This window comes from Paracoccus sp. P2, assembly GCF_046335115.1.
Taxonomy (GTDB): Bacteria; Pseudomonadota; Alphaproteobacteria; order Rhodobacterales; family Rhodobacteraceae; genus Paracoccus; species Paracoccus pantotrophus.
In genome coordinates this window covers 1-48,280 of the sequence record NZ_JBGOSN010000001.1, presented here as the reverse complement: position 1 = coordinate 48,280, position 48,280 = coordinate 1, and the positions used below count along the sequence as shown (strand labels likewise).

The window sequence follows — 48,280 nt, the reverse complement described above, 5'->3', positions numbered from 1 at the left end:
CCCCCCCCCCCCCCGCGGCCCTGCACCACCACCTGCGCGGCGCGGTCGGTCTCGGGTTTCAGCAGCACCGGGTTCATGTGGACCGAGGGCGCCAGCCCCGCCGCCCGCGCCTGCAGCGCCTGCGCCCGGCCGATCTCGCCCCCGTCCGGGGTCACGGCGGCATTGTTCGACATGTTCTGCGGCTTGAAGGGCGCGACATTGATCCCGCGCCGCAGCGCCGCCCGGCACAGCCCCGCCACCAGCAGGGATTTTCCCACATTCGACCCGGTCCCCTGGATCATCAACGCGCCCATGCCCGCCCCCGCTTGCCAATCCGCGCCTTGGTGACTAGATAGGCGCGTCGCTGAATGAAAGGCCCCGTGGTGGAAAACGTCGTTCTTACCGTGCATCTGATCCTCGCCGTGCTGCTGATCGGGGTGGTGCTGTTGCAGCGGTCCGAAGGCGGCGGCCTTGGCATGGGCGGCGGCGGAGGCGGCGTCATGACCGGCCGCCAGGCGGCCAATGCGCTGTCGCGCCTGACTTGGATCTTCGCCATCGGCTTCATCATCACCTCGATGACGCTGACCCTGATCGCCGCGCAGAACGCCTCCAGCGGCTCGATCGTGGACCAGCTGAACCTGGGCGGCACCCAGCAGGCCCCGGCGACCAGCCTGCCCGGCATCGGCGACTATACCCCGCCGCCCGGCGCGGGCCAGCCCGTGGTTCCGGGCGCCGGCCAGCCGGTGGCGCCGCCGGCCCCCGCAACGGCTCCCGCGGCCGAAACCCCGGCCCAGGCGCCCGCTGCGCCCGCCGAAGACAGCAGCGCGCCCGCGACCGCGCCGGTGACGCCGCCTGCTGCCGGGGAACCCGCGCAGGAAAGCCCGGCACCGGCCAACAACTGACACCAGAACTTGGGGGCGCATCCGGCGCCCCTTACAACAACTTGCGGTCCGTTGCGGCCACGGGACAAATCGGATATGACTCGAGTCCCGTGAAACCGCCCAGATTCGGGCCGCGATCTCTTATTGGATTACTCACGGGGGCCCCTCGATGGCGCGTTACATCTTCATCACCGGCGGCGTGGTTTCTTCGCTCGGCAAGGGGCTGGCCTCGGCGGCGCTGGGGGCGCTGTTGCAGGCGCGCGGCTTCACCGTCCGGCTGCGCAAGCTCGACCCCTATCTGAACGTCGATCCGGGCACCATGAGCCCCTTCGAGCATGGCGAGGTCTTCGTGACCGACGACGGTGCCGAGACCGACCTGGACCTGGGCCATTACGAGCGTTTCACCGGCGTCTCGGCGCGCAAGACCGACTCGGTTTCGTCGGGGCGGATCTATTCCAACGTGCTGGAAAAGGAGCGCCGCGGCGCCTATCTGGGCAAGACCATCCAGGTCATTCCCCACGTCACCAACGAGATCAAGGACTTCCTGGCCGTGGGCGAGGCCGAGGTCGATTTCATGCTTTGCGAGATCGGCGGCACGGTGGGCGATATCGAGGGGCTGCCCTTCTTCGAGGCGATCCGGCAATTCGCCCAGGAACGCCCGCGCGGGCAATGCATCTTCGTGCATCTGACGCTGCTGCCCTGGTTGGCCGCAAGCGGCGAACTGAAGACCAAGCCGACCCAGCATTCGGTCAAGGAACTGCGCTCGATCGGCATCGCCCCGGACGTGCTGGTCTGCCGCAGCGAGCAGCCGATCCCGGAAAAGGAACGCGCCAAGATCGCGCTGTTCTGCAACGTCCGCCCCGATGCGGTGATCCCGGCCTATGACCTGAAGTCGATCTACGAGGCGCCCTTGGCCTATCACCGCGCCGGCCTGGACCAGGCGGTGCTGGACGCCTTCCAGATCAGCCCCGCGCCGCGTCCCGACCTGACGCGCTGGGAGGATGTCATGGACCGGCTGGAGAATGCCGAGGGCCAGGTCCGCATCGCCGTGGTCGGCAAATATACCCAGCTGGAAGACGCCTACAAATCCATCGCCGAGGCGCTGACCCATGGCGGCATGGCCAATCGCGTCCGCGTGCGTGCCGATTGGGTGGACAGCGAGAAGCTGGAGGGCGAAGGCGCGCATCTCTTGGACGGCTATAACGGCATCATCGTGCCCGGCGGCTTCGGCGAGCGCGGTACCGAGGGCATGGTGGCCGCGGCGAAATACGCGCGCGAGAAGAAGGTGCCCTATCTGGGCATCTGCCTGGGCATGCAGATGGCGGTGATCGAGGCGGCCAGGAACCTGGCCGGCATGCCCGACGCCGGCTCCGAGGAGTTCGACCACGAGGCCGGCAAGACCCGCTTCACCCCGGTCGTCTATCACCTCAAGGAATGGGTGCAGGGCAATTACACCGTGCAGCGCAAGCTGACCGACGACAAGGGCGGCACCATGCGGCTGGGCGCCTATACGGCGGTGCTGACGCCGGGCTCGAAGATCTCGGAAGTCTATGACGGCGCGCTGGAGATCGAGGACCGCCACCGCCACCGCTACGAGGTGGATGCGAAATACCGCGACCAGCTGGAGGCGGCGGGGCTGTGCTTTTCCGGCATGTCGCCGGACGGGCGGCTGCCGGAAGTGGTGGAATATCGCGACCATCCCTGGTTCATCGGCGTGCAGTCGCATCCCGAGCTGAAGTCGAAGCCGTTCCAGCCCGCGCCGCTGTTCGCCGGCTTCGTCCGCGCCGCGATGGAAAACGAGCGGCTGGTCTGAACCGCCGCGCCGCGCCATAGTGTCGGAACCAGACGAAACGGTTCCGACATGCGCCTTGCCCCGCTCGCCGCCCTGATGCTTTGCGCCCTGCCTGCGCTGGCGGATGCGCCGCTATTCCTGCTGGACCAGACGCGCCTGCCCTTCGACCTTGGGCCGGGCGCGCCGCAGAACCAGCCCTCGCGGCAGGCGAACTCGCCGCATGCCGCCGCCAATTCGGCGGCAAGCCCGGCCAACAGCGCCTCGCGCTATGCCAATTCGCCGCGCAATCCGGCCAATGAGAAGCGGGTGATCTTCACCGCGGACGGCACGGTCGTCGGCTATTACGCCCCGAACGGCTCGGGCACGCTGAACCTGTTCACCGTGACCGGCAAGCGCGTCGCCTATCGTCCCAGGGGCAGCAAGAGCCTGTTTTCCAGCGACGGGCGCTGGTGCGGCACGGTGGCGGATGCCAGCGGCGGCGGCTTCGCCTTTGGCATCATCCGCGACTGCGCGGCGCTGTTCTGAGGAGCGACACCGGATTGTCACATTGCAAGGCTAGATCGCAGGCAAGCGCAGCAGGAGATCCCCATGCAGGACCAGACGCCCAAGGACTGGCTTGAAGCCGAACTTCAGGACACGCTCGACGAGGATGTCGAGATCGAGATGGAGGATGCGGTCCTGTCCCAGGAGATCGCCCGCATCTATCGCCAGACCCATCCCGACCAGATGCCGCGCGCCGATTATTTCCGCGAGCTGCTGCGGCTTCAGGCCGAACTGATCAAGCTGCAGGACTGGGTGGCCCATCACAAGGAAAAGGTCGTGGTCATCTTCGAGGGCCGCGACAGCGCCGGCAAGGGGGGCGCGATCAAGCGCATCACCCAGCGGCTGAACCCGCGCGTCGCCCGCGTCGTGGCGCTGCCCGCGCCCTCGGACCGCGAAAAGACGCAATGGTATTTCCAGCGCTACGTGCCGCACCTGCCGGCCGGGGGCGAGATCGTGCTGTTCGACCGCAGCTGGTACAACCGTGCCGGGGTCGAGCGAGTCATGGGTTTCGCCACCGAGGACGAAGTCCGGCAATTCTTCGACGACGTGCCCGAGTTCGAGCGCATGCTGGTGCGTTCCGGCATCCGGCTGGTGAAATACTGGTTCTCGATCACCGACGAGGAACAGCAGATGCGCTTCCTGATGCGCATCCACGACCCGCTGAAACAGTGGAAGCTGTCGCCCATGGACCTGCAATCGCGCATCCGCTGGGAGGATTACACCAAAGCCAAGGAAGAGATGTTCGAGCGCACCAACATCCCCGAGGCCCCCTGGTATATCGTGCCCGGCAACGACAAGAAGCGGGCGCGGCTGAACTGCATGGCCCATCTTCTGACCATGATCCCCTATGGCCCGGTGCCGCATGACGAGATCACCCTGCCCGACCGGGTCTTCAACCCCGATTACGAGCGCGAGGTGCTGCCGCCCGAGCTTTACGTGCCGCAACGTTACTAGGGCGGGATCGGGCTTGCGGCGGCGCCCTTGCGCGGCATGATCGGCACGGAACAGCCGCAAGGAACACGCCATGCCCAAAGCCTATTGGATCGGCCATGTCACGGTCGACGACCCCGCCGCATACGAAGCCTATCGCCAGGCCAATGCCGCCGCCTTCGCCAGGTATGGCGCACGTTTCCTGGTGCGCGGCGGTGCGCTCGAGGTGGTCGAGGGCCAGATGCGCCCCCGCGCGGTGGTGATCGAGTTTCCCGATCTGGCAACCGCCCGTGCCTGTTATCACAGCCCGGAATACCAGGCGGCCCTGGCGCTGCGGCGGCCCTGCTCGATCGCCGATCTGGCCATCGTCGAGGGCTGGGAATCTGCCTGACAAATTTGGCGCGGGATATTGTTGCGCCGCGAAAATACCCTAATATCCGGCCATGTTTCGCAATCTTCTGAGCCGTCTTTTCGCCGTCCGCCCTGATTCCCCGCATCTGAGCGGCCAGGATGCCGAGGTCGCCATCGCCTCGCTGCTGGTGCGGCTGGCGCGCACCGACGACCATTACGGCACGGCTGAACGGCAGCGCATCGACCAGGTTCTGGCCCGGCGCCGGGGGCTGGACGCCGCCGAGGCGGCCGAGCGACGCGCCGCAGCCGAGATGATCGAGGCCGAGGCGCCCGACACCGTCCGCTTCACCCGCATCATCAAGGAGCGCGTGGAACTGCAGGAGCGCCAGGAGATCGTCGCCGCCCTGTGGGAGATCGCCTATGCCGACGGGGCCCGCAGCGCCGACGAGGAATCGCTGGTGCGGCTGGTGGCCGGGCTTCTGGGCGTGAACGACCGCGATTCGGCCTTGGCGCGGCAAAGGGCGCTGGACGATCTGGGGCTGTCGGGCAAGTGAACGCGCAGCCCCGCCCCGGCCCGCCTGTGCCGCCCCCCGCGCCGGCGATCCATGCCTGCGCCCTGCCTGGAAGGCCAGTGACGAAAACATTGCAATCGCGCAGCAAATATCGCCTCATATTCCCATGAGCCAGACAGAACCGACCATGGCCGCGCCCGTCACGGCCCCCGATCCTGCCGCAGATCCGACCGCAGATCCGACCCGCGTGCCGGTGATAGAAATCCGCGATCTGCACAAGGCCTATGGCCCGCTCCAGGTCATCCGGGGCGTCAGCCTGACGGCGCCGCGCGGCCATGTCATCAGCCTGATCGGCTCGTCCGGTTCGGGCAAGTCGACGCTCTTGCGCTGCTGCAACCTGCTCGAGGACAGCCAGCAGGGCGAGATTCTGTTCGAAGGCGAGGCGGTGAAATGGCGCGGCACCGGACTGGCCCGCGTGCCTGCCGACCGGGCGCAGGTGACGCGGCTGCGCACCAACCTGTCCATGGTGTTCCAGCAGTTCAACCTGTGGTCGCACATGACCATCCTGCAAAACGTCATGGAGGCGCCGGTCCATGTGCTGAAGCGCAACCCGGCCCAGGTCGAGGCGCGGGCCCGCGAATTGCTGGCCAAGGTCGGCATCGGCGACAAGGCCGATGCCTGGCCGGCGCAGCTGTCGGGCGGCCAGCAGCAGCGCGCCGCCATCGCCCGCGCGCTGTGCATGGAGCCCAGGGCGCTGCTGCTGGACGAACCGACCAGCGCGCTCGACCCCGAATTGCAGCAGGAGGTGGTGCGCGTCATCAAGGATCTGGCGGCCGAGCATCGCACCATGCTGCTGGTCACCCATGACATGCGGCTGGCGGCCGATGTCAGCGATCACGTCGTCTTCCTGCATCAGGGCCGGATCGAGGAAGAGGGACCGCCGGCGCAGCTTTTCGGCGCGCCGCGGTCCGAGCGGCTGCGCCAGTTCCTGAGCGCCACCATGGCCGAATGAAAGAACCGACAGGAGAGCAAGGACATGAAGAAACTGACGCTTGCAGCCGCAGCCTTGGCGCTGACCGCGGGCATGGGCATGGCGCAAACGGTGCGCATCGCCACCGAGGGCGCCTATCCTCCCTACAATTTCATCAACGACCAGGGCCAGGTCGCCGGCTTCGAGGTCGATCTGGGCAACGAACTGTGCCAGCGGGCCGAGTTGCAATGCACCTGGGTCAAGAACGACTGGGATTCGATCATCCCGAACCTGGTCTCGTCGAACTATGACGCGATCATGGCGGCGATGAGCATCAACGAGGAACGCAAGCAGGTCATCGCCTTCACCGAGGATTACCTGCCGCCGGCGCCGTCCTCCTATGTCGCGCTGGACGAGGGCGCGAACCTGGAGACCGGCATCGTCGCGGTCCAGACCGGCACGGTCCAGGCCTCCCATATCGCCGACACCCAGGCCACGATGCTGGAATACCCGAATATCGACCAGGTCTTCGCCGCCGTCCGCAATGGCGAGGCCGATGCGGCCTTCGGCGATCACGAAGTCATGCGCCCCTTTGTCGAGGACAGCGACGACCTGATCCTCGTCGGCGAGCAGGTCCACCTGGACGAGGGCATCGGCATCGGCGTGCGCCAGTCCGACAACGAGTTGCGCGAAAAGCTGAACGGGGCGATCGCCGCGATGAAGCAGGACGGCAGCCTGAACGCGCTGATCAAGACGCATTTCGGCGAGGACGCGCAGACCTACGAATGACCTGATGCCGCCGCGGCACCGGCCGCGGCGGCCAAACCGGCGGCATGATGTTTTCCCATTGCACCGACCCCTCTGCCCTGGACGGGCTTGCCTGGTTGTCATACTATCTGACGACCGGCAACCACATGCTGTTCTATGCCAGCTTCGGCACGGTGCTGCTGCTGCTGGCCATCACCGCGCCGGCGGCGCTGATCTTCGGCTTCGGCGGGGCCATGGCCTCGCGCTCGCGCATCGCGGGGGTGCGCTGGTTCGGCCGCATCTATACCTCGATGGTGCGCGGCGTGCCCGACATCATCTTCTTCCTGTTCGTGCCCATCGCGCTGGACCAGGGTTTCGAATGGCTGCGCTCGCGCGTCTATTGCGACCCCTCGGTGCCGGTGCGGCAGGGCAATGAGTTCATCGTCTGCGCCGCCGCCAAGCTGCCGCTTTCGACCTCGCCGGAATGGGTACACCAGGCCTATGGCATCTTCCTGGCGGTGATCGCCTTTGCCGTGGTCTTCGGCGCCTTCGCCGCCAATGTGCTGCATGGCGCGATGAACGCCGTGCCGAAGGCGCAGCTGGAAACCGCCGAGGCCTATGGCATGAGCCCGCGCCAGGTGAACCGGCGCATCCTGATCCCGCAGATGTGGACCTATGCCCTGCCCGGCCTGGCGAACCTGTGGATGATCCTCATCAAGGCCACGCCGCTGCTGTTCGTGCTGGGGGTCGAGGACATCGTCTATTGGGCGCGCGAGCTGGGCGGGGCCAAGACCCGCGCCTATGCCTATCCGCATCCCGACTGGCGGCTTTACTATTTCCTGGCCATCCTGGCCTTCTACCTGCTGATGACCTGGGGCTCGGAACGGATCTTCGACCGCATCCGGACCAGGCTGTCGCGCGGCCAGGCCACCGCCGCCGGCGAGGCGATGCGAAAGGCCGCGACATGAACCAATGCCTGCAAACCATCCAGGATTACGGCCTGCGCGCGCTCGGCCTGGGCGAAAGGCTGCTGCCGCGCAGCGGCTTTACGCTGTGCGAGCAGGTCACGCTGATCGGCTCGGGCCTGATCTGGAACATCTATTTCGCCGCGCTGGCGCTGTTCTTCGGCTTTTTCCTGGCCAATGCGCTGGCCGTGGCGAAGGCCAGCCGCAACCCCTGGGCCAGGAAGCCCGCCGAGTGGTTCATCTTCCTGTTCCGCGGCAGCCCGCTGTTCATCCAGTTCTTCCTGGCCTACGAGATGCTGGTGCAGCTGCCGCGCGCCGGCATCGACGTGCTGGGCATCACCGTGCAGACCAGCTGGATGACCCGCGCCTGGGCCGGGGCGCTGCTGGTCCTGATGCTGAACACCGCCGCCTATTCGGCCGAGATCTTCTACGGCGCGCTGCGCAACCTGCCCAAGGGCGAGCTCGAGGCCGCCGATGCCTATGGCATGGCCGGCTGGACCCGCTGGCGCCGGGTGGTCTGGCCCACCGCGATGCGGCTTGCCTGGCCCGCCTATACCAACGAGGCGATCTTCCTGTTCCACGCCACGACGCTGGTGTTCTTTTCCGGCTTCCCGGCCTTCCAGCAGCGGGGCGACGCGCTCTACTACGCCAATTATTTCGCCGACAAGACCTTCAACCCCTTCATCGCCTATCCGATCGTGGCGGGCTATTTCGTGCTGCTGACCATCGGTCTGATCGCGCTGTTCGGCATGGTGAACCGCCGGCTGAACCGCCACCTTCCCGGCGCGGCGAAGAAGATCCGTTACAGGCCCAATCTCATCAGGTGATCCATGGACTGGCTGCGCGAGCATCCCGACGTCAAGACCATCCGCATCGCGGCCGCCGACCTCAACGGCGTGGCGCGCGGCAAGCGGGTTCCGGCACGCTTTGCCGACAAGATCCTGACCGAGGGCACGAAATTCCCCTTCTCGGTCCTGAACATGGACATCTGGGGCGAGGATATCGAGGACAGCCCGCTGGTTTTCCAGGCCGGCGACCCCGACGGGCTCTTGCTGCCGACCGAACGCGGCTTCATGCCCATGCCCTGGCTGGAAGCGCCGACCGGCCTCTTGCCGATCTGGATGTTCCACCTGGACGGCCGCCCCTATGAGGGCGATCCGCGTCAGGCGCTGGCCCGCGTGGTCGAACGCTACCAGGCCGTGGGCCTGACCCCGGTGGTGGCGACCGAGCTGGAGTTCTTCCTGATCGACGATTCGGGCGGGCAGCTGCGCGTGCCGCCCAGCCCGCGTTCGGGCAAGCGCCGCACCGGGGCGGAAACCCTGTCCCTGCGCGCGCTCGACGCCTTCGACCGTTTCTTCACCGCGCTCTACGACGCCTGCGAGGCGATGGACATCCCCGCCGACACGGCGATCTCGGAAGCCGCGCCGGGCCAGTTCGAAATCAACCTGATGCACCAACCCGACCCGCTGAAGGCCGCCGACGACGCCTGGCTCTTCAAGCTGCTGGTCAAGGGGCTGGCGCGGCGCTACGGCTTTGCCGGCTCGTTCATGGCCAAGCCCTACGAGGCATGGAACGGCTCTGGCATGCACATGCATTTCTCGGTGCTGGACCGGCAGGGCCGCAACGTCTTCGACAATGGCGGCGACGAGGGTTCGGACGTGCTGCGCCATGCCGTCGCCGGCTGCCTTGCCGCCATGCCCGGCTCGACCTTGCTCTTTGCCCCGCATGAGAACAGCTACGACCGGCTGGTGCCGAACGCCCATGCCCCCACCGGCATCGGCTGGGCCTATGAAAACCGCACCTCGGCCATCCGCATTCCCTCCTCCGGGCCCAAGGCGCGGCGGATCGAGCATCGGGTGGCGGGCGGCGACGTGAACCCCTACCTGACCGTCGCCGCGGTGCTGGGCTCGGCGCTGAACGGCATCGAGGACAAGGCCGAGCCGCCGCCGCCGATTCAGGGCAATGCCTATGAGCAAGGGTTGGAGCAACTTCCCGGCAGCTGGGGCGCGGCCATCGACGCCTTCGAAACCTCGCCCGAGATCCGGCGCATCTTCCCCGCGCATCTGATCGAGAATTTCGTCATGACCAAGCGGCAGGAACTGCATTACATGGCCGAGCTTTCCGACGAGGAAACCGTCGAGCTTTACCTCGACACGGTCTGACCCGGCGCGGGCGGCTCAGGCCGCCAGCACCCCGGCCAGCGAGTTCGGCGCGCTATGGGTGATGCGCACCCGCACCAGGTCGCCGACCTTGGCCTGGGGCGCCTCGACAAAGACCGCGTGCAGATAGTCCGACTTGCCGACCATCTGGCCGGGATTGCGGCCGGGCTTTTCGAACAGCACGCCCAGCTCGCGCCCGACCATGCCCTCCTGCGCGGCCTTCTGCTGGCTGGTCAGCAACGCCTGCAATTCCTGCAGGCGCGCATCGGCCACGGCACCCTCGACCTCCGGCCGCTCATAGGCCGGGGTGCCGGGGCGCGGCGAATACTTGAAGCTGAAGGCGGTGCCGAAATTCACCGCCCGCACCAGCTCCAGCGTGTCCTGGTGGTCCCGGTCGGTCTCGCCGGGAAAGCCGACGATGAAATCGCTGGTCAGCATGATGTCGGGCCGCGCCGCGCGGATGCGCTCGATCAGCCTCAGATACTGGTCCACCGTATGCTTACGGTTCATCGCCTTCAGGATGCGGTCCGAACCCGACTGCACCGGCAGGTGCAGATAGGGCATCAGCTTCGGCTCGTCGCGATGCGCGGCGATCAGGTCGTCGGCCATGTCATTGGGATGGCTGGTGGTATAGCGGATGCGGTCCAGCCCGTCGATTTCCGCGATCGCCCGGATCAGCCGGCCGAATCCCCATTCCGCCCCGCCGGGCCCCTCGCCATGCCAGCCATTGACGTTCTGGCCCAGCAGCGTGATCTCGCGCACGCCGCGCCCGACCAGGTCGCGCGCCTCGGCCAGGATGCGCGAGACCGGGCGCGACACCTCGGCCCCGCGGGTATAGGGCACCACGCAAAAGGCGCAGAACTTGTCGCAACCCTCCTGCACGGTCAGGAAGGCGGCCGGCGCGCGCCTGGTGGCGGCGGGCTTCGGCAAATGCTCGAACTTGTCCTCGGCCGGGAACTCGGTATCGACCCCGCCGCCCGCGCGCACCATGGCCGGCAGCCGGTGATAGGCTTGCGGCCCCACCACCAGGTCGACGATGGGCATGCGACGCTGGATCTCGCCGCCCTCGGCCTGGGCGACGCAGCCGGCGACGCCGATCTTCAGGTCGGGCTTCTCCGCCTTCAAGGGCTTCAGCCGGCCGAGGTCGGAATAAAGCTTCTCGGCCGCCTTTTCCCGGATATGGCAGGTGTTCAGCAGCACCATGTCGGCGTCCGACTGGTTCTCGGTCAGGACATAGCCCTCGGCACCCATGGCCTCGGCCATGCGCTGGCTGTCATAGACGTTCATCTGGCAGCCATAGGTCTTGATGAAAAGCTTCTTCACCGCCGGGGCGGGCTTGCTGGCTGGGTCACTCATGCCGTGCTGTCCTTGGGATCGAGGCCTGATACAGGAAAACGCCCGGCTTGGAAAGGCCGGCCGCCATGACGCCCGGCGCGCGGCTTCTTCGTTCCCCAAATACCCGAATCCGGCCTCAAAGCCGGTAGATGGCCGAGAATTTCTCTTCCAGGTAGTCCAGAAGCGGCCCCTCCCCGACATCGGCCCCGGTCGCCTGCCCGATCAGTTCGCGCGGCGGGTAAAGTCCGCCATGGCGCTGGACGTTCTCGCGCAGCCATTCGACCGCCGGGTCGGCCTCGCCGCGCGCCAAAGCCTCGTCCAGGTCCGGCACCGCGGCGCGCAGCGCGGCATGCAGGCAGCCGGCATAGACGTTCCCCAGCGCATAGGTCGGGAAATAGCCGAACAGCCCCACCGCCCAATGCACGTCCTGCAAGACGCCATTGGCCGGCCGGTCCACCGCCACGCCGAAATCGCGCAGGAATCGGGTATTCCAGGCCTCGACCAGGTCTTCGACATCCAGCCGCCCGGCGATCAGGTCGCGCTCCAGGTCAAAGCGCAGCATGATGTGCAGATTGTATTGCACCTCGTCGGCCTCGGTGCGGATGAAGCCGGGCGTCACGCGGTTCACGGTGCCGTAGAAGGCATCGGCATCGGGCAGGGACAGCCCGCCGAAGGCGTCCGACATGCGCCGGTAGAGCCAGCCGGTAAAGGCGCGGCTGCGGCCCAGTTGGTTTTCATAGATGCGGCTCTGGCTTTCATGCGCGCCCATCGAGACGCCGCGGCCCAGCGGCGTGAAGGCATAATCGCTGTCGATGCCCAGCTCATAGCTGGAATGCCCGACCTCGTGGATGGTCGAGTAAAGGCAGTTGAACGGGTCGGTCTCGACCACCCGCGTGGTGATGCGGCTGTCCTGCCAGCGCCCGGAACTGAAGGGATGCACGGCGATGTCCATGCGCCCGCGCGTCCAGTCATAGCCGAAGGCGGTGGCGCAGGTCCGCGCCAGGCGCAGCTGCGTCTCTTGCGGGAAATGCCCGATCAGCGGCTCGGGCTGGAACGCGGCGCCCAGCACGTCCTCGCGCAGCGCCACCAGCCGCGGCCGCATGGCATCGAAAAGCCGCGCGATCTCGGCCTGGGTTATGCCCGGCTCGTAATCGTCCAGCAGCGCGTCGTAAAGATCGCCGCCATCGGCCAGGGCCGAGGCCTCCTCGCGCTTCAGCATCAGGATGTCGTTCAGCGCCGGCAGGAAATCCTCGGGCGCGTCCTTGGCACGGGCATCGGCCCAGATGCCCTGCGCCAGCGAGGTCTGCCGCGCCAGTTCCGTCGCCAGCCGCGACGGGATGCGCGAGGCGCGGCGATAATCGCGCGCGATCAGTTCGATGACGCGGGCGTCCTCGGCATCCTCGGGCTCGGCCTGGTCCAGCCATTCGCCCAGGCGGGGATCGGTACGGCGCTCGTGCAGCACCGCTTCCATCGCCGCCATTTCCTCGGCGCGCTGCTCGACGGCGCCCCGCGGCATCACGGTTTCCTGGTCCCAGGCCAGCCGCTCGGCGACCGAGGACAGCGCCTCGGTCTGGCGCTGGAAGGCGAGAAGATCGTCGAAGGCGCTCATCGGACTGTTCCCCGGACCGAAGTTTCGATTGGATAGCGCGCATGGTGCCGCGCGCGCAGGATCAGCGTGAACAGTGCCACGGCACCGATCTGATGCGCCAGTGCCAAAGCCAGCGGCGAGGCGTGCAGCACGTTCATGATGCCCAGAAACACCTGCACGGCCAGGGCGACCAGCATCGCGGCATAGGCGCCGCGCGTCACCGGATGCGGCGAGCGCCGGGCGCGCAGGAACACCACCACGGCAAAGATTGCCAGCAGATAGGCCACCATGCGGTGGATGAACTGTACCAGAGCCGGGTTTTCGAAGAAGTTGCGCCAGCCCAGCGCCGCGTCCCAGATCTCGGCCGGGATCCATTCGCCGCCCATGGTCGGCCAGCCGGTATACATGCGCCCGGCATCGATCCCCGCCACCAGCGCCCCCAGCAGGATCTGGACGAAGGCCAGGTGCATCAGCCCGGTGGTCATCGAGAAGAGCTTGCCCTCGCCCGCCCGGCGGGCGCGCAGCAGCGCCGCCTCGGATCGCGACAGCGCCAGCACCTGCCAGGCGATCAGGCCCAGGATGGCAAAGGCCAGCCCCAGATGCGTGGCCAGCCGGTAAGAGGCCACCCGCACCATCTCGCCCGACAGGCCGGAATGCACCATCCACCAGCCGATCGCCCCCTGGGCGCCGCCCAGCACGCCCAGCAACAGCAGCCGCGGCACCCAGCCCGCGGGGATGCGCTTCGTCGCCAGGAAAAAGACGAAGCCCGCCGCCCAGACCAGCCCCACCAGCCGCCCCAGCAGCCTGTGCGACCATTCCCACCAGTAGATGCGCTTGAAGCTTGCCAGGTCCATGTCGGAATTGACCAGCTGGAACTGCGGGATCTGCCGGTATTTGTCGAACTCGGCCTGCCAGGTGGCGCCATCCATCGGCGGGATCGCCCCGGTCACCGGCTTCCATTCGGTGATCGACAGGCCCGAGCCGGTCAGCCGCGTCGCGCCGCCCAGCGCGATCATCGCCGCGACCATGACGAACAGCACGATCAGCCAGATGCGGATCGCGCCGCGCGCGCCCTTGGGACCGACGTCGATCATGCCGCCGGCGGGCGGCGTGCTGCGGGGGGTGGTCTCGGTGACTTCCTGAAAGACGGGACGTCTTGCCATGTCAGCTTCCTTCTCGATCGGGCGCGACCTTGGCCCGCCCGCGCCCGGAAATCAATCAGCCGCGACGGATCAACTGCCGCAGCATGCCGTGAAAGATGCGCGTGTCGGCGCGGGTCAGCGGCAGGCGCGACCACAGGTTGCGCAGCGTCAGCTTCATCGCCGGCGCCTTCTCGGGCGGAAAGAAGAAGCCGGCTTCGGCCAGCCGCTCTTCCCAGTGATCGGCCAGCCGCTCGATCTCCAGCCGCGTCGCGGGCGCCTCGCCATCGGGGCGGCGGCCCTGCGGGGCAGGCTCGGGCGGCAGGCTGTCGCGGGCCCATTCATAGCCGGCCAGCAGCACCGCCTGCGCCAGGTTCAGCGAGGGGAAATCGGGATTGACCGGCACGGTGATGATGGCATTGGCGCGCGCCACGTCCTCGTTCTCCAGCCCAGCGCGCTCGGGCCCGAAGATCACCGCGACCCGGCCGCCCTGCGCAACCCGCGCGCGGGCATCGGCCATGGCCGTGGCCGGGGTCAGCACCGGCTTGGTCAGCTCGCGCCCGCGCGCGGTGGTGGCATAGGCATAATCCACATCCGCCATGGCCTCGGCCAGCGTCGCGAAAACCCGCGCCCGGTCCAGCACGCGGCCAGCGGCACCCGAGGCCATGGCCACGGCCCTGGGATTGGGCCAGCCGTCGCGCGGCGCCACCAGGCGCATGTCGGTCAGGCCGAAATTCAGCATGGCGCGCGCGGCCGCGCCGATGTTTTCGCCCATCTGCGGGCGGACAAGGATGATCGCCGGTTCCATGGCCGCGGCCATATCCTTCCGCAGACCCACTGGCAAGGCGCGCGGCACTGCGCTATCTGCTGGCGAACCACGAGGGATGACAGCGCCATGACAGACCAGCCCAATACGCCGCAACTCTACCTGATCGCCCCGGTCGGCGCGGCCGCCTCGACGCTGGGCCCGATGCTGGCCGAGGTCATGGACCGCTTTCCCATCGCCTGCCTGCGCATCCCCGGCGCCGGCACCGAGGAGGAGCTGGGCCGCATCGCGGATCTCGCGCGCGAGATCGCCCATGCCCGCGACGTGGCGGTGGTGATCGAGGACCATGTCCAGCTGGCGCAGCGCCACGGGCTCGACGGCGTGCACCTGACCAATGGCGCGCGCGGGGTGCGCCATGCCCGCAAGGAACTGGGCCAGGACGCCATCGTCGGCACGTTCTGCGGCGCCTCGCGCCATGACGGCATGAACGCGGCCGAGGCCGGGGCGGATTATGTCAGCTTCGGCCCCTGCGGCGCCACGGCGCTCGGCCATGGCGAGACCGCGCCGCTGGACCTGTTCCAATGGTGGTCCGAGATGATCGAGATCCCGGTGGTCGCCGAGGGCGCCCTGACCCCGGCGCTGATCGGCCAGCTGGCCCCGCTGACCGATTTCATCGCCCTGGGGGCAGAGATCTGGTCGGAACCGGATCCGGCCGAAGCCCTGGGGGTTCTCTGGCGCTGAAGGTGCCGGTGGCAGCTCTTGCCGGGGGTATTTGAAGAACAGAGAAGACGACTGGCTCGGACTGGACCGCACCGTCGGTAGAGGCGCGACGGCCGGCCTTCTCTGTTTTTCAAATACCCCGGCGGCGCTGCAGCCGGCGATGCGTCAGCCCTCTTGCGCAGCGCCATGCCGCGGCCTAAAGCCTTGCCATGACCCAGCATCAGCGCCTTCTCATCATCGATTTCGGCTCCCAGGTCACGCAGCTGATTGCGCGCCGCCTGCGCGAGCTGAACGTCTATTGCGAAATCCACCCGTTCAACGCGGTCGATGACGCCTTCCTGAAAGACTTCGCCCCGCAGGCCGTGATCCTGTCGGGCGGGCCGGCCTCGGTCACGCAGCCGGATTCGCCGCGCGCGCCGCAGGGGCTTTTCGGCATGGGGGTGCCGGTCTTCGGCATCTGCTATGGCCAGCAGGTGATGATGGAGCAGCTGGGCGGCCGGGTCGAATCGGGCCACCACGCCGAATACGGCCGCGCTTTCATCGCCCCGGCCGAGGGGCACCGGGGCGACGGCATCTTCGCCGGCCTGTTCGACACCGGCCGCGAGGAAGTCTGGATGAGCCATGGCGACCGGGTGACGCAGCTTGCGCCGGGTTTCGAGGTCATCGGCACCTCGCCCAATGCCCCCTTCGCCATGATCGCGGACGAGGCGCGCCGGTTCTTCGCCGTGCAGTTCCACCCCGAGGTGCATCACACCCCGAACGGCCGGACCATGCTGGAGAACTTCGTCCGCATGGCCGGCTTTACCGGCGACTGGACCATGGCCTCCTATCGCCAGGAGGCGATCCGCAAGATCCGCGAGCAGGTGGGCGACAAGCGCGTTATCTGCGGGCTGTCGGGCGGCGTCGACAGTTCGGTCGCCGCGGTGCTGATCCACGAGGCGATCGGCGACCAGCTGACCTGCGTCTTCGTCGATCACGGGCTTCTGCGGCTGAACGAGGCCGAGGAAGTCGTGACCATGTTCCGCGACAACTACAACATCCCGCTGATTCATGCCGACGAGGCCGACCTGTTCATCGGCGCGCTGGAGGGCGTCAGCGACCCCGAGGTCAAGCGCAAGACCATCGGCAAGCTCTTCATCGACGTGTTCCAGAAATATGCGAGCGGGATCGAGGGCGCGGAATACCTGGCCCAGGGCACGCTTTACCCGGACGTGATCGAATCGGTCAGCTTCTCGGGCGGCCCCTCGGTCACGATCAAGAGCCACCACAATGTCGGCGGCCTGCCCGAGAAGATGGGGCTGAAGCTGGTCGAGCCCTTGCGCGAGCTTTTCAAGGACGAGGTCCGCGCGCTCGGCCGCGAACTGGGCCTGCCGGAAAAATTCATCGGCCGCCATCCCTTCCCCGGCCCCGGCCTTGCCATCCGCTGTCCGGGCGAGATCACCCGCGACAAGCTGGACATCCTGCGCAAGGCGGACGCGGTCTTCATCGACCAGATCCGCAAGCACGGGCTTTATGACGAGATCTGGCAGGCCTTCGTCGCCATCCTGCCGGTGCGCACCGTTGGCGTCATGGGCGACGGGCGCACCTATGACTATGCCTGCGCCCTGCGCGCGGTGACCTCGGTCGATGGCATGACAGCGGATTACTATCCCTTCAGCCACCAGTTCCTGGGCGAGACCGCGACGCGGATCATCAACGAGGTCAAGGGCATCAACCGCTGCACCTATGACATCACCTCGAAGCCGCCGGGCACCATCGAGTGGGAATGACCCCGAGGGGCGGCCGCTGCGCCGCCCTTTTCGTTTCAGGGGCCGCATCCGGCGCAAGGCGCGGCTTTGCAAATTGACAAGGACGGCGCAATGCCGCCCGATAAGGTTATCGCTGCTAACGGTTCCGGCCGCGGGAAGCCGCCGTCGTCCATCGTTGCGGCCTGTTCACGACGAGGATCTTGCCATGAGTTGCGCCTGCGGACAGAACCACAACCACACACCCCCGCCCATCCTGGGCGGCGAGGAGATCCCCCTGGAGAAACCGCTGGTCTCGCTGACCGGCCGGCTGATCTGCAAGGATGCGGCCCAGATGATGCTGGCCATGGAGTTGCTGACCGAGCATGTGGCGCTGAGCCGGGCCGAACCCGGCAACCTGCGTTTCGACCTGTGGCAGTCCGAGGATCCGCTGGTCTGGGAACTGAACGAGCTTTACGCCGATGACGAGGCTTTCGCCGCGCATCGCGCCCGGCTGGAACATAGCCGCTGGGCCCGCGAGAGCCAAGGCATCGGGCGCGATTTCACCCGCAGCGATCCCTTGCCGCGCATCCGGGCCGAGCGGGCGCATGACCGCGCCGCGGTGTCCGACCTGCTGGTGCGCGCCTTCGACGGCCCGGCCGAGGCGCGGCTGGTGGACAGCCTGCGCGAGGCCGGCGACCTTGCGCTGGCACTGGTGGCCGAGGCCGCGGGCACGGTGATCGGCCATGTCGCCCTGTCGCCGCTGGCAGCCGAGGGGCCGGCCCTGGCGCTGGCGCCGCTGGCGGTGCATCCCGCCGTGCAGTCGCGCGGCATCGGCACGGCGCTGGTTCGCGCCGCGCTCGCCGCATTCGGCGACCATACCATCGTGGTGCTGGGCGATCCGGCCTATTACCGCCGCTTCGGCTTTGCGCCGGCCGAACTGGCGTCGCCCTATGCCGGGCCGCATCTGATGGCGCTGGGGCCGCGGCTGCCCGCGGGCAGCCGCATCGCCCACGCCCCGGCCTTCGCCGGGGTCTGAGCCGGCTCAGCCTTCGGCCGGGGGCGGCGGCTCGGCTTGCGGCAACCGCAGCCGCACGCGCTTGACCCGGCGCGGATCGGCGTCGACGATCTCGAACTCGGCGCCGCTTTCATGCGGGATCACCTCGCCGCGCACCGGCACCCGGCCGGTCAGCATGAAGATCAGCCCGCCCAGCGTGTCGATCTCCTCCTCCTCCTCGTCGGTGGCCAGGCGCAGGCCGGTCTGGGCCTCGACATCCTCCAGCGCGGCACGGGCCTGGATCAGCCATTGGCCGGGCTGTTCCTGGATGACCAGGCCGCCCTCGATCTCGTCATGCTCATCCTCGATCTCGCCGATGACCTGCTCGATCAGATCCTCGATGGTGACGAGCCCGTCCACGCCGCCATATTCGTCGATCACCAGCGCCATGTGGATGCGCTTTTGCTGCATCTGCTGGAGCAGAACGCCGATCGGCATCGAGGGCGGCACGTAAAGCAGTGGCCGCAGCATCGGACGCAGCGCGAACTTGACCGGCACCCTGGCGCCGAAGCCGTATTTCAGCGCCAGATCCTTCAGGTGGATCAGCCCCAGCGGGCTGTCCAGCGTGCCGCGAAACACCGGGATGCGGGAAAAGCCGTGTTCGCGGAACATCTCGACCAGGTCGGGCAGCGTGGCCGTGACCGGCGCAGCGACGATCTCGGCCTTGGGCACGGCCACGTCGTCGACGCGCATCCGCCGCAGGTTGACCATCCCCGGAACGCCCGCCGTCGGGGCGGCCGGCCCCCTGTCGCGGGCCTCGGCGCCGGCCGGCTCGGCTTCGCCGCCGCCGAAGGCGCCCAGGATACGCCCCAGAAAGCCGCGCGATTGCGGCAGGTCACGCCCGTCCCCGCCTGTGCCATCCGCCCATGAGGCGGGTTCGGCGGAGACGGGCGTGTCGGGACTTCGGTCGTTGGTCATGTCTCGTGTTCCAGGTAAGGGTCGGGGATGCCCAGCTTGCCCAGGATCGAGCGTTCGGCATCCTCCATGGTTTCGGCATCCGCGTCGTCGATATGGTCATAGCCCGCAAGATGCAGCATGGCATGGACCAGCAGATGCATGGCATGGTCGGCGAAGGGCTTGCCCTGCGCCTCGGCCTCGCGCAGGCAGGTGTCGTAGGAAATGGCGATATCGCCCAGCTCCTCGACGCGGGGCGGTTCGGGAGGGGCGCCGGGCCGGCGCGCATCGAATTCGACCGCGGGCCAGCTCAGCACGTTGGTCGGCTTGGGCTTGCCGCGGAACTCGGCGTTCAGCGCGGCGATGCGGGCATCGTCGCACCCCATGACGACGATCTGGAACGCGCCCAGATCCAGCCATTCGCCCACCGCGCGGGCCGCCCGCTCGGCCATGGCGGGCAGGCCGGCATCCTCCCAGCGGTCGTCCTCCAGCACGATGTCGACGATTTCCAGCGCCTCCTCGGGCGCATCGGCCTTGTCAGGCATCGCCCTGCCTCCCTGAAGCCAGCCGCGGCTCGCGTCGCGGGATGCGCTGGCCACGCTCGTCGAAGACCTCGCCGCGGGCCAGCGCCGCCTCGGCCTCGGCGTCATAGGCCTCGATGATGCGGGCGACCAGCGAATGGCGCACCACGTCCCTGGCGGTGAAATAGCTGAAGCTGATGCCCTTGATGTCCTTGAGGATCTTTTCCGCCTCGACCAGGCCGGAATGCACGCCGCGCGGCAGGTCGATCTGGGTGCGGTCGCCGGTCACGACCATGCGCGAGCCCTCGCCCAGCCGGGTCAGGAACATCTTCATCTGCATGGTGGTGGCGTTCTGCGCCTCGTCCAGCACCACGAAGCTGTTCGACAGCGTGCGGCCGCGCATGAAGGCCAGGGGCGCGATCTCGATGCGCTTTTCCTCCATCAGCTTCTGCACCTGCTTGGCGGGCAGGAAGTCGTTCAGAGCGTCATAGAGCGGCTGCATGTAGGGATCGACCTTTTCCTTCATGTCGCCGGGCAGGAAGCCCAGCCGCTCGCCGGCCTCGACGGCGGGGCGCGACAGGATGATGCGATCCACATGGCCGCCGATCAGCATGGTCACGCCCACGGCGACCGCAAGATAGGTCTTGCCGGTGCCGGCCGGGCCGATGCCGAAGGCCAGTTCGTTGGCGAAAAGCGCGCGAACATAGTCCTTTTGCGCATCGGTGCGCGGCTCGACGGTCTTCTTGCGGGTGCGCAGCTCGATGGGACCGGTCTGGAACATTTCCAGCTGCTCGGCCGGGCTCGGGCCCTCGGTGACGGTCTCGGCGCCCATACGCAGGGCCGCCTCGACCTCGGCCATCTCGACCGGGCGGCCCTGCTCCAGCCGGGCGTAAAGCGCGCGCAGCACCTGCGCCGCCTCGGCCTGGGCCTCGACGGGGCCGACAACGGACAGAAGGTTGCCGCGTCGCAGGATATGCACCTTCAGCGCCTCCTCGATCCGCGCGAGGTAGCGGTCATGCGGGCCGCAGAGATCGATCAGCAGCCGGTTGTCGTGAAATTCCAGCAGGGTTTCGCCGGGGGTCGCGGTCGCGGGATGCGTAGGGGTCAGACCCAAATTCGTCTCCGAGGTGGGGTTCTCAGTAACTCATGGTTGCAACTGAGCGGGATTCGCACAAGGGGGGCGGCCCCGCAGTTTCGGATTTGCCGTCGATTCGGCGAAAAAACGGACATCACGGCTGCGGACCACGCGCCATGGGCCGGGCGCGCCCTGCGACGAAATCACGCAGGTAATCGTCCTCGGCCGCGTCCATTTCGGCCACCGTGCCCTGCCAGCGCATCCGCCCGCGATCCAGCAGCGCCACCCGGTCGGCGATGGCGCGCACCGAACTCATGTCATGGGTGATGGTGATGGCGGTGGCGCCGGTCTCGTCGACGATGCCGCGGATCAGGGCATTGATCGCCGCGGCGCGGATCGGATCGAGCCCCGTGGTCGGCTCGTCGAAGAAAATCACCTCGGGATCGGCGGCGATGGCGCGGGCCAGCCCGGCGCGCTTGCGCATCCCGCCCGAGAGTTCCGCCGGGTAAAGATCCGCCACCTCGGGGCCAAGGCCGACGCGGGCCAGCTTTTCCACGGCGATGGCGCGGGCGCGCGCCCTGGGCATGGTCCGCAGCAGGCGAAAGGCGACGTTGCGCCAGACCGGCAGGCTGTCGAACAGCGCCGCGTTCTGGAACAGCATGCCGAAATGCTCCATGAACGCGCCCCGCTGCCCGGCCAGCGGCCGGCCCTGCCACAGGATCTCGCCCGCATCGGGCGTCTCCAGCCCCAGGATGCAGCGCAGGAGCACCGATTTCCCGGTGCCCGAGCCGCCGATCACCACCAGGCTTTCGCCCGTGGCCAGGTCCAGATCCACCCCGTCCAGCACCCGCTTGGCGCCATAGGCTTTGCAAAGGCCGCGCACCCCCAGCATCAGAAGAACAGCCCCGTCAGTGCGAAATTCGCGGCCAGGATGCCGACCGAGGCGGCGACCACGGCATTGGTCGTCGCCCGCCCGACGCCCGCGGCCCCGCCCGCCGCCGTCATGCCGAACCAGCAGCCCGACAGCGCCACGATCAGCCCGAAGACCGCGCCCTTCAAGAGGCCCGAGACCACGTCCCAGCTTTCCAGATAGGCCCAGGAATTGGACAGGTAGATGGCCGAGTTGAACCCCAGCGCGTTCACCCCGATCAGCCAGCCGCCCATGATGCCGATCACGTCGCCCACGCCGACCAGCACCGGCACGCAGAGCAGCGCCGCCCAGAGCCGGGGCGAGACCAGCCAGCCCATGGGATCGGTCGAAAGCGTCACCAGCGCGTCGATTTGCTCGGTCACGCGCATGGTGCCGAGTTCCGCCGCGATGGCGCTGGCGACGCGGGCCGCCACCATCAGCCCGCCCAGGACCGGGCCCAGTTCGCGCGCCATGCCGATGGCGACGATGGCCGGGACCACGTCGCCGGCCTGAAAGCGTTCGCCCCCGGAATGGATCTGCAGGGCCAGCGCCGCGCCGGTGAACAGCGCCGTCAGCCCGACCACCGGCAGGGACAGCCAGCCGATCTGCATGACCTGCCGCGCCAGTTCCGCCGGATGCTGCCCGATGCCGGCCAGGCCGCGCAGGGCAAAGAGCGTCACCCGTCCCGTCATCCGGGTCAGGCCGATCATCGCCCTGCCGGTCAGCCGGATCGGGTTCACAGCCAGCGACGCTCGTAGCGCCGGCCCAGCGAGGTCAGGATTTCATAGCCGATGGTGCCCGACAGCGCCGCCAGGGCGTCGACGCCCTGCCGCGCGTTCAGGATCTCCAGCGCCGCCGGCACGTCGGGCAGGTCGGTCACGTCGACGGTGATCAGGTCCATCGAGATGCGGCCGATCACCGGACAGGCATGCTCGCCGGCCCAGAGGCTCAGCTTGCCGTCCCGCGCCAGGGCCCGCGCCAGCCCGTCGGCATAGCCCGCCGCCACCGTCGCCACCCGCGAAGGCCGCTCGGCCGTCCAGGCATAGCCGTAGCCCACGGATTCGCCGGGGCGCACCTCGCGCACCTGGATCACCGGCAAGCCCAGCGTGACCACCGGCTGCGCATCGCCAAAGGGCTCGCCGCCGTAAAGCCCGATGCCGGGTCGCACCAGGTCGAAATGATAGTCCGGCCCCAGCAGGATGCCCCCCGTCGCCGCCAGCGAGCGCGGCACGGCCACGCCCTCGGTCATGGCGCGGAAGGCGGCGAGTTGCTGGGCATTCGCCGCATGGTCCGGCTCGTCGGCGCAGGCCAGGTGCGACATGATCAGCGCCGGATCGGCGGCCAGCGCCTCGGCCCGGATGGCGGCCCATTCGCCGGGCTCGATGCCCAGCCGGTTCATGCCGCTGTCCAGCTGGATGCCGAAAGGCCCGCGCGGCCGCAGCGCCCGGTCGCGGAAGAACTGCTCGGGGCTGTTCAACAGCGGGATCAGCCCGGCCAGGTCGGCGCCCTCCATATGGCCCGACAGCACGAAGATGCGCGCATCCTCGGGCAGAAGCGGCCGGATCGCCTGCCCCTCCGAGGCCAGCGCGACGAAGAAATCCCGCGCCCCGGCCGCGTAAAGCGCCGGCGCCACGCGATCCGCGCCCAGCCCATAGGCGTCGGCCTTGACCACCGCCGCCGCCCGCGCGCCCGCAGCCTTGGCCGCAAGCGCCTTCCAATTGGCCACGACGGCCGCAAGATCAATGACGAGTCCCATGGCAGCGGCATGGCTCTTGCCCCGGCCCGCGTCAAGGGTTTTAGCAATTTTGCTATTTGCAGCGAAATTATCTAGCATATTTTGCAAATTTTCGCCTTTCCGCTTCCCGCATCCGCAGCAAGCCGGTAGTTTGCCGCAAACCCAAAGGGAGACGGCTCATGAAGGACATCCTCGGCGAACTGGAATCGCGCCGCCGCGATGCGCGGCTGGGCGGCGGGCAGCGGCGCATCGACGCGCAGCACGCCCGCGGCAAGCTGACCGCGCGCGAGCGGCTCGAGCTGTTGCTGGACGAAGGGTCGTTCGAGGAATTCGACATGTTCGTCCGCCACCGCTCGACCGATTTCGGCATGGAGGAGGACCGTCCCTATGGCGACGGCGTCGTCACCGGCTGGGGCACGATCAACGGCCGCATGGTCTATGTGTTTTCGCAGGACTTCACCGTCTTCGGCGGCTCGCTGTCGGAAACCCATGCGCAGAAGATCTGCAAGATCATGGACATGGCGGTGCAGAACGGCGCCCCGGTGATCGGGCTGAACGATTCCGGCGGCGCGCGCATCCAGGAAGGCGTCGCCAGCCTCGCCGGCTATGCCGACGTGTTCCAGCGCAACATCATGGCCTCGGGCGTGGTGCCGCAGATCAGCGTCATCATGGGCCCCTGCGCCGGCGGCGCGGTCTATTCGCCGGCGATGACCGACTTCATCTTCATGGTCAAGGACACCAGCTACATGTTCGTGACCGGCCCGGACGTGGTCAAGACGGTGACGAACGAGGTGGTGACGGCCGAGCAGCTGGGCGGCGCCTCGACCCATACGAAGAAAAGCTCGGTCGCCGACGGCGCCTTCGAAAACGATGTCGAGGCCATGTCGGAAATCCGCCGGCTGGTCGATTTCCTGCCGCTGAACAACCGCGAGAAGGCGCCGACCCGGCCGTTCTTCGACGACCCGGCCCGCGTCGAGCCCAGCCTCGACACCCTGATCCCCGACAACCCGAACCAGCCCTATGACATGAAGGAACTGATCCTGAAGGTCGCGGACGAGGGCGATTTCTACGAGATCCAGAAGGATTTCGCCGCCAACATCATCACCGGCTTCATCCGTATCGAGGGCCAGACCGTCGGCGTCGTCGCCAACCAGCCGATGGTGCTGGCCGGCTGCCTCGACATCGACTCGAGCCGCAAGGCCGCGCGCTTCGTGCGCTTCTGCGACGCCTTCGAGATCCCGATCCTGACCTTCGTCGACGTGCCGGGCTTCCTGCCGGGCACCGGGCAGGAATATGGCGGCGTCATCAAGCATGGCGCCAAGCTGCTGTTCGCCTATGGCGAGGCGACGGTGCCGAAGGTCACGGTCATCACCCGCAAGGCCTATGGCGGCGCCTATGACGTCATGGCCTCGAAACACCTGCGCGGCGATTTCAACTATGCCTGGCCCACGGCGGAAATCGCGGTGATGGGCGCCAAGGGCGCGGTCGAGATCCTGTATCGCAGCGAGCTGGGCGATGCCGAAAAGATCGCCTCGCGCACCAAGGATTACGAGGACCGCTTTGCCAATCCCTTCGTCGCCGCCGAGAAGGGCTTCATCGACGAGGTGATCCAGCCGCATTCGACGCGCCGCCGCGTGGCGCGCGCCTTTGCCAGCCTGCGCGGCAAGAAGCTGTCGAACCCCTGGAAGAAGCACGACAACATCCCGCTGTAACTGCGGGAAACGAAGGGAGGAAGCATGTCGAGACTGGCGGCGATCGGCCTTGCGCTGGTGCCTGCGGCCGTTCTGGCCGGGGCGGCGGGCGTTGCCCCTGCGCAAGAGCCGGGCGCCGACATCACCCTGCCTTCGGGCGCGGTGGTGCGCTGGCTTGAGACCCGCCACGACAATGCCGGCGGTCTGGGCCTGACCTATCGCTTCCGCTTCATCATGCCCGACCTGGCGCAGCGGGTGCCCACGACCGCCGGGCCGGCCTCGGACTTCGCGCCGGACGAAGCGCGCGGTTCCATCGAAATCGACACCGAAAGCGGCGAGGCCTGGGGCGAGCAGGCGGATGACGGGCTGATCGACCCCGCGACCCTGGCCGAGCCAGCCGAGGCGGACATCCCCGAGCCGGCCGACGAAGAGGCCGCCGACGCCCTGGTCGGCGCCCCGGTCCTGCCCGCCGCGCCCGATGTGCTGGCGCAGGATCCGGTGCATGAGGACATCGTCTGGCTGTGCGAGAACTGGGCCTTGCCCCGCATCGCCGCCCCTCCTGCACCGCGGCCCAGCAAGATCACCATTAACCTGACCGACCGCGAAAGCGTTTTCGGCGCCTTCGACCCCGAAGCGGTGCAGGTTTTCGAGGGTTTCAGCCTGCCAAGCGACCGCGACGCCTGCGAATGGGAGCCGTGGTGATGCGCGCCCCTGGCCATCCTGATGCAAGCCTGCCACAGCGCCGCGCACCCGCGCGGCCGCGGCTTCAAGCTGCCTGTTGGCGCTTCGCGGCGCTGGCTATCATGCCGCCGCGGTCGCATGAGGCGACCGAATCTCAACCGAGCAGTCGGGACTTGACGGTCCCGCATCACAGGAGCACGACGATATGTCGAAAAAGCTTGCACTCGCCCTCGTCCTGGTCGGCCTCGCCGCAGCCTGCGCCAAGAAAGAGCCCGAAGTCACCCCGGTTCCGGTCCAGCCCGAGCCTGTTTTCCAGGGCAAATACGGCGCCAACTAAGCCATTGGCCGCGCGCGGGCTGCCTGGCGGCCCGCGCCATCTGCGTTCCGCCCGGCCCCCGCGCGACAACGCAATCCTGCAAGGGGGCAAGACATGCTGAAGCATCGCGGCTTTCCGGGCCGCCTTCCCGGCACCGATTTCCAGTTCATCATCCGCCGCGCCAACAAGAAGGGCGCGACACCGCTGGTCCGGCGCGAGCGTTACCGCGACCGCAAGCCGGCCGACCGCCGCGCCGATACCGCCTTTCTGGCCGCGCTGATCCAGCATTTCGGCGAGGAGCCTTTCCCGCGCGGCAATCTCGATGCCGGGCGGCTGTCCTGGCTGATCGGCCGCGAGGTGGTCGCGGTCGGCAAGCTGGATCCCACCGATTACGACCAGCTGCTGCGCGTGGACATGAAGCGCGCCGAAGCCAGCTTTCCCGAGCTTTTCGCCGCGGACGCCCCCGAGTTCGACTGGGAGGAATCCGGCTGGGACGAGGGCGACTGGGACGACGAGGACGAAGACTGATGGCCAGACGGGGGATGGGCGGATTGCCGCGTAGTCTTGTCTTTTCACACCGTTGTCAGTTTCTTCCGGGGTTGGCGCGTGCAATATTGTGCGCACCTCTATCACCAACGGCCCGGAAGCGGGTCCATAATACAGGCAAAACGCTATGCAAAAATCCGTCATCCTCCGTCTTTCCGGCGCGGTCCTGCTGGTCGCCGGCCTTGCCGCCTGCGAACAGGGCTATGGCGGCGGCTCGACCCTTTCGCCCGACGCGCAGCGCGCGGCTGGCGGTGCGCTCGCCGGTGCGGCCGTGGCAAAGATCATCGACGGTGACGTGGCCACCGGCGCGCTCATCGGTGCGGCTGGCGGCGCGCTTTGCGACGACGCCGGCGTCTGCCAGCGCCGCTACTGATTGCAACCGGGCCGTCGGCGCCGGATCGCATTCCCGCGCCGCCGCCCATCTCTCGGAGCAAACGAGATGTCCAAGAAACTCGTCTTTGCGCTTGGCCTGGGCCTTTTCGGCCTGGCCGGCTGCACCCAAGGCATCAATCCGACCGACATGGATCGCGGCATCATCGGTGCCGGTGTCGGTGCAACCGCAGCCCACCTGGGCGGCCATGACGTCGCCAAGGGCGCGGCAATCGGCGCTGTCGCCGGCGCGCTTTGCGACGACGTGCGTCTGTGCCAGTAAGGCTTTCGCCAAGCTGACGGCGCGCCCTCGCGCGCCGGTCAAGCCTTTTTCCAGCCGTCCCGGCATCTTGCCGGGGCGGCTTTTTCACGTTCGGGATCTGCCCCAAGGGAAAGAAGCATGTTCAAGAAAATCCTGATCGCCAACCGGGGCGAGATCGCCTGCCGGGTCATCAAGACCGCCAAGAAGATGGGCATCCAGACTGTCGCCGTCTATTCCGACGCCGACCGCAACGCGCTGCATGTCAAGATGGCGGACGAGGCGGTCCATATCGGCCCGCCCCCGGCGAACCAGTCCTATATCGTGATCGACAGGATCATGGAGGCGATCCGCCGGACCGGGGCCGAGGCGGTGCATCCCGGCTACGGCTTTTTGTCCGAGAACATGAAATTCGCCGAGGCGCTGGAGAAGGAGGGCGTCACCTTCATCGGCCCGCCCTCGCCCGCCATCGAGGCGATGGGCGACAAGATCACCTCGAAGAAGCTGGCGCAGGAGGCCGGGGTCAGCACGGTTCCCGGCTATATGGGCCTGATCGCCGATGCCGACGAGGCGGTGAAGATCTCGAAGGAAATCGGCTTTCCGGTGATGATCAAGGCATCCGCCGGCGGCGGCGGCAAGGGCATGCGCATCGCCTGGACCGAGCAGGAGGCGCGCGAGGGCTTCGAATCCTCCAAGAACGAGGCGGCGAACAGCTTTGGCGACGACCGCATCTTCATCGAGAAATTCGTGACGCAGCCGCGCCATATCGAGATCCAGGTGCTGGCCGACAAGCACGGCAATTGCGTCTATGTGCATGAACGCGAATGCTCGATCCAGCGCCGCAACCAGAAGGTGATCGAGGAGGCCCCCTCGCCCTTCCTGGACGAGGCGACCCGCAAGGCCATGGGCGAGCAGGCCGTGGCCCTGGCCAAGGCGGTGGGCTATACCTCGGCCGGCACGGTGGAGTTCATCGTCGACGGCCAGAAGAACTTCTATTTCCTGGAGATGAACACCCGCCTGCAGGTCGAGCATCCGGTGACGGAGCTGATCACCGGCATCGATCTGGTCGAGCAGATGATCCGTGTCGCCGCCGGCGAGACGCTGCCCTTCGCGCAGGCGGATCTGAAGATCAACGGCTGGGCCATCGAAAGCCGGCTTTACGCCGAGGATCCCTATCGCAACTTCCTGCCCTCGATCGGCCGGCTGACCCGCTATCGCCCGCCGGTCGAGACCGCGGCCGGACCGATGCAGGCCGCCGATACCTGGGTGCCTGCCCATCCCGGCGATCACCCGCCCGCCGCGGCGACCGGGGTGCGCAACGATACCGGCGTCTACGAGGGCGGCGAGATCAGCATGTATTACGACCCGATGATCGCCAAGCTCTGCACCTGGGCACCAAGCCGGGCCGAGGCCATCGAGCAGATGCGCCTGGCGCTGGACGAATTCGAGGTCGAGGGCATCGGCCACAACCTGCCCTTCCTGTCGGCGGTGATGGACCATCCGAAATTCGTCTCGGGCGACATCTCGACGGCCTTCATCGCCGAGGAATATCCCGAGGGCTTCCTGGGCGCGACCCTGCCCGATGCCGAGATCACCCGCGTCGCCGCCTCGGCCGCGGCCATGCACCGCGTGGCGGAAATCCGGCGCACCCGCATCTCGGGCCGGCTGGACAACCATGAACGCCATGTCGGCGAGCACTGGGTCGTCTTCACCGCCGGCAAGGAAATCCCGGTGCGCATCACCGCCGACAAGCAGGGCTCGACGGTCGAGATCGACGGCCGCAAGCTGCGCGTCGAAAGCGACTGGCTGCCGGGGCAATCGCTGGCGCGGCTGACGGTCGATGGCGCGCCCTTGGTGATGAAGGTGGACCGGCTGCCCTCGGGCTTCCGGCTGCGGGTGCGCGGCGCCGACCTGAAAACCTATGTGCGCCGGCCGCGCGCCGCGGAACTGGCGCGGCTGATGCCCGAGAAGCTGCCGCCCGACACCTCGAAATTCCTGCTCTGCCCGATGCCCGGCCTAGTGGTCAGGATCAATGTCGAGGCCGGGGACGAGGTGCAGGAAGGCCAGGCCCTGGCCACGGTCGAGGCGATGAAGATGGAAAACATCCTGCGCGCCGAAAGGAAGGCGGTGGTAAAATCCGTCAATGCCGCGCCGGGCGAAAGCCTCAAGGTCGATGACGTGATCATCGAGTTCGAGTGACAGGAAGCCGCCGGGCGCCCGCCAGCGCCCGGCCCAGGGATCGGGGATCATGCCGGTTTTCGACGATTATCTCAGCCCCCATGCGCAGCAGGCGTTGATCGCCGGGCTGTTCATCGCCGCGGGCTGGTGGGTCGTCGCCCTGCAGAACCGCCGCCGCGACGCCAAGCTGCGCGCCGAGCGGATCGGCGACGTGCAGCGCGCGCTTCTGGCCGAGATCCGCGCCCATGTCGTCGCGCTGGAGGCGCAGCGGCTGGACGAGGACGAGGCGCGGCAGCTCTTGGACGGCCTGCGCGCCAGCGGCCGGGTGCCGGTGATCCCGACCCAGGCCAATGACCGGATCTTCGCCGCCATCATCGACGAGGTGCATATCCTGCCCGCCTCGGTCATCGATCCGGTAGTAACCTATTACCGGCAACTGTCGGTCATGGCCGCCTTTGCCGAGGCGATCCGCGACCAGGCCAGAAAGGATCCGGCGCGGGCGGTCGAGATGTTCGGGGATTACCTGGGGCTGACCGAGGCGGCACGCGAGACCGGGCACGAAGCCATGCGGCTGCTCATGGCCAGCATCTTCGGCGGCGAGCGGGCAGTTCAGGAATTGCTGGAGCAGGAAGAACGGGCCGGCGCCGGGCGCATCGCCGCCGCCCTGCCCGGCGAGCTGGCGGAACTGCGCGACCGCCTCAGTAAGCGATCTTCGGACCGGAGCGGCCTTTGATGGGTTTCAGACCGACGATGATGGCCATTTCATTGGCGGTGCGGGCGCGGGCCAGCCGCTCGGCCAGCGAGGCATTGGCCGGACCGGGCTTGGCCTGGCCGGCTCCCGTCGCCGGGGCGGCGTCTTCCGTCACGCGCGGCAGGGGCGATTTGGCCATGGCAGTCCTCCTGTTCAGCGGGCATCCATGCTGCCCTGCCCCCAAGATAATGGCTGCGCGCCCGTCCCGCAATGAAATCGGTGCGATTTTCGCAAGCCCGCGTCACGGCAGCCCGGCGCGGCCGATTTCCTGCAAGCGCAGCGGAAACTTGTCGATGGCCCGCGTGATCTCGCGCACCGACCAGGGCACGGGCTTGCGCTGCTTGACCTGGCCGTCCTTGTCCATCAGCACCAGCGAGAAGCCCTCGGGGCGCAATTGCCGGCGCCAGATGCTTGCCGCCGCGGGGTCGGCATCGGTGATCACCACCACGTCGCGGGCGATCAGCGGCGCGGGATCGCGCTGCAAGGCGGACAGTTGCTCGATGAAGGCCGGATCGGCGGCGGTATTGGCAAAGATCACCACCGGCCGCGCCTGCCACATGAACTCGGCCGGATCGGCCTCGGCGGCGGGCAGCACCGTCAATTCGCCCGCAGGCGTCTGGGGACGCGCGGGCGTCGCCCCTTCGCTTCGTGCGGCGGGCACTTCGCCGCGGACATATGGGCGATGGCCGTCGGCCTCGCCTTCGGGCCTTGGACCCATCGCCGCCACCAGCGGCACCACGACCAGCAAAATCAACCGTTTCAGTTTCATCGCCCCCTCTTCTCCTCATTCATATAAGAGCCGAGGGGCCATGGGAAAGGATGCAAGATGACCGAAAGCACGAAAGCCGCCCTCGAGGAATGGCGCCGGCTCGCCAGCAAAGAGCTGAAAGGCGCCGATCCCGACAGCCTGACCTGGCATACGCTGGAGGGGATCGCGGTCAAGCCGCTCTACACCGAGGAGGACGTGAAGGGCCTGGACCATCTGGGCAGCCTGCCCGGCATCGAGCCCTTCACCCGCGGCCCGCGTGCCACCATGTATGCCGGCCGGCCCTGGACCATCCGGCAATATGCCGGCTTCTCGACCGCCGAGGAATCGAACGCCTTCTATCGCAAGGCGCTGGCCGCAGGGCAGCAGGGCGTTTCGGTCGCCTTCGACCTGGCCACACATCGCGGCTATGACAGCGACCATCCGCGGGTCGAGGGCGACGTGGGCAAGGCCGGCGTCGCCATCGACAGCGTCGAGGACATGAAGATCCTGTTCGACGGCATCCCGCTGGACAAGGTTTCCGTGTCCATGACCATGAACGGCGCGGTGATCCCGGTGCTGGCGAATTTCATCGTCACCGGCGAGGAACAGGGCCATTCCCGCGCCGTGCTGTCGGGCACGATCCAGAACGACATCCTCAAGGAGTTCATGGTCCGCAACACCTATATCTATCCGCCCGAGCCCTCGATGCGGATCATCGCGGACATCATCGAATACACCTCGAACGAGATGCCCAGGTTCAACTCGATCTCGATCTCGGGCTATCACATGCAGGAGGCCGGCGCGAACCTGGTGCAGGAACTGGCCTATACCCTGGCCGACGGGCGCGAATATGTCCGCGCCGCGCTGAAGGCCGGGATGGACGTGGACCAGTTCGCCGGGCGGCTGTCCTTCTTCTTCGCCATCGGCATGAATTTCTTCATGGAGGCGGCCAAGCTGCGCGCCGCGCGCCTGCTGTGGACGCGGATCATGAAGGAGTTCGAGCCGAAGAAGCCGGGCTCGCTGATGCTGCGCACGCATTGCCAGACCTCGGGCGTCAGCCTGCAGGAACAGGACCCCTACAACAACGTGGTCCGCACCGCCTACGAGGCGATGGCCGCGGCGCTTGGCGGCACGCAGTCGCTGCATACCAACGCGCTGGACGAGGCCATCGCGCTGCCGACCGAGTTCAGCGCCCGCATCGCCCGCAACACCCAGCTGATCCTGCAGGAGGAAACCGGCATCACCCATGTCGTCGATCCGCTGGCAGGTTCCTATTACGTCGAGAGCCTGACGCATGAGCTGGCCGAGAAGGCCTGGGCGCTGATCGAGGAGGTCGAGGCCATGGGCGGCATGACCAAGGCCGTCGCCTCGGGCATGCCCAAGCTGCGCATCGAGGAGACCGCCGCCCGCCGCCAGGCCATGATCGACCGCGGCGAGGAGGTGATCGTCGGGGTGAACAAGTATCGCCTGGCCAAGGAAGACCCGATCGACATCCTCGATATCGACAACATGAAGGTGCGCGAGGCGCAGATCGCCCGGCTGCACAAGATGCGCGAGACGCGGGACGAGGTGCAATGCCAGGCGGCGCTGGCCGAGCTGTCGCGCCGGGCAAAGGAAGGCGGCAACCTGCTGGAAGCCGCGGTCGAAGCCGCGCGCGCGCGCGCTTCTGTGGGGGAAATCAGCATGGCAATGGAAAAGGAATTCGGCCGCCACCGCGCCGAGGTCAAGACCCTGGCCGGCGTCTATGGCGCCGCCTATGAAGGCGACGACGATTTCGCGCAGATCCAGCGCGACGTCGAAACCTTCGCCGAGCAGGAAGGCCGCCGCCCGCGCATGCTGGTGGTCAAGATGGGCCAGGACGGCCACGACCGCGGCGCCAAGGTCATCGCCACCGCCTTTGCCGATATCGGCTTCGACGTCGACGTGGGGCCGCTGTTCCAGACCCCCGAGGAAGCCGCGCAGGATGCCATCGACAACGACGTGCACGTGGTGGGCATCTCGTCTCAGGCGGCCGGGCACAAGACCCTGGCGCCGAAGCTGATCGCGGCCTTGAAGGAGCAGGGCGCGGGCGACATCATCGTGATCTGCGGCGGCGTGATCCCGCAGCAGGATTACGATTTCCTGAAGAAGGCCGGGGTGAAGGCGATCTTCGGGCCGGGGACCAACATCCCCGCGGCGGCGCGCGACATCCTGGGCCTGATCCGCGCGGCGCGGGCGGCATGACAGACCTGCGGCCGGGGCGCCTGGCGTCGCGGCCGCAGGGGTATTTGGGGAACGAAGAAGCGCGCGGCCCTTGCCCGAGGGACGGCGCGGCAAAGGAGGCCCGGCGATGATGCTGCGTCCTGCGACCGACCGGGATATTCCGGCGATCCTGGCGTTCTGGAACCCGCTGATCCGCGAGACCACGATCACCTTTTCCAGCGAGGAGAAGACGGCCGAAGGGCTGGCGCGGATGATCGCCGGGCGGCTGGCCGCGGGGCGGGCCTTCCTGGTCGCCGAGGAGGCCGGCGCGGTGCTGGGGTTGGCGAGCTATGACCAGTTCCGCCCCGGCGACGGCTATGCCCATTGCATGGAGCATACCGTCATCCTGTCGCCCGCCGCGCACGGGCGCGGCATCGGCCGGGCGCTGATGGCGGCGCTGGAGGATCATGCCCGCGTGCGGGGCGCGCATGGCATGATCGCCGCGGTTTCAGCCGAGAACGAGGCCGGCCTCGCCTTTCACCGCGCCATCGGCTATCGCGAGGTCGGGCAGGTGCCGCAGGCGGGGCGCAAGTTCGGCCGCTGGCTGGACCTGGTGCTGCTGCAAAAGATCCTCTGACCCGGCTTGCCTGCCGCCGGGTGCTATGGAACACTCGGGCCCGCAAGCGCGGGGACAGGATGGACGACGGCAGGGGCGGGCAGATCACCGGCATCGCGGGCAATGGAAAAATCGGCCGGAAAGGCGTTTTCTTGAAACGCAAGGTGCATGCCCCCCGCGGGATAACGGCCTTCGTGCCGCCCGATGCGATCCTGCTGCGCCGGGGCGCACCGCCTGATCCTGGGCAGGCGGCATTCGGCGACCCACCGCATGCGGGCCTGCGCCGTGACCTGCTTCCCGTTGTTGCCTGCATCGGTGGTGCATCATGGCCAGGATAGGCGCACCACCCGAGACGCATTACACTCTGCCCGCGGATTTCGCCGCCGCCCTGGGGCATTGCGTGGCGAATTTCGGCTGGCTCGAGGAGATCATCAAGCGCACCATCTATGCACTCGACCGGGCGCGGCTGGCCGACGACCTGACCGAGGAAGAGCTGCAAAGCTGGCTGACCCGCATGGTCTCGATCGCCGACGATTCCATGGGCACGCTGATCGAGCAGCTCGACGCCGCCATGCGCCGCTATCCCGGCCTGCGCGACCGCAACCGCATCACCGACCGGCTGGCCGAGATCCGCCTGCAACGCAACCTGCTTTGCCATGCCTCCTGGCGGCCGACCGAGGACAAGGCGCGCTGGCACCCCGCCTTCGTCAACACCAGGGGCGAGGTGCAACGCCAGCCGCTGAGCATCGCCGACCTGGAGGCTATCCGCGCCGATACGGTCGAGATCGGCACCCGCGTGCTGCGGGTGATGCGGGCGACCGGCGTCAAGGGCTATTGGGCGGGGGATGACGAGGCCTGATCCCATGCGCGTTGCAACGTGCCGCGCCATCCGCTAACACCGCTTCGTCCATAGATAAGAGTTTCATATGTCCGCCCAGAACCAGGGGCAAAACGCCTCTCCGCTGCGTCTCGGCATCGCTGGCCTTGGGACGGTCGGCACCGGCACCGTCAAGATCATCCAGAAACACGCCGCCCTGCTGGCCCTGCGCGCCGGCCGGCCGATCGCCATCACCGCCGTCAGCGCCCGCGACCGGATGAAGAACCGCGATGTGGACCTGTCCGGCTATGCCTGGGAGGATGACGCCCGCGCGCTCGCCCTGCGCGAGGACGTGGATGTCTTCGTCGAGCTGATCGGCGGCGACGAGGGCATTGCGCGCGAGGCGGTGACGGCCGCGCTGCGCGCCGGCAAGGACGTGGTGACGGCCAACAAGGCGCTGCTGGCGATCCACGGCCAGGAACTGGCGGAACTGGCCGAGGCCAATGGCCGGGTGATCCGTTTCGAGGCCGCGGTGGCCGGCGGCATCCCGGTGATCAAGGCGATGACCGAATCGCTTTCCGGCAACGAGATCCGCCGCGTCATGGGGGTGATGAACGGCACCTGCAACTATATCCTGACCCGGATGGAAAGCGCCGGCCTGCCCTATGAGGAGGTTTTCGAGGAGGCGCGCCAGCTGGGCTATCTCGAGGCCGATCCGACGCTGGACGTGGGCGGCATCGACGCCAGCCACAAGCTGGCGATCCTGGCCGCCATCGCCTTCGGCACCCGGCCCAGCTTCGACGCGGTCGAGATCGAGGGCATCGAGCGGGTCAGCATCGACGACATCCGCCGCGCCGCCGACATGGGCTATCGCATCAAGCTGCTGGGCGTGGCGCAGATGACCGGGCGCGGCCTCGAGCAGCGCATGTCGCCCTGCCTGGTGCCCGCCGACAGCCCGCTGGGGCAGTTGCAGGGCGGCACCAACATGGTGGTGATCGAGGGCGATGCGGTCGGCCAGATCGTGCTGCGCGGCGCCGGCGCCGGCGAGGGCCCGACCGCCAGCGCGGTGATGTCCGACGTGGTCGAGATCGCGCGCGGCGTGCGCATGCCCAGCTTTGGCCAGCCGGCCGCGACGCTGGCCAGCCCGCAGTCGGCGCGGACCGCGGTGCCGGCGGCCTATTACATTCGCCTGCAACTGACCGACAAGCCCGGGGCGCTGGCCAAGGTGGCCTCGGTGCTGGGCGATGCCGGCATCTCGATCGACCGCATGCGGCAATACGGCCATTCCCGCACCGAAGGCGTGGCGCCGGTGCTGATCGTCACCCACAAGACCACGCCCGAGGCCATCGACCACGCCATCGAGGCCCTGCCGCGCACCGGCGTCATCGCCGGCGAACCGGTCGAGCTGCGGATCGAAGAGGTCTAGGGCCGAGCCTCAATTGTCGATCCATAGGTGATTGGGTCAGCAATGCAGGCGGCGGACAGGAAGATGTCGGCGCGTTTGCCGGTGCGGGTGGCAATGCGGCGAACATCCTTCGGGCGGCAGAACATGCGCTCGGCGAGGTTTCGTCCGCGACGGGCGTCGCGGTCTTCGGCCTGCGGGGGTTCTTACCGGTCGGATTGGGTGGAATAGCGGGCTCGGCTCCCCGCTCGGCAAGCCCGTCGCGCAGGCTTGCCGCATCATAGGCGCGGCCGGCCAGCGGCTTGTGGCGGGGGCAGTGGATGGCGAGCGCGCCCTGGCGCCGGTGAGATCGCGGGCGTTCCCGGCGGCCAAGGCAAAGGCGACGGGGCGGCCGCAATCATCGCTCAGCGCGTGGATTCCGGGCGCTCGCCCGCCGCGCGAGATGCCAATGGCGTGATGACAAGCCCCCTTTTGCGTCGGCTGCCGAGCGATATGAACTGGCCCCATTTCGACCGGACACTCAGGCATAACCATGGAGGCCCAGGTTGTTTGATCCCACGGTTTGATGGTGCGCTCCATTCTTTGGAACGGAAGGATGAGCGTTGTGTCGATCCTTCGAGATGTAGCGTTCGAACTTATCGCGGAAGCTGTTGGTCCGCTTAAGAACGGCCGCCTGGCCGGCCATCCAGAGCGTGCGGCGCAGGCAGGCATTGCCGTACTTCGAGATCCGGCTCTGGCCGCGGAACATGCCGGACTGAACCGTGGCAAGCGTATTTGTCACCGTCATGCGACGGCGACGCTGCTTGCCCGGTATCTCGCTCGCCATGTCCTCGGACCAGGGGCGGACAATGGCTCGCCCTTCGTCAAGACGCTCAAGCGCGACTATGTTCAGGTGACGCCGTTCCCGGACGCCCAGACCTTGCTTGGATTGATCGAAAGCTGGATCGAGGATTACAACGAGAATCACCCGCACTCGGGGCTGAAGATGCGCTCGCCCCGCCAGGTCATTGCAGTTCAAACAGCAACCGCCTGTGTGTCCGGTGAAATGGAGGCCAGTTCATGATCCGGCCGAGGATCTCGGCACGTTCCTGCGTCGGAGTCTGGATCACCAAAAGTTCGGACATGCCGACATGGGAACAAACGTCACGCCCCGATCCAGTCGGCAATTGGGTGCATCTGCCACCTGAGAACGGTTTCATTTGCAACGAGTGATTCAAGGCCCTGCCGCCCCAGGCGTTTTGCTGGTGAAACATGTGCTTTGCCTGTGGCATACTGTCGCACAGGCTCGGTTGCGCAGAACAGGTAGGACGCACGAACATGAACCGACTGACGATTGGCCGCCGCGATTTCCTTCGCGGTGCTGCAGCATCCGCCGCGACACTGGCGCTTGCCAGTCCGGCTGCGGCGGCTGGAACGGCATTCCGCTTTATCACTCCATTCTCATTCTCCCTGGCTTTCGCCCCCGTGCTCTATGCCGAAGCTGCGGGCTACTATGCGGAAAATGGTCTGGATGTGGTGATAGAAGCGGCGCAAGGGGCGGCGATGGCGGCGCAGATGGTCATCGCCGGACAGATGGATGCAGGCCGAACCGGGGGCACGAACTATCTCGTCTCGCGCGTCAACAATGATGCGCCGCTGATTTCGATTGCGACCATCGCCCAGATATCGCCGTTTTTCCTGATTTCCTCGACGCAAGAGCCGGTGCAGGCCGTGGCCGATCTGAAGGGACGGACGGTTGGCCTTGCCAGCCTTGGCGGCTCGATGGAGGGCACGCTGGATCTTTTGCTGATCGACAACGGCATCGATCCGAAGGAGGTTCGCAAGGTCAAGGTGGCGGACAACGCGGCCTCATTCGCGCTGATCGAGGCCGGGCGGGCGGGAGCCTTTGTCGGCAACACCTCATCGATGATCCTGGCCAGTGCCGCGCGCAGCGACGTGCATGCCATTCCCATGGATGACGGCATGCCCGGACAGGTCTATGTCGCAAGTCCTGCCGAGATCGAAGCGGCCCCCGAAAAATTCATTGCCTTCCTGAAGGCCACCCATCGATCCGCCCGCGAGATAGCTGCCGCCGAGGATCTGGGGCCGGTCCTTGAGAAGCTTGTCGGAAAATTCACCATTTCCGGGGCCGGTGATGCGGAACTGGCCAAGCGCGACCTGGAAACCAATGCCCGGAACTGGATGGCCAGGGGCCCGGAGAACCTGCTTCGCAACGTGCCCGAGATCTGGGCCCATGCAGTCGAGACCCTGCACCGCGCCGACATGCTGGACGCGGCACCGGATCCGACGACGCTTTACACCAACGCTCTGCTGGAAAGGGCGGTGGCGTGATGGCTTTCGACCAGTCGCCGCAAGGCCCCGACATCGTTGTTTCCGGACTGGACAAGGTATTTGGCCATGGGGAAACCGCGGTCCATGCCATCACCAACGCCAATCTCAGCCTCGAAAGGGGCGAGTTCCTGTCGCTTCTGGGCCCTTCAGGCTGCGGCAAAACCACGCTTTTGCGTATCATCGCGGGGCTTGAGGCACCGACCTCGGGCAATGTGCAGATCCGCGATCGGCAGGTCTGGGCGTCCGGCCGGCGTTCAAGCGGAGCGACACGACCGGTTTCGATGATGTTTCAGGAGGCGCGGCTGTTTCCCTGGTATACCGTCGCCGAGAATGTTGCCCTGCCGCTGCGCATCGCGGGCACCGGCCGGGCCGAGCGCATGGCGCGGGCGCGGCGGATCTGCGAGACCGTCGGCCTCGGCGCCTTCGTCGATCATCGGCCGGGCCAGCTGTCCGGCGGCATGCGGCAGCGCGCCTCGCTGGCCAGGGCACTGGTCACCGAGCCGCAGGTGCTGCTGCTGGACGAGCCCTTCGGGGCGCTGGACGCGATGACCCGCGATACGCTGAACCTAGAACTGATGGAGGTTTGCGCCCGGGCCAAGGTGACGACGATTCTTGTCACTCATTCCATCACCGAGGCGGCTTTCCTGTCCGACCGGGTGGTGGTTCTGGCCCCCCGGCCGGCAAGGATCGTGGAAACCATCGAGATGCCGTTCCCCCGGCCCCGGGATCTGGACCTGCAGCGCACGTCCGGCTTCCAGAACATGGTGGGACGACTGAGGAAGGTGCTGACGGAGGGCGCGGCATGAAAGAGAAAACCCTGCGTATCGTGCTGCCCGTGATCGCGGTGCTGCTGTTCCTGATCGGCTGGTCGGCCTATGTCAGGACATCGGAGGTTTCGGCTTTCGTCCTGCCCGCGCCCGAGCAAATCCTGTTGGCCTTGTCCGACATGATCGCCGACCCGGATTTGTGGTATCACACCCGCGTCACGATGACCGAGGCGGTGGCCGGGTTCGGCATCGCCGTGGGGCTTGGCATCACGCTGGGCTTCGTGATGGCACGGGTGCCGCCTGTGGAATGGGCGGCCAAGCCCTTCATCGTGCTGATGCAGCTGATTCCGAAAATTGCGCTGGCTCCGCTGTTCGTGCTGTGGTTCGGGTTCGGGCTGGAATCCAAGATCGTGATTGCGGCCGCGCTCGCCTTTTTCCCGGTGTTCTCGAACGCGCTGCAGGCGTTCAAGTCGGTCGATCCAGGAGACCGCGACGTGATGACCATGTTGCAGGCCAATCCCTGGCAGCGCTTCGTCATGCTCGACCTGCCCGCGGCCTTGCCCGTGGTCCTGACCGGTACCGAGGTTGCCGTGGTGATGGCGATGATCGGCGCCATCGTGGGCGAGTTCATCGGCGGCAGCGAAGGGCTGGGCTATCTGGCAGTCATGCACCTGCAGAATCTTGCTGTCCCACAGCTCTTTGCCGTCATCGTGGTGTTGACGCTTGTGGGATTGGCGCTTTACGCGGTGATCTCGCAGTTGCGGCGCTGGCTGACTCCCTGGCACGTCTCGGTCATCGGCTGAGAAGAGGCTGCCCGGCGCGCTATACCTGCGCGCCGAGCAGCGAAGACAGGCGCTGTGCAGTGCTGTGCACGCCGTCTGCAATTGCCTGGCGGCGGTCGCTGTTCGGCTCGAAGGCGCTTTGCCGGCCGGAGAGGCTGATCGCCGCGACGGGCCGGTTGGAATGGTCCAGGATCACTGCCGCGCAGGAGCCGATACCTTCCTCATAATTGGCGACCGACCAGGCCAGCCCCTCGGCCCTGTCGGCGTCGAGCTGCCTTTCCAGTTGCTCAAAGGTCACCGCCGTCCGCGAGGTGATCGCCGCCAGCTTCCCGTCTGCCAGGAGATCGCGGACCTCGGCGCGCGGCATATGGGCAAGGATGATCCGGCCCATGACGGTGGCATGTGAAAAGGCACGCGATCTGGAACAGATGTTGGCCGTCGCCGTGCAGGACGACAAGGAAGCCGGCCTGTTCCGCTGCCGCCGCGACATCTTCACCAACGAGGATCTGTTCGCGCTGGAAATGAAGCACATCTTCGAAGGCAACTGGGTCTATCTGGCGCATGAAAGCCAGATCCCGGAACCGAACGATTATTACACCACCTGGATCGGCCGCCAGCCCATCGTCATCACCCGCGACAAGACCGGCACGCTGCACGCGGTCATCAACGCCTGCGCCCACAAGGGCGCCATGCTGTGCCGCCGCAAGCAAGGCAACAAGGGCAGCTTCACCTGCCCGTTCCACGGTTGGACCTTTTCCAACACCGGCAAGCTCCTGAAGGTCAAGGATGCCAAGACCACGCAATATCCCGAGCAGTTCAACAAGGACGGCTCGCACGACCTGACCCGCGTGGCCCGGTTCGAGTCCTATCGCGGCTTCCTGTTCGGCAGCCTGAATCCCGACGTGGCCCCGCTGGAGGAGTTCCTGGGCGAGACCCGCATCATCATCGACCAGATCGTCGACCAGGCCCCCGAGGGGCTGGAAGTGCTGCGCGGCAATTCCTCCTATATCTACGACGGCAACTGGAAGCTGCAGATGGAGAACGGCTGCGACGGCTACCACGTCAGCTCGGTGCACTGGAACTATGCCACGACCATGGACCGGCGCAGCGAAACCGGCACCAAGGCGGTGGATGCCAACAGCTGGTCGAAATCGGTCGCCGGCGTCTATGGTTTCGAGAACGGCCATATCCTGCTGTGGACCAACACCCGGAACCCCGAGGTCCGCCCGGTCTGGAACCGCCGCGAGGACATCGCCGCCCGCCTGGGCGAGGAAAAGGCCGGCTTCATCGTCAACCAGACCCGCAATCTGTGCCTCTATCCGAACGTATTCCTGATGGATCAGTTCAGCACCCAGATCCGCGTCGTGCGCCCGCTTGCCGTGGACAAGACCGAAGTCACCATCTTCTGCTTCGCCCCCAAGGGGGAAAACGCCGAGGACCGCGCCCATCGCATCCGCCAATACGAGGATTTCTTCAACGTCTCGGGCATGGGCACCTCGGACGACCTCGAGGAGTTCCGCGCCTGCCAGACCGCCTATGCCGGCACCGTGTCGCTGTGGAACGACATGTCGCGCGGCGCGCCGCTGTGGATCGACGGCCCGGACGAGAATGCCCGCCGCATGGGGCTGAAGCCGCTCTTGTCGGGCGAGCGCAGCGAGGACGAGGGACTGTTCGTCTGCCAGCACGAATACTGGGCCGGCGTGATGCGCAAGGCATTGGCCGCCGAAAAGACCGGAGAAGCCGCATGAGCCTGGATCACGACACCACCGGCACCAGCCTGGATTACAACGCCATCTGCGCCTTCCTCTATCGCGAGGCGCGCCTCCTGGACGACCGGCAATGGGACGAATGGCTGACCTGCTATGCCCCCGATGCGTCCTACTGGATGCCCGCCTGGGACGACAACGACCAGATCACCGAGGATCCGCAATCCGAGATCTCGCTGATCTATTACCCGAACCGCGAGGGGCTCGAGGACCGTGTCTTCCGCATCAAGACCGAGCGGTCGGGCGCCTCGACCCCGGAGCCGCGCACCAGCCACGCCGTCCTGAACGTCGAGGTGATCGAGGATCGCGGGCCCGAGGTGGATGTCCGCTACAACTTCCACACGCTGAACCACCGCTACAAGGTCACGGACCAGTTCTTCGGAACCATCTTCGTGACCCTGCGCAAGGACGGCGACGGGCTGGTCATCGCCGCCAAGAAGATCGTCCTGAAAAACGACTACATCCGCCAGGTCATCGACGTCTATCACGTCTGACGGCCGCCAGACCCCGCACAACCGCAAGGAGGAGGCGACCATGTGCTACCGCATCGCATTGAACTTCGAGGACGGGATCACCCGCTTCGTCGATTGCAAGCCGGGCGAGAAGGTTCTCGACGCCGCGTTCCGCAACAAGATCAACCTGCCGATGGACTGCTCGGACGGCGTCTGCGGCACCTGCAAGTGCCGCGCCGAAAGCGGCGCCTATGACATGGGCGAGGACTATATCGAGGAGGCCCTGACCGAGGACGAGGCCGCCGAGGGGCTGGTGCTGACCTGCCAGATGGTGCCCTCCTCGGATTGCGTGCTGTCGGTGCCCACGATCTCGCAGGCCTGCAAGACCGGCCAGCAGGTCTTCGCCGCCACCGTGGCCCGGATCGAGCCGCATCAGGACGCCGCCGTGGTGCTGGAGCTTGACGTAGAGGACGCCCCCGCCTTCCTGCCAGGACAATATGTCAATATCGGCGTGCCGGGCAGCGGCGATCACCGCTCCTATTCCTTCAGCTCGGCTCCGGGCGAGCATCGGCTGGGCTTCCTGATCAAGAAGATCCCCGGCGGGCTGATGGGCGGCTGGCTGGCCCGTGCGCAGCCGGGCGAGAGGCTGGAGCTGACCGGGCCGATGGGCAGCTTCTATCTGCGGGATGGCGACGGGCCGCTCTTGTTCCTGGCGGGCGGCACCGGCCTGGCGCCCTTCCTGTCGATGCTGGAGGTGCTGGCGCGGGCCGGGTCGCGGCACCAGATCCACCTGATCTATGGCGTGACGCGCGATCAGGATCTGGTGCTGGTCGATGAGCTTGCGGCCTATGCCGGCCGCCTGCCGAATTTCACCTACGCGACCGTCGTGGCGGACCCGGCATCCGACCATCCCCGCAAGGGCTGGGTCACGCAGCACATGCCCGGCGACATGCTGGCGGCGGGCGGGGTCGATGTCTATCTGTGCGGCCCCCCGCCCATGGTCGATGCCGTGCGTAACTATCTGGATGAAAACGGCATCCGCCCCGCCAGCTTCCATTACGAGAAGTTCACCCCCAACGCGCCCCTGAAGGCCATCGCATGACCGGGGCCGTCTTCGCGGGCCGCTTTGCGGGCAAGGTGCTGGTCGTGACCGGCGCCGCGCAGGGCATCGGCCGCGCCGTCGCGCTGCGCGCGGCGGCCGAAGGGGGGCGGGTGCTGTTCGTGGACCGCGCCGATTTCGTGGCCGAGGTGGCGGCCGAGGCGGGCGGCGGTGCCGCCGCCTTCACCGCCGACCTGGAAACCTGGGACGGCGCCGATGCCGCGATGCGCCATGCCGCCGAAACGTTCGGCGGCATCGACATCCTGATCAACAACGTGGGCGGCGCGATCCGCATGCGGCCCTTTGCCGAGTTCGAGCCCGCCCAGATCGACGCCGAGATCCGGCGCTCGCTGATGCCGACGCTCTATTGCTGCCATGCGGTGCTGCCGCATCTGGCGGCGCGCGGCGGCGGCACCATCGTCAACGTCTCGTCCAACGCCACGCGGGGCATCCACCGCGTCCCCTATTCGGCGGCCAAGGGCGGCATCAACGCGATCACGCAATCCCTGGCGATGGAGATGGCAGCCCAGAACATCCGCGTCGTCGCCACCGCCCCCGGCGGGACCGAGGCGCCGCCGCGCCGCGTGCCGCGCAATGCCGAGGGCGACAGCCCTGCCGAACGGCAATGGATGGCCGAGGTCGTGGACCAGGTCAAGCAATCTGCCTTCATGCGCCGCTACGGGACCATCCAGGAACAGGTGGCGCCGATCCTGTTCCTGGCCTCGGACGAGGCATCCTACATCACCGGCTCGGTCCTGCCCGTCGCGGGGGGCGACACAGGATGAGCGTCGCGGGGGCACAACACCGGCCGACCGCGATTTCAATGACAAGACAGGGAGGAGACAAGGAATGCGCAGCATAGATGTAAACGAGGCCATAGACCAAGGCCGGTTCGGCAGCTTTCAATGGAGGGTGGTCGCGCTTTGCGGCGCGCTGCTGGTGGTTGATGGCTACGACGTGTTCGTGGCGGGCACGGTGCTGCCCACGCTGATCGCGGAATGGGGCCTGACCAAGCCGCAGGCGGGCGCGCTGCAGGCCTGGGCGCTGTTCGGGATGATGTTCGGCGCGCTGATCCTTGGCCCGCTGGCCGACCGGATCGGACGCAAGAAAGGCGTCGCGATCAGCTTCATGCTGTTCACCTCGGCCACCGTGCTGACGGGCTTTGCCAACTCGCCCGAGCAGTTCAAGGTCTTTCGCTTCATCGCCGGCCTGGGCTGCGGCGGGCTGATGCCGAACGCGGTGGCGCTGATGAACGAATATGCGCCCAGGCGCCTGCGCGGCACCATGGTGGCGCTGATGTTTTCGGGCTATTCGGTCGGCGGCGTGGTGGCGGCGGGCCTGGGCATCGGCCTGATCCCCAGCTTCGGCTGGAGGCCGATGTTTTTCATCGCCGCCGTGCCGCTGCTGATGCTGCCGCTGGTGCTGTGGAAACTGCCGGAATCGCTGGGCTTCCTGATCCGCCAGGGCAAGCAGGACGAGGCGCGGCGCATCTTTGCCCGCATCAACCCGGCCACGCCGCTGGCCGCCGAGGACCGGCTGGTCTTTGCCGAGGCCAAGGGCGCATCGGCATCCGTGGCGGAGCTGTTCCGCCATGGCCGGGCGCTGCGCACGCTGATGCTGTGGCTGTCCTTCTTCTGCTGCCTGCTGCTGGTCTATCTGCTGTCCTCCTGGCTGCCCAAGGTGCTGCAAGAGGCCGGATATGCCGAACGCGCCAGCCTTCTGTCGCTGTTCTCGCTGAATTTCGGCGGCATGGCGGGGGCGATCGCCGGCGGCAGGATGGGCGACCGCTTCGGACTGCCCAAGGTCGTGGTGGGCTTTTTCGCCGCGGCGGCGGTCTCGATTGCGCTGATCGGCTTCAACCCGGCGCCGGGGCTCTTGTTCCTGCTGGTCTTCGTCGCGGGTGCCACGACCATCGGCACGCAGATCCTGCTTTATGCCAGCGTGGCACAGCTCTACAACCTGTCGGTGCGCTCGACCGGTCTTGGCTGGGCCTCGGGCGTGGGCCGGATCGGCGCCATCGTCGGGCCGACGCTGGGCGGGGTACTCTTGGCGCGAGAGCTGCCGCTGGGGCAGAACTTCCTGATCTTCGCGATCCCGGCGGCACTCTCCGCGCTGGCGATGCTGGTCTTCGCGCTTGCAAACGGGCGCGCCCGCGACACGGCGCGGCTTGCCGCCGCCTGAGCACCATTGCAACCAGGCGCGCGGCCCCTCGCCGCGCGTCCCAAATCCGCATGAAAGGCCGACCATGCCCTATCTGGACCTGCCCACCCACCGCCTGCACTACCGCATCGACGGGGGGAAAGGGGACAAGCCCTGGCTGACCTTCTGCAATTCCCTGGGCACCGACCTGCACATGTGGGACGCCCAGATGGCAAGCCTCTCGGGGGATTTCCGCATCCTGCGCTATGATCGCCGCGGCCATGGCCGGTCGGGCGCCCCGACGCCGCCCTATGAACTGGCCGATCTGGGCGGCGACGTGATCGCGCTGTGGGACGCGCTGTCCATCAGGCGCAGCCATTTCTGCGGCCTGTCCATCGGCGGCCTGACCGGGCAATGGCTGGGCATCCATGCCGGGGCGCGGCTGGGGCGCATCGTTCTTTGCGCGACGGCCGCCCGGATCGGCAGCGCCGAAAGCTGGCATGCCCGCATCGACGAGGTCCGGGCGAACGGCCTGAGCGGTCTTGTTCCGGCGACTTCGGAACGCTGGTTCACGCCCCGCTTCCGCGCGGCCAATCCTGCCAGCGTCAAGGCGATCCTGGACGGTTTCGCCGCCACCTCGGTCGAGGGCTATGTGGGATGCTGCGCGGCGCTTGCCAGGGCGGATCTTCGCGACCGCCTCCCCGAGATCGCCAATCCGCTGCTGGCGATTTCCGGCAAGGACGATCCGGTCTGCCCGCCCGCCGAATTGGCCGGGATCGCCGAAGCGGTGCGCTGCGGAGGTCACCTGTCCCTGCCAGGGCGGCATATCGTGAGCCAGGAATCCGCGGCACAGTTTGACATCGCCTTGAAGGATTTTCTGACCGCTGCCCCGGGTTGCGCCTGAAGGAATGGCAAGGCCGTATTCCAGGCCTGGCGCCGGTGGTAAAGGATGCGGCCTCGCACCGGCCGCCCCCCTTGAAGTGACGCTGAATCCCGTCCCGATACGATGGGCCCGAAGACCGGCGGAAAGGAGCCTTTCCGCTCGGCCATCCACCGTCACGTCAATCGCCGCACCCGCGCGATACGTCCTGCAAGGATCGCAAGCACGGCGCTGCCAAGGCTGAACAGCGCCCCCATCTTGGCGGCATCCTGCACCGGCCCGGCCGGGAAGGCGACCGAGGCCACGAACAGCGCCACGGTAAAGCCGATGGCCGCGACGAAACCCACCACCGGCAGGTCGCGCAGGCTCATCCCCTCGGGCATGCCGAGATGCAGCACATTGGCCGCAAACCAGCCGAACAGCGTGATCCCCAGCGGCTTGCCGATCACCAGCCCCGCCAGAACCAGCCAGGTGGGGGCAGAGATCGCGCCGAACTCGACCCCGGCATTGACCAGGCCGAAGGCACAAAGGACCAGCTGCACCGGGATTTTCAGCGCATGTTCGATGGTGTTCAGCAGGTCGGTCGAATGACGCTCGACCTCGGCGAAGATCCCGAAGTCGCGTTCGGCATGGGGGATGGTGGGCACGATCGGCAGCAGGCCAAGCGCCGGGTGCAGGCCCGCGCGGTAGAACGCATACCAGCTTATGCAGCCCGCGATCACATAGGGCCAGGCGCCCAGGTTCCGCCGCATCCAGGTCGAGTTCGGCCGATCCTGCTTGCCACGGTCCAACCGCCTGGGCAGCCAGCAGGCCAGGAACCAGACCGCGACGGCGGCGAACAGCGACAACAGCAGCCACATCGGCACCACCTCGCCCGTGGGGTAGAAGATCGCCAGGATCGCAAGCCCGCCGGCGTCGTCGGCGATGGCCAGAAGCAGCAGAAAGCCGATGGCCGGGTGGCGCGCGCCGAAGACAATGCGTCCGACCAGATAGGAGAAAGCGATGTCGGTCGCAGTCGGAATGGCCCAACCCCGGCCGACCTCGGCCAGGACGCCCAGCATCCCCGCCAACGCCAGATAGACAAGGACCGGTCCCGCCATCCCTCCAAGCGTGGCGATCAGGGGTGTCAGCGCCTTCTTGCCCCGCAGCGAGCCGCCCGAAAGAATGACCGCCTCCCACACCTCTTTCGCAGCGATGGCGAAGAAAAGTGCCATCAGCATGTCGTTGATCAGGAAATGCAGGGTCAGGACACGGGTGGCCAGGCCGTCATGCTCTTCGATCATGCCGATCGGCGCATCGACCCACAGCGGCAGGTGGACAAGGTGATGATAGCTGTCGGGCGCCGTATTGGCCCAGAGCAGCGCGGCCAATGCACCGCCGACCAGGAGCAGAGAATATTCGGAAACAAAATTCCAGATTCGATACATAGGCGTCCCCCTTTTCGCTGGCAGATAGCAGAGCCAGGGAAACTTGAAAAATCAAAAGATGGTCGGAATCCTGGAGGTTTGGCCATGAGGTGTGATCGAAATCGTCCTCGTCGCGCTTGTTGGATGCGAAGGTCAGCCGCCGCTGCCACAGCGCCATCATCGCGCGCGGTGGCACGGCAATCATCCCGATCCGCAAGACTGGTCGAGCGTGGAAGGAGGACTGCCCAGCCGCCCGGCCCCGGAACAAAACCCTGCGCGCCACGCACCACTCCGGCCGCGCGTTCTGGAAACGATGGACAGGATACCATGCCCGCAGCCGAGCCGAGGCAAGGATGCGCTGCCTCAAGGCATTCGGCGAGCGCATCGCCGCAAGAGGCCCAGACCGCCAAACCGCCGAAATCGAGGTGAGCTCCGCGTCGCACTCATGAACCGCTTCAATGCACTCGGCACCGCCGAGATCGTCCGCGGGGTCCGAACCTGAAGGGAGAAGGGGAAGTCACGCCTCAGTCCGACTTTCTGAAAATAATGCCGTCGCACCCCTTACGAATACACCTGCAAGATCTGGATATCAGAGCCCCACAGATTCATCCTAAACCCGATCCACCAGATGCCGGGACTGAACACCTAGGACCAGAAAATTACGCCCTCAACAGCGCAAGAGCATTGACATAGCGAGAGCTCGCCGATGACTCTGTTGCACAAATTGACTGACGGTCAGAGTTCCCCTTTCCCCCGACGGAGTCATCCCACGGCTTGAGTTTCGGGTATGCCGAGTGCGGTGAAGCCGTT

The 48,280-nt window shown here is 67.1% G+C and carries 50 protein-coding genes and 4 pseudogenes; 38 read left to right on the top strand and 16 right to left on the bottom strand.

The features are described from left to right. Positions 1-293: pseudogene (locus ACDP63_RS00270) on the bottom strand (AAA family ATPase); the annotation flags it as partial. Positions 294-347: 54 nt separating this feature from the next. Here ACDP63_RS00270 and secG point away from each other — a divergent pair. From secG to ACDP63_RS00215, 11 genes are all read left to right on the top strand, one after another. Further along, complete coding sequence (gene secG / locus ACDP63_RS00265) at positions 348-881, top strand: preprotein translocase subunit SecG (RefSeq protein WP_028709844.1); 534 nt, start codon at positions 348-350, stop codon at positions 879-881. Between the two features lie 148 nt (positions 882-1,029). Then, on the top strand, positions 1,030-2,673 hold the full coding sequence (locus tag ACDP63_RS00260; RefSeq protein WP_024842456.1) for a CTP synthase: 1,644 nt from the start codon (positions 1,030-1,032) through the stop codon (positions 2,671-2,673). A gap of 48 nt (positions 2,674-2,721) precedes the next feature. Beyond that, entirely contained in the window at positions 2,722-3,177 is a 456-nt protein-coding gene (locus ACDP63_RS00255) for a hypothetical protein (RefSeq protein ID WP_024842455.1), read from the top strand. A 63-nt stretch (positions 3,178-3,240) separates the two neighbouring features. Next, positions 3,241-4,149, top strand: coding sequence for a polyphosphate kinase 2 (gene ppk2 / locus ACDP63_RS00250; RefSeq protein WP_024842454.1), 909 nt, complete (start codon positions 3,241-3,243; stop codon positions 4,147-4,149). Positions 4,150-4,219: 70 nt separating this feature from the next. Then, a complete protein-coding gene (locus tag ACDP63_RS00245) occupies positions 4,220-4,516 on the top strand; it encodes a DUF1330 domain-containing protein (protein ID WP_024842453.1) in 297 nt (98 codons plus the stop codon). Positions 4,517-4,568: 52 nt separating this feature from the next. Then, the gene (locus tag ACDP63_RS00240; protein ID WP_024842452.1) at positions 4,569-5,030 is read left to right on the top strand and encodes a TerB family tellurite resistance protein; all 462 of its coding nucleotides are present in this window, start codon (positions 4,569-4,571) and stop codon (positions 5,028-5,030) included. A 145-nt stretch (positions 5,031-5,175) separates the two neighbouring features. Next, complete coding sequence (locus ACDP63_RS00235; RefSeq protein ID WP_051419446.1) at positions 5,176-6,000, top strand: ABC transporter ATP-binding protein; 825 nt, start codon at positions 5,176-5,178, stop codon at positions 5,998-6,000. Positions 6,001-6,024: 24 nt separating this feature from the next. After that, positions 6,025-6,747, top strand: a complete 723-nt coding sequence (locus tag ACDP63_RS00230) for a transporter substrate-binding domain-containing protein (RefSeq protein WP_024842450.1) — start codon at positions 6,025-6,027, stop codon at positions 6,745-6,747. A 47-nt stretch (positions 6,748-6,794) separates the two neighbouring features. Beyond that, positions 6,795-7,673: an ABC transporter permease gene (locus ACDP63_RS00225; RefSeq protein WP_409927634.1), complete on the top strand. Its 879-nt coding sequence runs from the start codon at positions 6,795-6,797 to the stop codon at positions 7,671-7,673. After that, a complete protein-coding gene (locus tag ACDP63_RS00220; protein WP_024842448.1) occupies positions 7,670-8,497 on the top strand; it encodes an ABC transporter permease in 828 nt (275 codons plus the stop codon). The genes ACDP63_RS00225 and ACDP63_RS00220 overlap by 4 nt, the downstream gene beginning before the upstream one ends. A 3-nt stretch (positions 8,498-8,500) precedes the next feature. Further along, positions 8,501-9,832, top strand: coding sequence for a glutamine synthetase family protein (locus ACDP63_RS00215; RefSeq protein WP_409927616.1), 1,332 nt, complete (start codon positions 8,501-8,503; stop codon positions 9,830-9,832). A gap of 15 nt (positions 9,833-9,847) precedes the next feature. On the opposite strand, the gene miaB is transcribed toward ACDP63_RS00215, so the two are convergent. The 4 genes from miaB to ACDP63_RS00195 all read right to left on the bottom strand — a co-directional run bounded on the left by miaB (position 9,848) and on the right by ACDP63_RS00195 (position 14,711). Continuing rightward, positions 9,848-11,185, bottom strand: a complete 1,338-nt coding sequence (gene miaB, locus ACDP63_RS00210; RefSeq protein WP_024842446.1) for a tRNA (N6-isopentenyl adenosine(37)-C2)-methylthiotransferase MiaB — start codon at positions 11,183-11,185, stop codon at positions 9,848-9,850. A 115-nt stretch (positions 11,186-11,300) separates the two neighbouring features. Next, positions 11,301-12,773 carry a carboxypeptidase M32 gene (locus tag ACDP63_RS00205; RefSeq protein ID WP_024842445.1) on the bottom strand — a complete coding sequence of 491 codons (1,473 nt, stop codon included), beginning with the start codon at positions 12,771-12,773 and terminating at the stop codon, positions 11,301-11,303. Beyond that, complete coding sequence (gene ctaA / locus ACDP63_RS00200) at positions 12,770-13,915, bottom strand: heme A synthase (RefSeq protein WP_024842444.1); 1,146 nt, start codon at positions 13,913-13,915, stop codon at positions 12,770-12,772. The genes ACDP63_RS00205 and ctaA overlap by 4 nt, the downstream gene beginning before the upstream one ends. 55 nt (positions 13,916-13,970) lie before the next feature. Continuing rightward, positions 13,971-14,711: an RNA methyltransferase gene (locus tag ACDP63_RS00195; protein WP_024842443.1), complete on the bottom strand. Its 741-nt coding sequence runs from the start codon at positions 14,709-14,711 to the stop codon at positions 13,971-13,973. Between the two features lie 75 nt (positions 14,712-14,786). Here ACDP63_RS00195 and ACDP63_RS00190 point away from each other — a divergent pair, with 75 nt between their 5' ends. The 3 genes from ACDP63_RS00190 to ACDP63_RS00180 all read left to right on the top strand — a co-directional run bounded on the left by ACDP63_RS00190 (position 14,787) and on the right by ACDP63_RS00180 (position 18,140). Then, positions 14,787-15,398: a thiamine phosphate synthase gene (locus ACDP63_RS00190; RefSeq protein WP_024842442.1), complete on the top strand. Its 612-nt coding sequence runs from the start codon at positions 14,787-14,789 to the stop codon at positions 15,396-15,398. 188 nt (positions 15,399-15,586) lie between these two features. Next, positions 15,587-17,146: a glutamine-hydrolyzing GMP synthase gene (gene guaA, locus ACDP63_RS00185; RefSeq protein ID WP_024842441.1), complete on the top strand. Its 1,560-nt coding sequence runs from the start codon at positions 15,587-15,589 to the stop codon at positions 17,144-17,146. 184 nt (positions 17,147-17,330) lie between these two features. Beyond that, positions 17,331-18,140, top strand: a complete 810-nt coding sequence (locus ACDP63_RS00180; RefSeq protein WP_028709846.1) for a GNAT family N-acetyltransferase — start codon at positions 17,331-17,333, stop codon at positions 18,138-18,140. Positions 18,141-18,146: 6 nt separating this feature from the next. On the opposite strand, the gene ACDP63_RS00175 is transcribed toward ACDP63_RS00180, so the two are convergent. The 6 genes from ACDP63_RS00175 to alr all read right to left on the bottom strand — a co-directional run bounded on the left by ACDP63_RS00175 (position 18,147) and on the right by alr (position 23,314). Further along, the gene (locus ACDP63_RS00175) at positions 18,147-19,076 is read right to left on the bottom strand and encodes a CBS domain-containing protein (protein WP_024842439.1); all 930 of its coding nucleotides are present in this window, start codon (positions 19,074-19,076) and stop codon (positions 18,147-18,149) included. Continuing rightward, positions 19,073-19,597 (bottom strand): rRNA maturation RNase YbeY, encoded by a 525-nt coding sequence (ybeY, locus tag ACDP63_RS00170; RefSeq protein WP_051419432.1) that lies wholly within the window; start codon positions 19,595-19,597, stop codon positions 19,073-19,075. The genes ACDP63_RS00175 and ybeY overlap by 4 nt, the downstream gene beginning before the upstream one ends. Beyond that, entirely contained in the window at positions 19,590-20,687 is a 1,098-nt protein-coding gene (locus ACDP63_RS00165) for a PhoH family protein (protein ID WP_024842437.1), read from the bottom strand. Before ACDP63_RS00165 ends, ybeY begins: the two co-directional genes overlap by 8 nt. A gap of 115 nt (positions 20,688-20,802) precedes the next feature. After that, positions 20,803-21,540, bottom strand: coding sequence for an ABC transporter ATP-binding protein (locus tag ACDP63_RS00160; RefSeq protein WP_024842436.1), 738 nt, complete (start codon positions 21,538-21,540; stop codon positions 20,803-20,805). Beyond that, positions 21,540-22,298: an MlaE family ABC transporter permease gene (locus tag ACDP63_RS00155; protein WP_028709847.1), complete on the bottom strand. Its 759-nt coding sequence runs from the start codon at positions 22,296-22,298 to the stop codon at positions 21,540-21,542. The genes ACDP63_RS00160 and ACDP63_RS00155 overlap by 1 nt, the downstream gene beginning before the upstream one ends. Further along, complete coding sequence (alr, locus tag ACDP63_RS00150; RefSeq protein WP_024842434.1) at positions 22,295-23,314, bottom strand: alanine racemase; 1,020 nt, start codon at positions 23,312-23,314, stop codon at positions 22,295-22,297. Before alr ends, ACDP63_RS00155 begins: the two co-directional genes overlap by 4 nt. 158 nt (positions 23,315-23,472) lie before the next feature. On the opposite strand from alr, the gene ACDP63_RS00145 reads away from it, so the two are divergent. The 8 genes from ACDP63_RS00145 (at position 23,473) to ACDP63_RS00110 (ending at position 30,066) form a co-directional block, all read left to right on the top strand. After that, positions 23,473-25,005 (top strand): acyl-CoA carboxylase subunit beta, encoded by a 1,533-nt coding sequence (locus ACDP63_RS00145; protein WP_024842433.1) that lies wholly within the window; start codon positions 23,473-23,475, stop codon positions 25,003-25,005. Between the two features lie 24 nt (positions 25,006-25,029). Then, entirely contained in the window at positions 25,030-25,686 is a 657-nt protein-coding gene (locus ACDP63_RS00140; protein WP_024842432.1) for a DUF6497 family protein, read from the top strand. A gap of 184 nt (positions 25,687-25,870) precedes the next feature. Then, positions 25,871-26,002, top strand: coding sequence for a hypothetical protein (locus tag ACDP63_RS00135; protein ID WP_256233572.1), 132 nt, complete (start codon positions 25,871-25,873; stop codon positions 26,000-26,002). Positions 26,003-26,095: 93 nt separating this feature from the next. Beyond that, positions 26,096-26,509 (top strand): hypothetical protein, encoded by a 414-nt coding sequence (locus tag ACDP63_RS00130; protein ID WP_024842431.1) that lies wholly within the window; start codon positions 26,096-26,098, stop codon positions 26,507-26,509. A 145-nt stretch (positions 26,510-26,654) separates the two neighbouring features. Then, positions 26,655-26,900, top strand: a complete 246-nt coding sequence (locus ACDP63_RS00125) for a hypothetical protein (protein ID WP_011749921.1) — start codon at positions 26,655-26,657, stop codon at positions 26,898-26,900. 66 nt (positions 26,901-26,966) lie between these two features. Further along, entirely contained in the window at positions 26,967-27,179 is a 213-nt protein-coding gene (locus ACDP63_RS00120; protein ID WP_024842430.1) for a hypothetical protein, read from the top strand. 117 nt (positions 27,180-27,296) lie between these two features. Further along, the gene (locus ACDP63_RS00115) at positions 27,297-29,354 is read left to right on the top strand and encodes an acetyl/propionyl/methylcrotonyl-CoA carboxylase subunit alpha (RefSeq protein WP_024842429.1); all 2,058 of its coding nucleotides are present in this window, start codon (positions 27,297-27,299) and stop codon (positions 29,352-29,354) included. A gap of 49 nt (positions 29,355-29,403) precedes the next feature. Further along, complete coding sequence (locus ACDP63_RS00110) at positions 29,404-30,066, top strand: hypothetical protein (RefSeq protein WP_024842428.1); 663 nt, start codon at positions 29,404-29,406, stop codon at positions 30,064-30,066. On the opposite strand, the gene ACDP63_RS00105 is transcribed toward ACDP63_RS00110, so the two are convergent. Together ACDP63_RS00105 and ACDP63_RS00100 are read right to left on the bottom strand one after the other, a co-directional pair. Then, entirely contained in the window at positions 30,032-30,223 is a 192-nt protein-coding gene (locus ACDP63_RS00105; protein ID WP_024842427.1) for a hypothetical protein, read from the bottom strand. The genes ACDP63_RS00110 and ACDP63_RS00105 overlap by 35 nt on opposite strands. A gap of 102 nt (positions 30,224-30,325) precedes the next feature. Then, complete coding sequence (locus ACDP63_RS00100) at positions 30,326-30,853, bottom strand: DUF4174 domain-containing protein (protein ID WP_024842426.1); 528 nt, start codon at positions 30,851-30,853, stop codon at positions 30,326-30,328. Between the two features lie 57 nt (positions 30,854-30,910). Between ACDP63_RS00100 and scpA the strand changes: the two genes are divergently transcribed. The 5 genes from scpA (at position 30,911) to ACDP63_RS00075 (ending at position 35,872) form a co-directional block, all read left to right on the top strand. After that, positions 30,911-33,055, top strand: a complete 2,145-nt coding sequence (gene scpA / locus ACDP63_RS00095; protein ID WP_024842425.1) for a methylmalonyl-CoA mutase — start codon at positions 30,911-30,913, stop codon at positions 33,053-33,055. Between the two features lie 106 nt (positions 33,056-33,161). Next, on the top strand, positions 33,162-33,650 hold the full coding sequence (locus ACDP63_RS00090) for a GNAT family N-acetyltransferase (protein WP_074990839.1): 489 nt from the start codon (positions 33,162-33,164) through the stop codon (positions 33,648-33,650). 59 nt (positions 33,651-33,709) lie between these two features. Next, positions 33,710-33,967 (top strand): hypothetical protein, encoded by a 258-nt coding sequence (locus ACDP63_RS00085; RefSeq protein WP_143091276.1) that lies wholly within the window; start codon positions 33,710-33,712, stop codon positions 33,965-33,967. Then, positions 33,955-34,488, top strand: coding sequence for a hypothetical protein (locus ACDP63_RS00080; RefSeq protein ID WP_024842423.1), 534 nt, complete (start codon positions 33,955-33,957; stop codon positions 34,486-34,488). Before ACDP63_RS00085 ends, ACDP63_RS00080 begins: the two co-directional genes overlap by 13 nt. Before the next feature lie 67 nt (positions 34,489-34,555). Next, positions 34,556-35,872 (top strand): homoserine dehydrogenase, encoded by a 1,317-nt coding sequence (locus ACDP63_RS00075; RefSeq protein WP_024842422.1) that lies wholly within the window; start codon positions 34,556-34,558, stop codon positions 35,870-35,872. Between the two features lie 496 nt (positions 35,873-36,368). Here the strand turns inward: ACDP63_RS00075 and ACDP63_RS00070 are convergent. Further along, a pseudogene (locus tag ACDP63_RS00070) lies at positions 36,369-36,617 on the bottom strand (transposase); the annotation flags it as partial. Between the two features lie 90 nt (positions 36,618-36,707). On the opposite strand from ACDP63_RS00070, the pseudogene ACDP63_RS00065 reads away from it, so the two are divergent. From ACDP63_RS00065 to ACDP63_RS00050, 4 genes and pseudogenes are all read left to right on the top strand, one after another. Next, positions 36,708-36,911 (top strand): annotated as a pseudogene (locus ACDP63_RS00065) (integrase core domain-containing protein); the annotation flags it as partial. A 188-nt stretch (positions 36,912-37,099) separates the two neighbouring features. Further along, a complete protein-coding gene (locus ACDP63_RS00060; protein ID WP_409927615.1) occupies positions 37,100-38,179 on the top strand; it encodes an ABC transporter substrate-binding protein in 1,080 nt (359 codons plus the stop codon). Beyond that, positions 38,179-38,985: an ABC transporter ATP-binding protein gene (locus tag ACDP63_RS00055; protein ID WP_114669217.1), complete on the top strand. Its 807-nt coding sequence runs from the start codon at positions 38,179-38,181 to the stop codon at positions 38,983-38,985. Before ACDP63_RS00060 ends, ACDP63_RS00055 begins: the two co-directional genes overlap by 1 nt. After that, on the top strand, positions 38,982-39,749 hold the full coding sequence (locus ACDP63_RS00050; RefSeq protein WP_409927614.1) for an ABC transporter permease: 768 nt from the start codon (positions 38,982-38,984) through the stop codon (positions 39,747-39,749). The genes ACDP63_RS00055 and ACDP63_RS00050 overlap by 4 nt, the downstream gene beginning before the upstream one ends. 19 nt (positions 39,750-39,768) lie before the next feature. On the opposite strand, the gene ACDP63_RS00045 is transcribed toward ACDP63_RS00050, so the two are convergent. Continuing rightward, a complete protein-coding gene (locus ACDP63_RS00045; protein WP_409927613.1) occupies positions 39,769-40,119 on the bottom strand; it encodes an IclR family transcriptional regulator C-terminal domain-containing protein in 351 nt (116 codons plus the stop codon). On the opposite strand from ACDP63_RS00045, the gene ACDP63_RS00040 reads away from it, so the two are divergent. The 6 genes from ACDP63_RS00040 to pcaD all read left to right on the top strand — a co-directional run bounded on the left by ACDP63_RS00040 (position 40,118) and on the right by pcaD (position 46,088). Continuing rightward, positions 40,118-41,476, top strand: coding sequence for a Rieske 2Fe-2S domain-containing protein (locus ACDP63_RS00040; RefSeq protein WP_409927612.1), 1,359 nt, complete (start codon positions 40,118-40,120; stop codon positions 41,474-41,476). The genes ACDP63_RS00045 and ACDP63_RS00040 overlap by 2 nt on opposite strands. Further along, complete coding sequence (gene benB, locus ACDP63_RS00035; RefSeq protein WP_028710917.1) at positions 41,473-41,988, top strand: benzoate 1,2-dioxygenase small subunit; 516 nt, start codon at positions 41,473-41,475, stop codon at positions 41,986-41,988. Before ACDP63_RS00040 ends, benB begins: the two co-directional genes overlap by 4 nt. 40 nt (positions 41,989-42,028) lie before the next feature. Beyond that, the gene (gene benC / locus ACDP63_RS00030; RefSeq protein WP_024846145.1) at positions 42,029-43,048 is read left to right on the top strand and encodes a benzoate 1,2-dioxygenase electron transfer component BenC; all 1,020 of its coding nucleotides are present in this window, start codon (positions 42,029-42,031) and stop codon (positions 43,046-43,048) included. Further along, positions 43,045-43,830: a benzoate diol dehydrogenase BenD gene (benD, locus tag ACDP63_RS00025; protein ID WP_024846144.1), complete on the top strand. Its 786-nt coding sequence runs from the start codon at positions 43,045-43,047 to the stop codon at positions 43,828-43,830. Before benC ends, benD begins: the two co-directional genes overlap by 4 nt. A 64-nt stretch (positions 43,831-43,894) precedes the next feature. After that, entirely contained in the window at positions 43,895-45,226 is a 1,332-nt protein-coding gene (locus ACDP63_RS00020) for an MFS transporter (protein WP_409927611.1), read from the top strand. A 64-nt stretch (positions 45,227-45,290) separates the two neighbouring features. Then, entirely contained in the window at positions 45,291-46,088 is a 798-nt protein-coding gene (pcaD, locus tag ACDP63_RS00015; protein WP_024846142.1) for a 3-oxoadipate enol-lactonase, read from the top strand. A 152-nt stretch (positions 46,089-46,240) separates the two neighbouring features. Here pcaD and ACDP63_RS00010 read toward each other — a convergent pair whose 3' ends face one another. After that, positions 46,241-47,491: a Na+/H+ antiporter NhaA gene (locus tag ACDP63_RS00010; protein ID WP_024846141.1), complete on the bottom strand. Its 1,251-nt coding sequence runs from the start codon at positions 47,489-47,491 to the stop codon at positions 46,241-46,243. Positions 47,492-47,625: 134 nt separating this feature from the next. Between ACDP63_RS00010 and ACDP63_RS00005 the strand changes: the two are divergent. Continuing rightward, positions 47,626-47,972, top strand: a pseudogene (locus tag ACDP63_RS00005) (IS5/IS1182 family transposase); the annotation flags it as partial. Positions 47,973-48,280 lie beyond the last annotated feature (308 nt).

What these genes read in the sequence shown, in the direction of transcription:
- ACDP63_RS00235 (WP_051419446.1), top strand. Translation starts at nt 5,176, where the DNA reads ATGGCCGCGCCCGTCACGGCCCCCGATCCTGCCGCAGATCCGACCGCA.
- guaA (WP_024842441.1), top strand. Translation starts at nt 15,587, where the DNA reads ATGACCCAGCATCAGCGCCTTCTCATCATCGATTTCGGCTCCCAGGTC.
- benB (WP_028710917.1), top strand. Translation starts at nt 41,473, where the DNA reads ATGAGCCTGGATCACGACACCACCGGCACCAGCCTGGATTACAACGCC.
- ACDP63_RS00240 (WP_024842452.1), top strand. Translation starts at nt 4,569, where the DNA reads ATGTTTCGCAATCTTCTGAGCCGTCTTTTCGCCGTCCGCCCTGATTCC.
- ACDP63_RS00105 (WP_024842427.1), bottom strand. Translation starts at nt 30,223, where the DNA reads ATGGCCAAATCGCCCCTGCCGCGCGTGACGGAAGACGCCGCCCCGGCG.
- miaB (WP_024842446.1), bottom strand. Translation starts at nt 11,185, where the DNA reads ATGAGTGACCCAGCCAGCAAGCCCGCCCCGGCGGTGAAGAAGCTTTTC.
- benC (WP_024846145.1), top strand. Translation starts at nt 42,029, where the DNA reads ATGTGCTACCGCATCGCATTGAACTTCGAGGACGGGATCACCCGCTTC.
- ACDP63_RS00120 (WP_024842430.1), top strand. Translation starts at nt 26,967, where the DNA reads ATGTCCAAGAAACTCGTCTTTGCGCTTGGCCTGGGCCTTTTCGGCCTG.
- ACDP63_RS00160 (WP_024842436.1), bottom strand. Translation starts at nt 21,540, where the DNA reads ATGCTGGGGGTGCGCGGCCTTTGCAAAGCCTATGGCGCCAAGCGGGTG.
- ACDP63_RS00050 (WP_409927614.1), top strand. Translation starts at nt 38,982, where the DNA reads ATGAAAGAGAAAACCCTGCGTATCGTGCTGCCCGTGATCGCGGTGCTG.
- ACDP63_RS00130 (WP_024842431.1), top strand. Translation starts at nt 26,096, where the DNA reads ATGCTGAAGCATCGCGGCTTTCCGGGCCGCCTTCCCGGCACCGATTTC.
- ACDP63_RS00215 (WP_409927616.1), top strand. Translation starts at nt 8,501, where the DNA reads ATGGACTGGCTGCGCGAGCATCCCGACGTCAAGACCATCCGCATCGCG.
- ACDP63_RS00140 (WP_024842432.1), top strand. Translation starts at nt 25,030, where the DNA reads ATGTCGAGACTGGCGGCGATCGGCCTTGCGCTGGTGCCTGCGGCCGTT.
- ACDP63_RS00090 (WP_074990839.1), top strand. Translation starts at nt 33,162, where the DNA reads ATGATGCTGCGTCCTGCGACCGACCGGGATATTCCGGCGATCCTGGCG.
- ybeY (WP_051419432.1), bottom strand. Translation starts at nt 19,597, where the DNA reads ATGCCTGACAAGGCCGATGCGCCCGAGGAGGCGCTGGAAATCGTCGAC.
- ACDP63_RS00230 (WP_024842450.1), top strand. Translation starts at nt 6,025, where the DNA reads ATGAAGAAACTGACGCTTGCAGCCGCAGCCTTGGCGCTGACCGCGGGC.
- ACDP63_RS00080 (WP_024842423.1), top strand. Translation starts at nt 33,955, where the DNA reads ATGGCCAGGATAGGCGCACCACCCGAGACGCATTACACTCTGCCCGCG.
- ACDP63_RS00135 (WP_256233572.1), top strand. Translation starts at nt 25,871, where the DNA reads ATGTCGAAAAAGCTTGCACTCGCCCTCGTCCTGGTCGGCCTCGCCGCA.
- ACDP63_RS00115 (WP_024842429.1), top strand. Translation starts at nt 27,297, where the DNA reads ATGTTCAAGAAAATCCTGATCGCCAACCGGGGCGAGATCGCCTGCCGG.
- ACDP63_RS00225 (WP_409927634.1), top strand. Translation starts at nt 6,795, where the DNA reads ATGTTTTCCCATTGCACCGACCCCTCTGCCCTGGACGGGCTTGCCTGG.
- scpA (WP_024842425.1), top strand. Translation starts at nt 30,911, where the DNA reads ATGACCGAAAGCACGAAAGCCGCCCTCGAGGAATGGCGCCGGCTCGCC.
- ACDP63_RS00195 (WP_024842443.1), bottom strand. Translation starts at nt 14,711, where the DNA reads ATGGCCGCGGCCATGGAACCGGCGATCATCCTTGTCCGCCCGCAGATG.
- benD (WP_024846144.1), top strand. Translation starts at nt 43,045, where the DNA reads ATGACCGGGGCCGTCTTCGCGGGCCGCTTTGCGGGCAAGGTGCTGGTC.
- ACDP63_RS00060 (WP_409927615.1), top strand. Translation starts at nt 37,100, where the DNA reads ATGTGCTTTGCCTGTGGCATACTGTCGCACAGGCTCGGTTGCGCAGAA.
- ACDP63_RS00085 (WP_143091276.1), top strand. Translation starts at nt 33,710, where the DNA reads ATGGACGACGGCAGGGGCGGGCAGATCACCGGCATCGCGGGCAATGGA.
- ACDP63_RS00020 (WP_409927611.1), top strand. Translation starts at nt 43,895, where the DNA reads ATGCGCAGCATAGATGTAAACGAGGCCATAGACCAAGGCCGGTTCGGC.
- secG (WP_028709844.1), top strand. Translation starts at nt 348, where the DNA reads ATGAAAGGCCCCGTGGTGGAAAACGTCGTTCTTACCGTGCATCTGATC.
- ACDP63_RS00255 (WP_024842455.1), top strand. Translation starts at nt 2,722, where the DNA reads ATGCGCCTTGCCCCGCTCGCCGCCCTGATGCTTTGCGCCCTGCCTGCG.
- ACDP63_RS00100 (WP_024842426.1), bottom strand. Translation starts at nt 30,853, where the DNA reads ATGAAACTGAAACGGTTGATTTTGCTGGTCGTGGTGCCGCTGGTGGCG.
- ctaA (WP_024842444.1), bottom strand. Translation starts at nt 13,915, where the DNA reads ATGGCAAGACGTCCCGTCTTTCAGGAAGTCACCGAGACCACCCCCCGC.
- ACDP63_RS00260 (WP_024842456.1), top strand. Translation starts at nt 1,030, where the DNA reads ATGGCGCGTTACATCTTCATCACCGGCGGCGTGGTTTCTTCGCTCGGC.
- ACDP63_RS00190 (WP_024842442.1), top strand. Translation starts at nt 14,787, where the DNA reads ATGACAGACCAGCCCAATACGCCGCAACTCTACCTGATCGCCCCGGTC.
- alr (WP_024842434.1), bottom strand. Translation starts at nt 23,314, where the DNA reads ATGGGACTCGTCATTGATCTTGCGGCCGTCGTGGCCAATTGGAAGGCG.
- ACDP63_RS00010 (WP_024846141.1), bottom strand. Translation starts at nt 47,491, where the DNA reads ATGTATCGAATCTGGAATTTTGTTTCCGAATATTCTCTGCTCCTGGTC.
- ACDP63_RS00245 (WP_024842453.1), top strand. Translation starts at nt 4,220, where the DNA reads ATGCCCAAAGCCTATTGGATCGGCCATGTCACGGTCGACGACCCCGCC.
- ACDP63_RS00220 (WP_024842448.1), top strand. Translation starts at nt 7,670, where the DNA reads ATGAACCAATGCCTGCAAACCATCCAGGATTACGGCCTGCGCGCGCTC.
- ACDP63_RS00205 (WP_024842445.1), bottom strand. Translation starts at nt 12,773, where the DNA reads ATGAGCGCCTTCGACGATCTTCTCGCCTTCCAGCGCCAGACCGAGGCG.
- ACDP63_RS00145 (WP_024842433.1), top strand. Translation starts at nt 23,473, where the DNA reads ATGAAGGACATCCTCGGCGAACTGGAATCGCGCCGCCGCGATGCGCGG.
- ACDP63_RS00055 (WP_114669217.1), top strand. Translation starts at nt 38,179, where the DNA reads ATGGCTTTCGACCAGTCGCCGCAAGGCCCCGACATCGTTGTTTCCGGA.
- ACDP63_RS00125 (WP_011749921.1), top strand. Translation starts at nt 26,655, where the DNA reads ATGCAAAAATCCGTCATCCTCCGTCTTTCCGGCGCGGTCCTGCTGGTC.
- pcaD (WP_024846142.1), top strand. Translation starts at nt 45,291, where the DNA reads ATGCCCTATCTGGACCTGCCCACCCACCGCCTGCACTACCGCATCGAC.
- ppk2 (WP_024842454.1), top strand. Translation starts at nt 3,241, where the DNA reads ATGCAGGACCAGACGCCCAAGGACTGGCTTGAAGCCGAACTTCAGGAC.
- ACDP63_RS00180 (WP_028709846.1), top strand. Translation starts at nt 17,331, where the DNA reads ATGAGTTGCGCCTGCGGACAGAACCACAACCACACACCCCCGCCCATC.
- ACDP63_RS00175 (WP_024842439.1), bottom strand. Translation starts at nt 19,076, where the DNA reads ATGACCAACGACCGAAGTCCCGACACGCCCGTCTCCGCCGAACCCGCC.
- ACDP63_RS00075 (WP_024842422.1), top strand. Translation starts at nt 34,556, where the DNA reads ATGTCCGCCCAGAACCAGGGGCAAAACGCCTCTCCGCTGCGTCTCGGC.
- ACDP63_RS00110 (WP_024842428.1), top strand. Translation starts at nt 29,404, where the DNA reads ATGCCGGTTTTCGACGATTATCTCAGCCCCCATGCGCAGCAGGCGTTG.
- ACDP63_RS00040 (WP_409927612.1), top strand. Translation starts at nt 40,118, where the DNA reads ATGACGGTGGCATGTGAAAAGGCACGCGATCTGGAACAGATGTTGGCC.
- ACDP63_RS00045 (WP_409927613.1), bottom strand. Translation starts at nt 40,119, where the DNA reads ATGGGCCGGATCATCCTTGCCCATATGCCGCGCGCCGAGGTCCGCGAT.